Below are 55,831 nucleotides of genomic sequence, written 5' to 3' on the forward strand. Positions count from 1 at the left end.
CCCGAAACCGGTGGCCACTTTCGGGAGACATGCTGCAGGCCTATCGCTTTAGCGTCTCCGCGAGCCGGACCAGATCCAGGAAACCCGATCGATAACCGAACGGGTCTTCGCCGCGCGCGTTGCGGGCGATATCGAGGATCGAGCCGTAGGAATAGGCTTCAAGCGTCCCGGCGCCCCGCAATTTCTGCCCGAAGGCGGCAACTGCCGTTGCAAAGCGGACATCCTGCGGCGCCGCGTTGAAATCGCTGAAGGCATTTGCCTGTGTCACCGCGGTGGTGATGAGCCTGCTCGTGTCACCATCCGGTTGCTTGTAGCGAAGCTTGACGAAGGCGAGTTCGTCGGAAGCAGGCGTTTCGGAGGACGGTTTGCCATAGCGCAGCGGATCGTTGAGCACGGCCTCGCTGCCTTTCGGAGTGACCTCATAGATCGCCGTCACCGCATGGCCGGAGCCGATATCGCCGGCATCGACGCGGTCATTGTTGAAATCCTCCCGTCGCAACGCACGCGTCTCGTAACCGATCAACCTGTATTCGGCGATCCGCGCGGGGTTGAACTCGACCTGGATTTTTACATCCTTGGCGATCGGGAAAAGCGTCGACCCCGCCTCCTCCACCAGCGCCTTTTGCGCCTCCGCCAGCGTGTCGATATAGGCGGCCGTGCCATTGCCATTCTGGGCAAGCGTCTGCATCAGGCTATCGTTGAGATTGCCTTCACCGAAGCCGAGCACCGACAGATAGATTCCATCGCGGCGGCGATCCTCGATCAGGCGCTTGAGATCGCCATCGCTCGATGCGCCGACATTGAAATCGCCATCGGTCGCCAGCATGACACGGTTGACACCGTCCTTGATGAAGGCCCGACGAGCCAGATCGTATGCCGCCTCGATGCCTTGCGCACCGGCGGTGGAGCCGCCCGGCTGCAGCGTGTCGATGGCGTTCAGGATTGTGTCACGTTCGCTCGCGGAAGTGGGTTCGAGCACCGTGCCTGCGGAACCGGCATAGGTGACAATCGAGACCTTGTCCTCCGGTCTCAGCTTGCCGACCAATAGGCGGAAGGCACTTTTCAGCATAGGCAGCTTATCCGGTTCATTCATCGAACCGGAAACATCGATCAGGAACACAAGGTTGGCAGGCGGTGTGGTGGACGGAGCCAGGTCATAGCCCTTGATTGCCACATTCATCAGCTGTGTGCCGGCATTCCAGGGCGTCGGCGTCATAGTGACGGTGGTGCGGAACGGCGTTTCGGCCGATTGCGGGCGCGGCCAGTCGTAAGGGAAATAGTTGACCATCTCCTCGACGCGAACACTGTCGGGATCGGGCAACCTTCCCTGCATCAGCGCCCGACGAACGACGGAATAAGAGGCCGTGTCGACATCGACGGAAAAGGTCGAGACCGGATCGGTGGCGACGCTCTTGACCGGATTGGGATCGGCATTGGCGAAACGGTCACGGTCTTGCTGGAGCTGCGGCGCAACAGTGTCGAATGTTGCGGTATTGCCGTAACGCGCATCCGCCTGCGATGCAGCGCGAGAGGCCAGCGGTGCGGGAGACGAAGGCGACGCGGGCTCGATCATGGGGGCAGGCATCGGCTTGGCTAGCGGCTGTGGCGATCGTTTTGCAGCTCCGCCGGACGCCTCTTGCCTGTTCAGCAATTCTGCCGTCTCACTCGCGTTGAAATCGCTTCGAAGGTCGGTTGGAGGGGCAACCTCTTGCCTTTGCGCCTGCTGCACTGCCATTTCGGCTGGCGGCGGGGCAGAAATGTCGGAAGAAACCGGCAGGCTGCCGCGCGTCAGTTCGAAAGTAAGATAGGCGGCCGAAGGGACAAGCAGAAGCGTGGCCAGCGCCGAGCCTGCAAGGTAGTGTTTCCGGGTAATCATGTTGTTGCTCCATATCCGGTTGAGGATGGAGCTTTGACGGTGCCACCAGCTTGTTCCTTGGGTCTGGCTCGCGTTTTTTTCTTCCGCTTCAAAAGCCTGCATGGCGGCGGAAAGCGCACGGGTGCGTGCAGCCTCCGAAGGAGCGGGAGCTGGCGGATTGTTCCGCAATCTGTCGAATTCGTCGGTCATGGTCAGACTGCCTCCTTCCTCAGAAGGTCCTTCAATCGTTTTCGTGCCTCGTGCAGATGCCAGGACACGGTTTTTTCGGAACAACCGATCACATCGGCCGCCGCGGCGTGGCTGAGGCCTTCGGCATAGACGAGCAAAACCGCATCACGCTGCTTTTCAGGCAGGGTACGGACAGCGGCCCAGAGTGCGTCATCGCCGCTACCATCGTGCTCAGACGGCGGCGAAGTATAAAGCGGGTCGTTTGCGAGCCGTTTCTCGTCGCGACTTCGGCGAGCGGCCTGGCGCTGGTGATCGCGTACCGCATTCAGCGTCATTGTGTAGAGCCAGGTACGCAAGGAAGATTTTCCCCGGAACCCGCGGATCGCCCGGGCAAGCCTTATACAGACCTCCTGGGCGATATCTTCGGCGTCGCTTGCGACACCGGACCATCGCCAGGCGACCGCGTGGATGAAATCGTAATGCGTCTCGATCAGTGCCGAGAATGCATCCCGGTCACCTTCGCACGCTCTCTTGAGGATCTCGGCGCTCACGCTCGTATTATCCGCTCTCTCGTCTTCTGGAGCTTAGACGCCAGGCGAGAGAAAATCCTTGGGTGTTCAGGGAAAAAATATTCGATCGTCTTCTCGACATAAAAAGGACCGGCCCCTTTTTGTCAGGAACCGGCCCTTTTTTTCAATCTCGTGTCAGCAAGCCGTGTCAGGCTGCGACCGCGGATTCGCGCACGTCATCGAACAGGAAGTGCGCGACGACATATTTGGTCGTGTATTTAGTGCCACTGCCGGAGACGGAATCATCAGATCCGCCATCGGCCGGGTGCCAGGCGTGATAATGCGGATTGTTAGTGATCAGCGTGATTGCCTTGCCGGCAAAGCGTCCACCAAGCCGGTAACGGGCCTCGGCGAGTGGCCATATCCGTTCGAAATCCTGCTGTGACAGACGAACCTTGAGGGCTGGTCGATTGATCGCATCAAGCTCCACACCATCTTCATTCACAGAGGCCGGGGCCTCCAGCATGACCTCCTCGGCGTTGTCCAGAATGTAGTCAAACTCGTCAGGCCACATACGTTTCATACAGTCACTCCTCCCGGCTGGTTTCATATGTCAGACATCATGAATGTAGCGCGCCTGTTGGCAGACGCAACGTCATTGAGATGCGATGGCGATTTTGACGCGGCTCAGCCCAGCGCCCGCATGTGGAATTTCAGCTGCTCCTTGGGATAGCGGTATCCTTGGCCGACCGGACAGGCATTGCGTGCAAGGCAACCGGAGACCATGCAGCCACCCTGCCCAGACGGCGTAACGAGGTGGCCGCGACAGGTCGAAACTGCGAAATCCGCCGGATCCATGCAGATGGCAGAAACGGGACAGGTGGTCAGGCACGGTTTCGTCTCGCAGACGTCGCAGGCATGTCTCCCAACGGTGACGACCTTTCCGGCATGGGACTTTCCGACCACAGCGGGAAAACCGATCGCGCCACGATAACCATGCCAAAGACCGTATTCCGGATGAATGAGGATGCCGAGTGGAGAAGGCTTCAGCCCTTCTGCGCGCATTGCCCATTGCTGGAACGGTTGCCAGGGCGGATCGGAGGGGAAATAACTTGTGCCGCCAATCTTTTCCGCCAGCGGACAAATGATCTCCTTCGACCATGTGTCGAGCGGATCGGGGCCGTTATTGCGAGTATTCCAGCGGGAGAAAGCCGGCCAGATCGAGCCGCCGGCATTGCCGAGCAGGACAACCGAGGCGGCTGGTTTTCCATCGGCCAGCAGAGGCCCCTCGCCCACGGCAAAATCTACCGTGCCGCGGATCACGATACCGCTCGGCTTAAGCGCGGCTTCAATCTCGCGACAGATGGACAAACGGCCGCTCATCGTCTCAGCGCGGCCCCTTGTATTCATAATGCGGCCTCCAGACGCTGCCCTGGATAAAATCGGCTACCTGCCGTGCGCCGCCTTGCTCCCTGGCGGCCTCGGGCTCTCTTCAAGTAAAGGCGTCGGGCATGGAATCCTTGCGGTCCTTGATGAAGGCGAGAAGCGCTTCATCAATCGCCGGATCGAGTGGCGGGGCTTCGTAATGATCGAGCCAGGAGCGGCAGAGCGCATTGGCGCGGTCCTCGATGCGCTTGGAGCCTTCGATTTCCCACTGCTCGAAGGAATTGTTGTCGGCCAGCGGCGAGCGATAAAAAGCCGTCTGGAAATGTGCCTGGGTGTGAGAGCAGCCAAGATAATGGCTGCCGGGTCCAACCTCGCGGATCGCGTCAAGCGCCTGCCCCTCGGCCGACAGATCGACGCCTTCCGCCATCTTCTGCATCATGCCGAGTTGATCCTGGTCGATCATGAATTTCTCATAGGACGAAACAAGACCGCCTTCGAGCCAACCTGCAGCATGGAGAACGAAATTGGTGCCGGCGAGCAGGGTCATATTAAGCGTATTGGCCGATTCGTGGGCTGCCTGGGCATCCGGCACCTTCGAAGCACAAAGCGAGCCACCGGTTCTGAACGGCAGGCCGAGGCGGCGGGCAAGCTGGGCTGCCCCGTAGGAGACCAGCGAGGGCTCGGGCGTTCCGAATGTCGGGGCGCCGGACTGCATCGAGATCGACGCGGCAAAAGTGCCAAACAGGACAGGTGACCCGGGGCGGATGAGCTGGGTGGTTGCGGCACCGGCCAGAACCTCGGCCAGAATTTGGGTCAGCGTTCCTGCAACCGTGACCGGGCTCATGGCGCCCGAGAGGATGAAGGGCGAAACGACCGAAGCCTGGTTATGCCGTGCATAGACTTTCAGTGCACCGAGCATGGTGCCGTCGAAGACCATCGGCGAATTGGCGTTGATGAGGTTGAGCGTGACGCAATTGTTTTCCACAAATTCATCACCGAAGACGAGTTTCGCCATGGCGATCGTATCCTCGGCGCGTTCGGGCGCGGTGACCGACCCCATGAACGGTTTGTCGGAATATTTGATATGGCTGTAGACCATATCGAGATGACGCTTGTTGACCGGCACGTCGACCGGCTCGCAGACCGTGCCGCCGGACGAATGCATCGACGGCGCGAGATAGGACAGTTTGACGAAATTGCGGAAATCCTCGATCGTCGCATAGCGCCTCACCCCGTCGAGGTCGCGGACAAAGGGCGGGCCGTAGACGGGCGCAAAGATCGTCGCTTTTCCGCCGACATGAACATTGCGCTCCGGGTTGCGCGCATGCCAGGTAAATTCGCTCGGCGCCGTCTTCAAAAGTTCACGGCACAGGCCCTTGGGGAAATGCACGCGGCTGCCGCGCACATCGGCACCGGCCTTGGCCCAGAGTTCCAGCGCTTCCTCGTCGTCGCGGAACTCGATGCCGATCTCTTCGAGGATCGTGTCGGCATTACGCTCGATCAGTTCCAGCCCCTCTTCGTCGAGGACTTCGTAAACGCCGATCCTGCGGGTGATATAGGGCAAGGATGCGCCGGGGCCGCCGCCGGTGCGGGCCGCGCGCCTGCCGGCTGCTCCCCGCTCGCCCCGACCGCGCCGTCCAGAACCGCCACCCGCGTCCGCCTGCTGGCTGATATCGTCCATGATCTTCCTCGCCTCGATCTCACCTGGTCTTTTGATGGGCATGCTAGGCCCCCGCACGGCGACGCTCCTGCCTTTATGCGTCACGCGCTTGTGTGAGACAGACATTCTATCATGCGCCGCCGAGTGTCGCTTTCCGACGTGCGACGTCGCTTACGAAAGAAAACGCGAAACAAAATACGGTTAGACATAGTTGCGGGTATCGTTACGATCTGGGCGATCCGGAACATCGCCCCCAACCAGGGAAGAGAATTCATGTCCGACGACGACATCATTCTATCGGAGCTTTCCGACGAAGAACTCGTTCAACAGATGCATGACGATCTCTATGACGGTCTCAGAGAAGAGATCGAAGAAGCGACCAATATCCTGCTGGAGCGCGGCTGGACGCCCTACGACGTTCTGACCCAGGCTTTGGTCGAGGGCATGCGGATCGTCGGCATCGATTTTCGCGACGGCATTCTGTTTGTGCCGGAAGTGCTGCTATCGGCCAATGCGATGAAGGCCGGCATGGCGATCCTTCGGCCGCTTCTGGCAGAAACCGGCGCTCCGAAACTTGGCAAGGTGGTGATCGGTACCGTGAAGGGCGATATCCACGACATCGGCAAAAACCTCGTCGGCATGATGATGGAGGGTGCGGGCTTCGACGTCGTCGATCTCGGCATCAACAATCCAGTTGAGAACTATCTCGATGCGATCGAGCGCGAGAAACCGGATATCCTCGGCATGTCGGCACTTCTGACGACGACCATGCCCTATATGAAGGTCGTGATCGACACGATGAAGGAAAAGGGAATTCGCGACGATTATGTCGTGCTGGTCGGCGGCGCGCCGCTTAACGAGGAATTCGGCAAGGCGGTCGGTGCCGATGCCTATTGCCGTGATGCGGCAGTCGCCGTCGAGACCGCGAAAGACTTCCTCAGCCGCCGTCACAACCGGATGGCCGCAGGTGCCTGACGGGCAGCGCCGCATCTCAAGTGATGCGGCGCGTTTCTACCGGCCGTCTCGATTTAGTGCGAAGCTGCACGGTCTACACGACGACCGGCGTCCTGGGTGGCGTTCACGGTATTTGCTGTATCCTGACCCATTCCGCGGATCGTATTGCCGCAGGAGCTGAGCGAAACCGTGGTGGCGAAAAGTGCGGCGATAACTGTGAATGTCTTGGCCGTCATGATGGAATACTCCGATGGGTAAGGATCAAAATGTGCCGGAAAGTGATTTTCCGGCTATGGAACGTTCAACTCGCGAAAAAGTTCACGTGATCGCGTGCGGAGCGATCGCAAGGGAAATTCTTGCGGTTTCCAGGCAACGGGGGCTCAACCATATCGACCTCAACTGCCTGCCAGCGATTTGGCATGCCTATCCGCAAAAGATCGTTCCGGGGCTGGAAGCGGCCGTGGCCGAGGCCAGACAAAACGGGTTCGAGAGAATCTTTTTCGCCTATGCCGATTGCGGAACCGGCGGCGAGATCGACCGGCTGTGTGAGCGAGAGGGCATTGCCCGGATCGAGGGGCCGCACTGTTATTCGTTCTTCTCCGGCAATGCGGCCTTCCACGACAAGGCCGACGATGATCTCCTGTCCTTTTTCCTGACTGATTTTCTCGCACGTCAGTTTCGTGCTTTCGTCATCGAACCGCTCGGCCTCGATCGTCATCCCGAACTGAAGCCCATGTATTTCGGCAATTACAAAAAACTCATCTATCTCTCGCAGGAAGAAGACGAGGAGTTGCAGCATAAAGCGCGCGAGGCGGCAGACTATCTCGGGCTGGAATACGAATATCGTTTTACCGGCTATGGTGATCTAACCTCGGCGATCCGCTCGGTGTGATTGTTTCCGGCAAAACATATGAAAGGCATGACGTCGCTTTTCGTCATCTGCGACGTCGTGCGAAGCACAGTCCGAACCGCAGGACCGGTGCATGTTCACGGAGTAATCGGAGGAGCTCATGGCGGATCGCATTGTCGTCTTCTGGCGGGATATCCCGGCCCAGGTGATCATCAAAAAGGGACGACAGACCGCAAAGCGCGAACTTTCCTTGCGCTTCACCGAGGCGATCGACATGTGCGCCATGCGCACCGGAGCGGCAGAAACCGACGATTACCTCGCTGAATGGCGTAAGGCCGATCCGATACCGGTTTCCGACGACCTGGAAGCTGAGGCGGATGCGGCAGCGGCGGAGCTTGAAGCCGCCTACGACAAGGAAAAACTCGTGGCGCTGGTAAAGGCCGGCGGCCGGGAGAGCGCATAAACCACCGCCGATCCTTTTATCACTCCCCCCTGAACCGGAGATCGCAATGACACGCACCATCGTCGCATCCGCAACCCAGGAAATCGTGATCGGCTTCGACCAGCCTTTCTGCGTCATCGGAGAGCGGATCAACCCGACCGGCCGCAAGAAGCTGGCCGCCGAGATGATCGAGGGCAATTTCGACACGGTCATCAAGGATGCGCTGGAACAGGTGGCGGCTGGAGCGACGATGCTCGACGTCAATGCCGGTGTCACCTCGGTCAATCCGAACGAGACGGAGCCGGGGCTTTTGGTACACACGCTGGAGATCGTCCAGGGCCTGGTGGATGTACCGCTGTCGATCGACAGTTCGGTAACGGCGGCGATCGAGGCGGCGCTGAAGGTCGCCAAGGGGCGGCCGCTGATCAACTCGGTCACCGGCGAGGAAGAGAAACTCGAAGCGATCCTGCCGCTCTGCAAGAAATACGACGTGCCGGTCGTGGCGATATCGAATGACGAGACCGGGATTTCGATGGATCCGGACGTGCGATTTGCAGTGGCGAAAAAGATCGTCGAGCGCGCAGCAGATTACGGGATCAAGAGCCATGATATCGTCGTCGATCCTCTGGTGATGCCGATCGGGGCACTCGGGTCGGCGGGACTGCAGGTGTTCGCCCTTCTGCGGCGGTTGCGCGAGGAGTTGAAGGTCAACACGACCTGCGGGCTTTCCAACATCTCCTTCGGCCTGCCGCATCGCCACGGAATCAATGCAGGTTTCATTCCCATGGTAATCGGTGCCGGCATGACATCGGCGATCATGAACCCCTGCCGTCCGCAGGAAATGGAGGCTGTTCGCGCTGCAAATGTGCTTAATGGCACCGACCAGAATTGCGGCAACTGGATTATGACCTATCGCGACTACAAACCTGCCGAAGGAGGTGCGACCGCAGCGGCGGTCCCTGCCCCATCGGCTGGTGGCGGACGGCGTGGTGGAAGGGCTGCACGGGCTGGAGCGGGAGCGAGGGCGGAGTAAGCGACGAGAATGGCTGACGCATCCCGTAGAGATCCCCTCGTCCTGTTCATGCCATCCGGCAAGCGTGGCCGCTTTGCGGTCGGCACGCCGGTGCTCGATGCTGCGCGCCAGCTTGGGGTCTATGTGGAAAGCGTGTGCGGCGGGCGGGCGACCTGCGGACGTTGCCAGATTTCGGTGCAGGAAGGCAATTTCGCCAAGCATGGGATCATCTCGTCAGTCGACCACATCTCGCAAGTCGGGCCGAAGGAGGATCGATACGACCGGGTACGCGGGCTGCCCGGAGGGCGCAGGCTTTCCTGTTCGGCACAGATCCTCGGCGATCTCGTTATCGACGTGCCGCAGGATACGGTCATCAACGCGCAAGTGGTGCGCAAGGCAGCCGACGAGCGGGTGTTCGACCGCAATCCGGCAGTGCGCATGTGTTATGTCGAGGTCGAGGAACCCGACATGGAAAAGCCGCTCGGTGATCTCGACCGGCTGAAAGTGGCGCTCGCGACCGACTGGCATTTCGACGATGTCGAAGTGGATTTCCATATCATCCCGCAGGTCCAGCAGATCCTGCGCAAAGGCGAGTGGAAGGTGACGGCGGCGATCCACAAGGATCGCGAGGACGAACGCCCTCGCCTGATCGCGCTTTATCCGGGGCTGAAGAACGAGGCTTACGGGATCGCCTGCGACATCGGTTCGACAACGATCGCCATGCATTTGTCGTCGCTTCTGTCCGGCCGCACGGTCGCGTCTGCCGGCACCTCCAACCCGCAGATCCGATTCGGCGAAGACCTGATGAGCCGGGTTTCCTATGTGATGATGAACCCGGACGGGCGCGGAGCGATGACCGATGCCGTGCGTGAGGCTCTGAACGGGTTGATCGACCGGGTGTGTGCCGACGGTGGCATTTCACGCGCGGACATTCTCGACAGCGTCTTTGTCGGCAATCCGATCATGCATCACCTGTTTCTTGGAATCGACCCGACGGAACTGGGTGGTGCGCCATTTGCGCTGGCGGTCTCAGGTGCCGTCGAGGTGAAATCTTCGGAAATCGGCCTGCCGATGACTGCCGGTACGCGGACCTATCTTCTGCCCTGCATTGCCGGGCATGTGGGCGCCGATGCGGCGGCGGCGACATTATCCGAAGGACCGCACCGGCAGGACGAGATGATGCTGCTGGTCGACATCGGCACCAATGCGGAAATCGTGCTCGGCAACCGGACGCGTGTCGTTGCCGCATCTTCGCCTACCGGCCCTGCTTTCGAGGGCGCCGAGATTTCATCGGGCCAGCGCGCAGCGCCGGGTGCGATCGAGCGCGTGCGGATCGATCCGGTCACGCTCGAACCACGGTTCCGCGTGATCGGCGTCGAGCCATGGTCGGACGAGCCGGGGTTTGCTGAAGCGGCGGCGCAAATCGGCGTAACCGGAATCTGCGGTTCCGGTATCATCGAGGTGATCGCCGAAATGTATCTTGCGGGGATCATCTCGGAGGATGGCGTTGTTGATGGCGGGCTCGCCGCGCGCAGCCAGCGTATTCTCGAAAACGGCCGCACCTTCTCCTACCTGCTGCATGACGGGACGCCGCGGATCACAGTGACGCAGAATGACGTGCGGGCGATCCAGCTTGCCAAGGCGGCGCTTTATGCCGGCGTAAAACTTCTGATGGACAAGCAGGGCGCCGGCCATCTTGACCGGATCGGACTTGCAGGAGCCTTCGGCACGTTCATCGACCCCAAATATGCGATGGTGCTGGGCCTGATCCCCGACTGTGACCTTGAAAAGGTGAAGGCCGTCGGCAACGCGGCGGGAACCGGCGCGCGCATGTGCCTGCTCAATCGCGATTATCGCCGGGAAATCGAAGAAACGGTCAGCAAGATCGAGAAGATCGAAACTGCACTGGAGCCTAAATTCCAGGAACACTTCGTCGCGGCCATGGCTCTGCCGAACAAAGTCGATGCGTTCCCCAACCTCGGGATGGTCGTCACTCTGCCGGAACGAAAGATGTTGGCTGATGCAGGTGCGGATGGCGGACGCAGAAGGCGCCGCTCGCGTGATACGTGAACGGCGCCGGATATTATCTTGAAATGATGTAACTCAGGCCGCGACGGCATCCAGCGAACTGAAGGCATCCTTGATGCTCTCGGCAACAGCCTTGGCCGGAATGGAGAGATTCGGCGCGGTCAAAAGGCGGATATCGAACGTGATGAGATCCGGCATGCCTTCCTTGGGCCCGAGAATCTGCATGTCCTCGGTAATGTAGGACAGCGGGAACGGCGCGATCGCCAGGTCGGAAACGACTGCAGCACGCTGTGCCATCGTGTGGGCACTGGCATAGGCGATCCGGTAAGGCCGCTTCTGTTTATCCAGCTGGGCGATTGCATCATTGCGCCAGACGCAGCCTTCTTCCCAAACGGAGATGGGAATCGGATCGCGCAGATAGGCATTGCCGCATTTGGCGCCGGCCCAGACGAGTTTTTCCGTGTGAATAATCTCGCCACCGGTCGGAAACGGGCGGGTGGCGCAGTTGATCAGTGCCAGATCAAGCCGCTGTTCCTCCATACGCTTGCGCAACAGCGTGCTCTGATCGACAGTTACGTCGACCATGATGCCGGGAAAATGCTCGCCGAAATCCTTGAGGATCTTTGGCAGCAACCTTTCGGAGATATCGTCCGGTGCGCCGAGGCGTACGACGCCCGACAGTTCCGGCATTACGAAGCGCGACACCGCCTCATTGGACAACGCCAGCATGCGCCGAGCATAAGATAAAAGCACTTCGCCGTTCTGGGTGAGCGTCACTGAACGGGCATCACGCAGAAAAAGCGTCGACTTCAACTGCTCTTCCAGCTTTTTGATCTGCATCGAGACTGCCGAGGGTGTTCGCAGTACGACATCAGCAGCTGTCGAGAAATTGCCGGTTTCGGCAATGGCGACGAAAGTGCGCAGGACATCATTATCAAGCAATGGCAGCGGCGTTCTGAACGGTACGGTCATCGGTGCACCCATCAAATTTTCTTAACTTAAGCACCATATCATTTCGTTTGATTGAAAGTCAAACAGGGCGGATACTGCAAAACATCGGAAGCAGGCGTCGTTGCAAAACAGAATTTCATAAGATGTGCGACAGCCATCCGATCGATTGATGGATTGGCCTTTTCCCTCCCAGAAGGAAGCCGCCGAAAATCTGAACGAAATCCAAGGAGCAAACGAAATGACGACTATCACTTATCTCAACGAGCGCCGGTTGGGCGCCTCATCAAAGCCTCAGACCTCCCGCCCGCAGCAGGTCATGTCCCTGTTCGACCGTGCGGTTGCAGCCTGGAACCGCCGCAAGACGGAACGCATGTTGGAAGGACTTCCGCAGGAAATCCGCAAGGACATTGGCTGGCCGACAACGATCGGCAAGTGATGTTCATCCCGGGGGCGACCCGCTATACGGGCCGGATAGTTCCGGCGATACAGAGATCTGAACCCTAGACATGGTCCGCCAGCCAGACGCTGCGGACCATGTCGCATTCCGGCAATTTGATAAAATGCAGGAAAAGCCAGCAACCTATCACCAGTGCGACGCCTAGATGTCGCAAAAATGCCATTTCCCTGTCGTCAAAAGCTCTGCTCAAGACTAGCATCCATGCGAGTGTCGCTTTTGAAGCAATGCAAGACCGCATCAAGCGGCGGCAAGGGGAACTACGACAATGGATCTGACCAGCAAGCCACAGGTAAAGAAGCGCACGATCGTCTTCTTTCTCGTTCCACACTTCACCATGCTGCCGTTTTCGGCGGCGATCGAAACGCTCCGGATTGCCAACCGCATGCTCGGTTATTCGGCTTATAGCTGGCGTCTCTGTTCCGCCGATGGCGAAAAGGTATACTCGTCAAGCGGGATAGGTATAGAAGTCAATTCGTCGCTGGCAGACGAAAGACGTCATCTTAGCGGCGAAAACCGGCCGAACATGGTTCTCGTCTGCTCAGGTATCTATGTCGAGGAATTCAACAACAAGTCCGTCAATGCGTGGCTGCGCGAGACCTATAATCGTGGAATCGCCGTCGGCAGCCTGTGCACCGGAGCGCATGTCCTGGCGCAGGCGGGCCTGCTCAACGGCAAGCGCTGTGCGATCCACTGGGAAAACCTGCCCGGTTTTTCCGAAGCCTTTCCGCAGGCAGAGGTCTATGCCGATCTCTATGAGGTCGACGGCAATCTCTATACCTGCGCCGGCGGCACGGCATCGCTCGACATGATGCTCAACCTGATAGGCCAGGATTTTGGCGACAACCTCGTCAACCGGGTCTGCGAACAGCAATTGACCGACCGGGTGCGCAACCCGCATGACCGTCAGCGCCTACCGCTTCGCGCGCGTCTCGGGGTACAGAACTCCAAGGTGCTTTCGATCATCGAGCTGATGGAAAATAATCTTGCGGAGCCTTTGTCGCTCATCGAGATCGCCGATGATGCCGGCCTATCCCGTCGGCAGATCGAACGGCTGTTCCGCCAGGAAATGGGCCGTTCGCCGGCACGGTATTATCTCGAAATCAGATTGGATCGCGCCCGCCATCTGCTTGTGCAGTCCTCCATGCCGGTAGTCGAAGTGGCGGTCGCCTGTGGCTTCGTTTCCGCCTCGCATTTTTCCAAATGCTATCGCGAGGTTTATAACCGCTCGCCGCAACAGGAGCGCGCCGAGCGCAAGCTGACGCTCAACACGGCGCGCACCGGCGTCGTTGTTTAATACACATCCGGAGGTGCTGTTTATCCGGCGCCACCCTCGCCTCTCGACGAGGGTCTGTCTGCGTTGCAGCTGCTGAGGCGGCAGTAGATGCTCGGGACAGGCCCGAGCATGATGATCGCCGGATCACGCCTCGTCTTTCAGCGTCTCTTTCTGGGTTATCAGGCGAGCGCTGTGCTGGCCCGAAAGATAGATCCATAACCAGCTCCAGGCGACGGCGAGCCGTGATCGCGTGCCGATCAGGAAGTAGATGTGGGCGAGCCCCCATATCCACCAGGCAAGCCCGCCCTTAAGCTTTATCCTGCCGAAATCGATGACAGCGGCGCGTTTTCCGATCGTCGCAAGACTGCCCTGATGGAAATACCTGAAGGGTGCCGGCGCAGGCTTGGCAGCCAGACGCGCCTTGATGACTTTGGCCACATAAGCGCCCTGCTGCTTGGCAGCCGGCGCGATACCGGGAACAGGCTTTCCATCGTCCTGTTTGACCGACGCTGTGTCACCAATGACGAAAATGTTCGGATCGTGTGCGGCAGAAAGATCGGGACCAACAATGGTACGCCCCGCCCGGTCGGCCTCGGCGCGAATCCATTGTGCGACGGGAGATGCCTGCACGCCAGCCGCCCAGATGACCGTCCGGCAAGGCACGAAGGTTTCGCCGACCGTGACCCCCTCCTCGGTAATCGCAGTTACAGGCTTCCCGGTTCTGACTTCGACGCCAAGCTTTTCCAGCGCTGATTTCGCATAAGCCGACAAATCCTCGGAGAAGGCTGCCAGAACCCGCGGGCCGGCCTCGATCAGTATCACCTTCGTTGCTGTCGTATCGATGCTGCGGAATTCCGGCGGCAGAACTTTCTGGGCAAGTTCCGCAATCGTGCCGGCCATCTCGACGCCGGTCGGACCGGCGCCGATGATGGCGAAGGTCAATAGCGCATCGCGGTCGGCCGTCTTCTCCGAAAGTTCTGCGCGCTCGAAGGCAAGCAGGATACGGCGACGCAGCGTCGTTGCATCTTCCAGCGTCTTGAGGCCCGGGGCGAGCTTTTCCCATTCGTCGCGGCCGAAATAGGCGTGGCGTGCGCCGGTTGCCAGAACGAGCGTGTCATAAGGGATAGCGCGGCCGGACTGGAGGCGAACAAGCTTGGCTTCCGTATCAACGCCGACAACCTCATCCAGAATGGTGGTGACATCCTTCCGATCGCGGTAAAGCCTGCGAATCGGCCAGGCGATTTCCGAGGTTGCGAGCAATGTCGTCGCGACCTGGTAGAGAAGCGGTTGGAACAGATGGTGATTGCGCCGGTCTATCAGGGTTATATCGGCGGAGCTGCCTTTGAGCCCATGAACGGTCTGGATCCCTCCGAAACCACCGCCGACGACGACAATCCTATGCTTGATCACTGTAAGCGCCCTTTCTTCTGGCAGCTTCAATTGACGCAGGCTCCAACCTCAACGGTGGAGCCGCGCTAACAGTGACTTAGGTTGATAATCCTCAAGAACAAATGCGCTGAGCGCATATCACCGATCCAATTCAAAGTGATCCGACAGGATGCAGACCTCAGACCGCCTGACCGCAGACGCGGCGGAAGCGGCGGACGGTTTCCGCCATGCCGAATTCCAAGGCATCGGCCGTCAAGCCGTGGCCGATCGAGACTTCCGCCAGTTGCGGGATACGTTTGACCAGCGCCGGAAGGTTGGCAACCGTCAGATCATGGCCCGCATTGATGCCCAGACCAAGAGCGATTGCGGCATCCGCAGTCTTACCCAGATCGACAAGAATGTCCGCGCCCTTCTGCGGATCGTCGAAGCAGCCGCCATACGGACCGGTATAAAGCTCGATACGATCGGCCCCCGTGGCCTTTGCCAGTTTGACAGCCTCAAGGTCTCCATCACCATCGGCAAACAGGGACACCCGCATGCCGCCCTTTTTCAGCCGCGCGACAATCGGCTTCAGCATCTCGCCGTCACGGCGAAAATCAAACCCGTGATCGGAAGTTGCCTGAGACGGGTCATCAGGCACAAGCGTAACCTGCTCAGGTTCGATCTTTTCACAGAGTGCGAGAAAATCCTCGCTCGGATATCCCTCGATATTAAATTCCGCATGAGAGAACTCGTCATCGATCAACGCCCGGATCGTCGGAAGGTCCGAGAAGCGGATATGCCGCTGATCAGGCCGGGGATGAACCGTCAGGCCGGAAGCGCCCGCCTGAAGTGCGATGCGCCCCAGATTTTCGACGCTCGGCCATGGAAGATCACGACGATTGCGCAGCATGGCAACGGCATTCAGGTTCACAGAAAGCAATGTAGGCATGGCGGGTATCCGTTGATGGGAGGACAATCCTTCTTAGATGACCGACCGCGCAAAAACCACCAACCGAAGACCATGATTGTCATCAAGAATTTTCATCGAAGAGATTTTGGTGCACGGCAAGGTTGGATTTGATCGCATTTTATATTAGATTTATCTAACAGAATTCGCCCACCACCCACCGGACCGAGGCGGCGGACCGGGACTGGCGCGGCGAATTCTGTCACTTCTTTCTTTCTGCAAACAAAGCAGACCGTATCCGACAGCCCTGGTAACGCGTCATTATCGGGCAGAAGATTTGCGCTTATAAGCAGAAAATATCCTGGTATCCGCAGATTGACGTATCCTGTCCTGTAGAATGTCTATTTTTGCAGTTGCGGCCTGCCCAGGAACCGTGTATCTCGCCTTCACCTTGGCACGGAGTGTAGCGCAGTCTGGTAGCGCATCTGGTTTGGGACCAGAGGGTCGGGAGTTCGAATCTCTCCACTCCGACCATTTATTTCCCAAAAAATCATCTGCTCTAAAGCGCTTAGGCGCTCATCTCAACGCGTTTTGTTGCGAAACAGCAGCAACTTGTTGTGTTGACTGTCTTTAAGTTACGGTCGCGATGGTTTTTTTAAGTGGTTTCCGCGAACTCAGCAGTCAGCCGCCATTGTGCAAAGGCTTGCCGATTACCTTGTCGCCGACCTTGATGCCGAGGGCTTTGGTGCGGCCGGCATTGAGTTCCAGCACGTATTTCACTGGGCCGCGCGAATCGATGATGTCGCGAGAAAAAGGGACTGCGTTTTCGCGGATATGTGAGATCGACCCGTCGGTCCGGATGAAGACCATATCGAGCGCCAGAACCGTATTCTCCATCCACATGGACACCTGACGTTCCGCTCCGAAATCGAAGAGCATACCGTGATTGGTGTCCATCTGCTTGCGGAACATCAGGCCGTGTTCGCGTTGCGCGTCGTTGAGCGCGAGTTCGATTGTGAAAGGATAAGTCTTGCCGCCGGCGGTGCGAATGGACAGCTCTGATCGTGGAAAAACGATATCCTGTTGCGCCTGCGCCGTCTGCGATGACGCGCCAGCGGCAACAAAAACGAAGAAAAGCGCCATCAAGGCGCCTTTCATAATATTCCTGGTTTCTGACCGAACTGTTGCAAACATCAATGCGACCGGTTTGTGGGCACGACGTTATCAGGATGGATTTCGGCTGCCATCAACCCCTTGTCGCCAGGCCCAAAGCGCACCAGAACGACCTGACCCGGCCTCAACTCGGTCAGGCCGAATCGTCGCAATGTTTCCATGTGAACAAAGATATCTTCCGTGCCCTCGCCGCGGGTCAGGAAGCCGAACCCTTTGGTGCGGTTGAACCACTTGACCAGCGCGCGTTCAAGACCGCTCGTCGCCGTCACCTGCACATGGGTGCGTACCGGCGGCATCTGCGACGGATGAACCGCCGTCGACTGGTCCATGGAAAGGATGCGGAAGGCCTGATAACCGCGATCGCGTCGCTGGATCATCGCCACGATGCGTGTGCCTTCGAGAATGGTCTGGTATCCGTCGCGGCGCAGGCAGGTCACGTGCAGCAACACGTCCTGCATGCCGTTGTCCGGCACGATGAAGCCGAAGCCCTTGGCCACGTCGAACCATTTCACGACGCCGGTGATCTCGATCAGATCAACCGGTTCACCCGCAAATTCTTCGAAACTGGCAATGCCCTTCGATGACATTCTGTCTGCCATACCTGTCGGCCCCTCGGTTACGCGCCACACATGACGGTTAACTGATTCTTAGAGGATAGATTAACATTGCGCCAACCGTCCAGCGCAAGTCTCGTGTTCTTCTTATTCACGTCCTTTCTATTCGCGGTGGCTTGCTCCAGGCTGGCGGCTGTTCCATATCGAAGATGGCGAAAACGCTTAAATCGAGGGATCCAAATGCGATATCTCCACACTATGGTCCGGGTCAAAGACCTGGATGCCTCCCTTCATTTTTATACAACTCTGCTCGGCCTGAAAGAAGTCCGCCGAATCGAAAACGAAAAGGGCCGTTTCACCCTGGTTTTTCTCGCCGCAAGCGACGATATCGATCAGGCGACAGCCAATCAGGCACCTTGCCTGGAACTCACCTATAACTGGGACACCGAGGACTATACGGGCGGCCGCAATTTCGGCCATCTCGCCTACGAAGTCGACAATATCTATGAATATTGCGAGCATCTGCAGAAGAACGGCGTGACCATCAACCGGCCGCCGCGCGAAGGCCGCATGGCCTTTGTACGTTCTCCCGATGGCATTTCATTCGAAATTCTCCAGAAAGGCGGCAATCTTCCGGTTGCTGAGCCATGGGCCTTGATGCCGAATATCGGCAGCTGGTAATGACTTTTGACGGCGGCGCATTTCGTGTCGCCGTCAACCACTCAGGGTCCACGCAAGCTTGAAGGTGATGATTGACGCTACGCGATTCGCGGCTTCAATCTTTCTCACCAGCCGGAAGGCCAGAGCGTTGACGACCATATCTCCCCGCCATTTTTCCCGTTCTGCCACAGGCACCGTCATCAGGCAGATTGCGCTGACGGGAATTCTGATCACCCTGCTCGGCAGTTGCGCCACGACAAAAAAAGTGGCTGAGGCAGATGATGCGGGCCAGGCGGACACCGCGGCGGCGGCGGTCGACATGCTCGCAAGGGGCGAGGCCGCGACAACAGGCTCCCAAAGCGCTTATGTCGATCCGATGGTGACAACCGCGCATGGCCGCAAGACCCCCCAAAAGGGAACGCAGGTTATGGGCATGCAGACAGCTGCCGGCGGCACGCCCACCCACAACGCACTGACACAGACCTATTCGCCCCTTCAGGCATCGATCGCCGGCGCGGTAACCGAGCCGACCGGCGTGCGTGCCGGCAATACAAGCATCTTTTCAGGGCACGCCCAGGCGGCTGGCCCGGAAATGGCGGCGACAATGACGACCGGCTCGACTGCGCTCGATTCCCCCTATCCTGCGGCAAGAGCCATGTCGGCTGGCGGCGTGAACGCAATGACGCGCAGCGTATTCAGCACCGGCACACCCGTCGCTTGTGGCAACGACGTCAATGGAAACATGATAAGCTGCTGATTTCACGAGCGCTTCTCTGGTTTCATACAAGTTTTTACCGCTTGTCATTTTTTTGCAAAAAACATCGTTTTGCAGCTTGCGGGAAAGAAATCCCCTCTCTATAAGGCACCTCAGCACGCGCCCTTCGTCTATCGGTTAGGACGTCAGATTTTCATTCTGAAAAGAGGGGTTCGACTCCCCTAGGGCGTGCCACTCCCCCCTTTGCCAAGTCATTGTTAGAATTACCCAATTACCATCTGATGGCAGTTTGGAATTTTTCTTAATTTGACCTTTGAAAAGTGCATTTTTGCGCTTGCGGTCTTCAATCGACGCCCCTATAAGGGCGCCACAGCACGCGCCCTTCGTCTATCGGTTAGGACGTCAGATTTTCATTCTGAAAAGAGGGGTTCGACTCCCCTAGGGCGTGCCACTCCCCCTCCGCCAAGTCATTGTTCAAAAGAGCCTATTCGGCTTTGTGGATATTTCTGTTTTTTCTGCAGAAGATGGTGAAGACACGCATTTTTCGCTTGCGATATTTGCTCTTCCCCCCTATGAGAGCGCTCACCGCACGCGCCCTTCGTCTATCGGTTAGGACGTCAGATTTTCATTCTGAAAAGAGGGGTTCGACTCCCCTAGGGCGTGCCACTTTCTTATCCAGAAAATCGGAAAATCATTTGGCCAGCACTGCATCCAGCAGGCGCAACTGTATCCGTCGACTGCCCTGCCAATAGTCTGCGCTCAGGCTTCCGGCGGCATGGATTTGCAGGCCGCGTGATTTCATCAGGAGGTCGCCCAGAGGTGTATCTGCGGCACGGAAAGCGATCCCGTCCAGGCGTGAGCCGTCCATTGCTTCCAGTGTTATCTTGATGTGAGCAGTGCCCACCGGACGGACATCCCTCAAACGATGGGAGGGGATGGCGAAGATCGGCTGCGGATGACCGGAGCCATAGGGCCCGGCTTTTTCCAATTGATCGAAAAGGTCGAGGGTTGCTCCTGATGCCGACAGAGCGCCATCGATCTTCAATGAGTGGCTTGAGACGAGAGACGGCACGCGCGAGGCGGCACTCTCCTCGAAAAACGCCCTCAACGCCCCGAGTTTGGCTCGCTCGACGGTGAGGCCCGCTGCCATGGCATGACCGCCACCTTTCACCAGCAGGCCATTCTCCACGGCCGCGCGCACCATATGGCCCATGTCGAAACCATTGATCGAGCGGCCGGAGCCGGTGCCTTTCCCTTGCGAATCGAAGGCGATCGCGAAAGCGGGGCGCTTGAACTTCTCCTTCAGCCTAGCCGCAAGCAGACCGACGATGCCGGGATGCCAGCCTCCATGTGCGGTGACCAGAACATTGGCGCCCTCGCCGTCTCCGTATTCGGCCAGCACTTCGGCTTCCGCTTCGGCAAGCATCGCCGCTTCCATCGCTTGACGATCCCGGTTGAGTTCATCGAGGCGGGCTGCGATTTCCTCTGCCCGCACGCTGTCTTCGAGGGTCAGGAGGCGGCTGCCGAGCGCTGCATCGCTGATGCGTCCGCCGGCATTGATGCGCGGACCGATGAGGAAGCCAAAATGATAAGGCGTAACCGGTCCCGATAGGCCAGCCTTCCTGAAAAGTGCCGCGAGGCCGAGATTGGTCATATGGCGGGCCGCAATCAGCCCCTTGACTACGTAAGCTCGGTTCAGCCCCTTGAGCGGCACAACATCACACACGGTCGCGAGCGCCACGAGATCGATCCAGGCAAGAAGATCTAGATTTGCCGCTCGCCGGTCTCCGGCTTCACGCAAAAGACGCGCGGTGGCGACAAGAACAAGAAACACCACGCCGGCGGCACATAGATGCCCCTGCCCCGACAAATCGTCTTCGCGATTGGGATTGACGAGCGCGACCGCTTTCGGCAGCTCGGTTCCTACCTGGTGATGGTCGATCACCACGACGTCACATCCCTTCGCCGCGGCGGCCGCAAGCGATTCGTGGCTAGTCGAACCACAGTCGACGGTGACGATCAGGCTCGCGCCGCGTGCGATCAACTGTTCCATAGCGGCAGCATTCGGGCCATAGCCTTCGAATATGCGGTCAGGAATGTAGATTTCGGCATCGATCTCGAAATGCTTCAGGAAACGATAGAGAAGTGCTGAGGACGATGCTCCATCGACGTCATAGTCGCCGAATATAGCGACACGTTCGCGCCGGCGGATCGCCTTGAGAATTCGCGCCGAAGCCTTGTCGCAATCCGTCAGCGTCAATGGATCGGGCATCAGCGAGCGGATGGTCGGATCGAGAAACGCCGGAGCATCGTCCAAAGACACGCCACGCCCGGCAAGAACACGGGCGATGATCTCGGGAATTCCATGGATCTGAGCGATTGCCAGCGCACGGTTCTGCGCTGCCTGATCGAGCCTGGACATCCAGCGCTGCCCGGATACAGACCGCTCCACTCCTAGAAATGCCCTCTGGACGGGATCCGCGGGTTCCTGGGGCGTTAAAGCGGTAAATGTCTTTGTCGTCATCGGCTATCCATAGCCGACGACGTGCAGAAGCGGAAATGCTTTCGCGTCAAAGCCAGTTGTGAATCAACAACCACACTGCAGCGAACATAGACGCCGATGCAACAGCGAGGATAGCGACAACAAATGAACCTGCCCTTTCAGGCTCGCCATCGTCTTCGCCAACCAAATCCTCGTTGAACGAATAAACAAGCTTCAGATACGGCACACTGCTGTGCCCGCTGTGCCCGCTGTGACGCTTGGGTTGGCCGTAAAGGCCGTCACTCATGTCAATAGACATCACGCAAACGCCTCCTCCTGCGATGGTGAATGACGAGAGTGTACGGCGATTTTCTCCCTGCGACCAGTCATCAAACTGTCATTCGGGAATATTTTCACAAAATACTAAAATAGGGCCAAAGCGCGTCGCCCCTTCAGGTCTACACGCTACGCCTTGGCTTCTTGTTCTTGGCTGTTGTTACGCAGCCGGCCCGAGATTTTTCAGGATGCGCGGGGCCGCTCGATGCGGATCACCTGCGGCTCGCCGACGAGATAGGTCTCCTGCTTGATCCCCTCGACTGCCTTGCGGATAGATGCTTCGGTCGTGGCGTGGGTGACGAGGATGATCGTCTTGGAGGTGTCCGTCTGTGCGGGCTTCGGCCGCTGGACGATCGATTCCAGCGAAATGTTATTTTCCGCCATGCGCGCCGCGACGCTGGCAAAAACGCCGGTGCGGTCGGCAACCGTCAGGCGGATGAAATAACCGCCTTCATGGCTGCGCATCCGGGCCTTCTGATAAGGGGCAAGTGCGACTGCCGGAGTGCCGAGAACCGGCACGCGCTGTGCACCGGGCTGGCTCTTGGCGATGTCGGCGATATCGCCAAGCACGGCCGAGGCCGTCGCATTACCGCCAGCGCCGGGGCCGACCATCAGAAGTTCACCGAGAATATCGGATTCGATCGCCACGGCATTGGTGACGCCATCGACCTGCGCAATCACGCTGTCATGGGGCACCATGGTCGGGTGAACGCGCTGTTCGATGCCGCTTTCGGTGCGCTGGGCAACGCCGAGCAGCTTGATGCGGTAACCGAGATCGGCAGCAGCCAGAATGTCGTCGATCGAGATGTTGGTGATGCCCTCGAGATAGATCTCGTCGGCCGCGATCTTCGTGCCAAAAGCGAGCGTCGTCAGGATAGCAAGCTTGTGCGCCGTGTCATTGCCCTCGATATCGAAGGCCGGATCGGCCTCGGCATAACCGAGACGCTGGGCTTCCTTCAGGCACTCCTCAAACGAAAGGCCTTCCTTCTCCATCTTGGTGAGGATGTAGTTGCAGGTGCCGTTCATGATACCATAGACGCGCGAGACAGTGTTACCCGTCAAGCTCTCGCGCAGCGCCTTGATGACCGGGATACCGCCGGCAACGGCGGCTTCGAAATTCAGGAGCGCGCCCTTTTCTTCGGCAATCGTCGCAAGCTCGACGCCTGAGGCCGCCAGAAGCGCCTTGTTGGCGGTCACGACATGGAGACCACGTTCCAGCGCGATCCTAACAGAATCGGCCGCGGCACCCGTGGCGCCGCCCATCAGCTCGACGAAGACATCGATATCGGCTTCTGCTGCAAGCTTTTCCGGCGTTTCGAACCACGCCATGCCGGACATGTCGAAGCCACGGTCACGGTTGCGGTCGCGGGCGGTAATGGCAGTGATCTCGATCGCTCGTCCGCATGTCACGGCCAGTTCATTGGCACGTGTCTGGATGATCTTGACCAGCGAAGCACCCACGGTTCCAAGACCCGCGATGCCGACTTTGAGGGCGTCTGCCATTTCGCATTCCCGATGTTTGAAAAAGCGGCCACGAACGGGCCGCTTGAGGATTATGACGGTCGATGACCGACTTAGCGATGCGTATTCAACGAAATGACGTTGTGCATCGTCTCGTCGACGGTCGAGAAAAACTTCTTGATATTACGGGCCGCCTGGCGGATCCGATGCTCGTTTTCAACGAGTGCGAGGCGAACGTAATCGTCGCCCATTTCGCCGAAACCGATACCCGGAGCGACAGCGACGTCCGCCTTTTCGACGAGAAGCTTGGAGAATTCAAGCGAGCCGAGGTGACGGAACTTTTCCGGGATCTTTGCCCAGGCAAACATGGTGGCAGCCGGCGGCGGCACTTCGAAACCGGCCTTGCCGAAGCTGTCGACCATCACGTCGCGGCGGCGCTTGTAGACATTTCGGACTTCCGCGATATCGGAGCCATCGCCGTTCAGCGCGTGGGTTGCAGCAACCTGGATCGGCGTAAACGCGCCGTAATCCAGATAGGATTTCACACGCGTCAGCGCTGCGATCAGGCGCTCGTTGCCGACGGCGAAGCCCATCCGCCAGCCCGGCATGGAGAAAGTTTTCGACATCGAGGTGAACTCAACGCAGACATCCATTGCGCCCGGAACCTGCAGTACCGACGGCGGCGGATTGTTGTCGTCGAAATAGATCTCGGAATAGGCAAGGTCAGACAACACGATGATGTCATGTTTCTTGGCGAATGCGATGACGTCCTTGTAGAAATCGAGGCTCGCCACAAAGGCCGTCGGGTTGGACGGATAGTTGATGATCAGCGCCAGCGGCTTGGGGATCGAGTGCTTTACCGCGCGCTCAAGCGGCGGGAAGAAGCTGTCGTCCGGCTCTACCGACATGGAGCGGATCACGCCGCCTGCCATCAGGAAGCCGAAGGCGTGAATCGGATAGGTCGGGTTGGGGCAAAGGATGACATCGCCAGGCGCGGTAATCGCCTGCGCCATGTTGGCAAAGCCTTCCTTCGAGCCGAGAGTCGCAACGACCTGTGTATCCGGGTTGAGCTTCACGCCGAATCGGCGAGCGTAATAGGCGGCCTGAGCGCGGCGCAGCCCCGGAATGCCCTTGGAGGACGAGTAGCGGTGGGTGCGCGGGTCCTGAACCACTTCGCACAGCTTGTCGACGATCGCCTTCGGTGTCGGAAGGTCGGGATTACCCATGCCGAGATCGATAATGTCCGCGCCACCCGCTCGCGCGCTGGCCTTCAAACGGTTGACCTGTTCGAAAACGTAAGGCGGCAGTCTGCGGACTTTATGAAACTCTTCCATCTCTCTTCCCATTGGCGCACGAAGCAGCAATTGAGCGACATCAATGTGTCGCATCCGATTGCTTTGCGGCCAAACAGGACGAAAGGCAAGTGCTAAGAGAGGCGGCCCGTTACTTCGAGATGGTGTTCAGCGCGTCAGTGCCGTGCTCAGTGGCCAATTTGCGATATTCGGCGACGCGTTTCTTGTATTCAGCTTCGCTGATCGAACCGCTGCGGCGAGCACGAGCAAGTGCTGCCATACGAGGCTCGGTCTTGTTGTAATCCTCGTCCTCGATCTGCTCGTTGGCGGCGAGAAGCGTGCGATCGAAGGTTGGATAGGTGCCGGTATCCTTCTTGACCAGCGGACCCGGCGCGCGTTCAGTCTTAGACTGAGAAATAACGGCCGGCGGCGCGGTGCTGGGGATACCGTCGTCAAGCGCAAAGCTCTGACTGTTGCAGGAGGCCAGCAGCGGCAATAGAGCCAGAGGTGCCGCGACAGACAAACATCCGATCCCGCGCTTTAGAATTCCCATGGCCTGCCCCATCTCCGTCAATGCCGTCATCGGACCCTGTCCGACCTTGACGCGGGCGGTGATCCGCCATCGTCGTCCTTTCCGGCACTTGTATTCGGTTTCGGGCGCGATGTACAAATGAAAACAACGGTCATGCACGGGAGGCTGCGATTGGCGCAAAAGTCCGACGATCACGGGCATTCCGGACAGGAATTTCCGGGCTTCGATGCGCGTTTCTTCGAAGCCTATGCGATCAAGGACCCCCAGTCCCTGATGATGAATGCTGCGCGGGCATTCGAGAATCTGGGTCGCGCCGCCTCCGAATGGCTCGGTCCACGCGAACGCGGCGAGACATCGGATGATCTTTTCGCCGGGCCGATCGGCGATTTCATCAAGACCATGTCGGCGCTCACAGAATACTGGACTTCCGACCAAAAACGGATGCTCGAAGCGCAAACACTGCTTCTATCCACCTATTTCGAGATCTGGATGCGCAGCATTCAGCAGACGGGCGGGACAGAGGAAAAGAGCGCCGAGGCCGAGATGGCGGCAAACAAGGACCGGCGCTTTGCCGACGAGGACTGGTATCGCAATCCGTTTTTCTCCTTCCTGCGGCAGATCTACCTGGCAAGCGCCACCTGGGCCGAAAGGCTGGTGAGCGAGGCGGACGGGCTGGACGAGATCACCAAATACAAGGCCCGTTTCTACGTCAGGCAGTTCACCGCCGCTTTTTCACCCAGCAATTTCGCGATGACCAATCCGGAGGTCTGGCGTGCGACGGTGGAAAGCCAGGGCATGAACCTCGTCACCGGGATGCGGATGCTGACCGAAGACGTGATCGCCGGCGGCGGGCATTTGCGACTGCGCCAGACCGATGCCACCCGGTTTTCCGTCGGCACCAACCTCGCAATCACGCCGGGAAAGGTGATCGCCCGCAACGAGCTTTGCGAGATCATCCAATATGCGCCGTCAACCGAGACGGTATTAAAGCGCCCGCTGGTGATCGTGCCGCCCTGGATCAACAAGTTCTACATCCTCGATCTGACGCCGGAAAAGAGCTTCATCAAGTGGTGCGTCGATCAGGGGCATACGGTGTTCGTTATCTCCTGGGTCAATCCGGACCGCGATCATGCGGCAAAGGATTGGGAATCCTACATTCGCGAAGGCATCGATTTCGCGCTCGATACGGCCGAACAGGCAACCGGGGAGAAACAGTCCAACGTCATCGGTTATTGCGTCGGCGGAACGTTGCTTGCAGCGGCACTTGCATGGCATGCGAAGAAGAAAGATACGCGCATCGCCTCCGCCACGCTTTTGACCGCGCAGGTGGATTTCGCCGAGGCCGGCGAATTGAAGGTGTTCGTCGATGAGGAGCAGCTTGCCGTCATCGAGGCGCAGATGAAGGCGAGCGGTTACCTGGCGGCGTCGCAGATGGCGGCGGCGTTCAACCTTCTCCGCTCTTCGGAGCTGATCTGGCCCTATGTCGTCAACAACTACCTGAAGGGCAAGGAGCCTATGGCCTTCGACCTGCTCTACTGGAACTCCGATTCGACGCGGGTGGCGGCCGCCAACCACGCTTATTACCTGCGAAGCTGTTATCTCGATAATGCGCTCTCCGCCGGCCAGATGAAGCTCGGCGGCGGCTCGATCGATCTCCGCGACATAACCATCCCGATCTACAATCTCGCCACGCGCGAAGATCACATTGCCCCTGCCCGCTCTGTCTTTCGCGGCAACGCCCTGTTCGGCGGGCCGGTCGAATTCGTTCTCTCCGGCTCCGGGCATATTGCCGGCGTCGTCAACCCACCGAGCCGGACGAAGTATCGTTATTGGGCCCAAGGCGACACAGGTGCCAAGTCTGCAGATACGCTGGATGGCTGGTTGAAGGAAGCGACTGAAACCGCCGGCTCCTGGTGGCCGCATTGGCAGGCATGGGTGGAGGCGCAGGATATCCACCGTGTTCCGGCTCGCATTCCCGGCGACCGAACCCTAACACCGCTTGGAGACGCCCCCGGCACCTATGTTCTGGCGCGCGCCTGACGGACTTCTCATGCGTTTTCACTCTCCTCTTATTCCCGCCACGCTGGTGCAACGCTACAAGCGTTTTCTGTTCGACGCCATTCTGGATGACGGTACGCCGATCACCGGCTCCTGCCCCAATACCGGCTCGATGCGTGGGCTGACGACACCCGGATCGCGGATCTGGCTTTCCGAGCATGACAGCCCAACGCGCAAGTATCGGCATGTCTTCGAGATGATCGAGGCTGAGGGCGAAATCGTCGGCGTCAATACCGGCATGCCGAACAAGCTCACCGAAGAAGCAATCCGCGCAAGCCTTATCCCCAGCCTCTCAGGTTATCCGACAATCATGAGAGAGCAGAAATACGGCCGCAATTCGCGGGTCGATTTCCTACTGAAGGGCGACGGTCTGCCGGATGCCTATGTGGAGGTGAAGAACGTCCATTTCAGCCGACAGGCGGGATTGGCCGAGTTTCCCGATACGGTCACCAAGCGCGGCGCTAAACATCTGGAAGAACTTGGCGACATGGCAGAACTCGGTCACCGGGCAGTGATGATCTACCTGATCCAGCGATCGGATTGCCAAAGCTTCTCGATCTGCTCCGACCTCGATCCGTTTTACGCTGCGGCATTTGTCCGGGCACAGAACCGTGGTGTCGAGGCATACGCGCTCAGATGCGCGGTTTCTCCCGAAGGAATAGAACCGCTGGATCTGATCGAAATGACGCCCCTGTCGGGAGGAATGCAGTCGGAATTATTGTTCGCCATGGACTAAGGCGGGCGTGCTGCATTATGAACGGGGGAACGATTGAGAGAAATATGATGGTCAATTACATCGAGGCGGTTTCCGCCCCCCAAAAAAACACGGGTGCAATCCGCCTTTACAACACGGCCGACGACTTCGCCGGCATGCGCAAGGCGTGTCTTCTGACCGCACGTTGCCTCGACGAACTCGCTTCGATCATCAAGCCGGGCGTTACCACCGCGGCGATCGACCGGTTCGTTTTCGAATTCGGCATGGATCACGGCGCGCTTCCCGCGACGCTGAACTATCGCGGTTACAAATATTCGGTCTGCACATCGATCAATCATGTCGTCTGCCACGGCATGCCGGACGACAAGCCGCTGCGTGAAGGCGATATCGTCAATATCGACGTCACCTACATTCTCGACGGATGGCACGGCGATTCCAGCCGAATGTACCCCGTCGGGCAGATCAAGCGCGCTGCCGAGCGTCTTCTGGAAGTGACGTATGAATGCCTGATGCGCGGCATTGCCGTCGTCAAGCCCGGCGTGCGCACCGGCGCTATTGGTGAAGCGATCCAGACCTATGCGGAAGCCGAGCGCTGCTCCGTCGTGCGCGATTTCTGCGGCCATGGCGTCGGGCAGTTGTTCCACGATTCGCCGAACATCCTGCATTACGGCAGATCCGACGAAGGGCCGGAACTGAAAGAGGGCATGATCTTCACGATCGAGCCGATGATCAATCTGGGCAAGCCGCATGTCAAGGTTCTTGCCGATGGCTGGACGGCGGTGACCCGCGACCGGTCGCTTTCGGCACAATACGAACACGCAATCGGCGTTACCGCCACGGGCTGTGAGATCTTCACCCTTTCGCCGGGTGGTTTCGACCGCCCCGGACTTGCGCCGCTCGAAGGCTGATCCATGAACAAGCGCCCCGCCTCCTCGCAAGATTCGCATGAACCAGCCGAGGAGACGGGCCGCGACGACCTGTTCGCCGACGAGCGCGGTTATTTTGCCGAACATGTGGGAAAACGGCCGCCGCTCAAGGCGGATCAGCTGCCCGGAGCAGCCGAGCACTATCTCGGACACCGCGAGCGGTTGCGCGACAAATATCGCGACCATGGCGATACGTCGCTCGCCGACTACGAAATCCTCGAACTTCTGCTGTTCCGCTCGATCCCGCGCCGGGACACCAAGCCGCTCGCCAAGGCGCTATTGGCCCGTTTCGGTTCGCTTGCAGGCGTGTTTGGCGCCCCGACAAGCCTGCTGCAGGAGATCAAGGGGATCGGCGAGAGCGTCGCGCTCGATCTGAAACTGGTTGCGACGGTCGGCCAGCGGATTTTGCGCAGCGAGCTTCGTGAAAAGCAGGTTCTCTCTTCCTGGTCTTCCGTGATCGATTATTGCCATGCGGCCATGGCCTATGAATCCCGCGAGCAGTTCCGCATCCTGTTTCTCGACAAGCGCAATGCGCTGATCGCCGATGAAATCCAGGGCAAGGGAACGGTCGATCACACGCCGGTCTATCCGCGCGAAGTGGTGCGGCGAGCGCTGGAGCTTTCCGCCACCGCCATCATTCTCGTCCACAATCACCCGAGCGGAGACCCGACCCCGTCACGCGCCGATATCGACATGACCAAAACGATCGTGGATACGGCAAAGCCGCTCGGCATCACCGTCCACGACCACATCATCATCGGCAAGGACGGTCATGCCAGCCTCAAGGGGTTGAGGCTGATCTGACCCCTCGCCCGGCTTCAGCCGGCGAAATAGGCGTCCTGATCGAGATCCTCCAGCAGGCCGGGTTGGGTCGGCTTCCAGTTCAACCACGCTTTCGTTTTCGCGCTCGATGCCGGGCTGTCCATGCCGGCGAAATGGGCGAACCAACCAAAGTGTGTGGCGGCCTCTTCATGGCTTTTGGAGACGACCGGCACGCCGAGACGGCGGCCGATCAGTTCGGCAATCTGCCTGAACGGGACGCCTTCTTCCGCCACCGCATGGTAGCGCGGCTCAAGTGCTCCCCGCTCCAGCGCCAAACGATAGACGTTTGCGGCGTCGAACCGATGGACCGCCGGCCAGCGGTTCTCACCATCGCCGACATAGGCGGAGACGCCAGTCTCGCGCGCCTTGGCGATCAACATCGGGACGAAACCATGGTCGCCGGTTCCATGAACCGAGGGCGGCAGACGGATCAGGGAGGCTTTGACGCCACGCTCGACTATTGCCGCCACGGCCTCTTCGGTCGCGACACGGGGAATGACGGATGAACCGACATTCGGCAGATCGTCTTCCGTGGCCGGCCGCCCCAGCTGAAGCAGGCCCGTGCCGGATGTCACCAGAAAAGGACGATTGGATCCGGCGAGCGCGTCACCTAGGGCCGCTATGATCCGTCGATCCGCCTCACAGTTCTCCTTGAATTTGGAAAAGTCGTGGTTGAAGCCCGTATGGATCACCGCATCCGCGGCAGCCGCTCCGGCTTGAAGGCTGGCGAGATCATCCAGAGAGCCACGATGAACATCGGCCCCTGCAGCCTGCAGCGAGGCGCTGCCGGCATCGGAGCGCGACAGGCCGAGAACCTGATGACCCGCAGAAACAAGCTCCCGAACGACGACGGAACCGACAAAACCCGTTGCACCCGTAACAAAGACACGCATATGAAACCCTCATGCTGGCATGTTGACGGATGTCGAATATGATCCGGATGCGGGCGATAAAAGCCGTGACCTTATACCCGTATCGGGACTAACAGGCTGACGACAATGGCAGAGGCGATCGACAAAGCGCGGGACGACAATCCGCTTGGGAGCTACCTGAAGGATCGCCGGGCAAAGCTCGATCCGGCGGAATTCGGTATCGAAGCAACTCGTCGGCGCACACCGGGTCTGAGGCGCGAAGAAGTCGCGCAGCGCGCAAATGTCAGCGCCACATGGTATACGTGGCTGGAACAGGGCCGCGGCGGCTCGCCTTCGAGCGATGTACTGGACCGGCTCGCAAGGGCGCTGACACTCACCAGCGCCGAGCGCGAACATCTTTTTCTGCTGGCGCAACACCGACCGCCGGAAATCCGTCACCAGCCGTTCGAACCCATATCGGCGCAGTTGCAGCGGGTTCTGGATGCGATGACATTCAGCCCGGCGGTGCTGCGCACCGCGCTTTGGGACGTCGTCGGCTGGAATGCGGCGGCAAGCGTGGTCATGACCGATTACGCTCTCCTGCCGCCGGAAGAGCGCAACATTCTGAAGCTGATCTTTTGCAACCAACGGGTTCGCGGACATATGGTCAACTGGGAACGGGACGCTCGCTCAGCGGTCGCGTCTTTCCGTGCCGAAGCGATCAAGGCGGCACCTGCGCAAGCTCTGCAGGCGATGGTCAAACAGCTCAGCCAGGCAAGCCCCGAGTTCAGTGCGATCTGGCAGAACTACGATATCCAGAATTACGGAGCCGGAACGAAGCATTTCCGCCACGAGATCGCCGGCGACCTGATGATGGAATATTCCTCCTTTACCGTCGATGGCCGGCCGGATCTCGGCCTTGTCGTGTTCACACCGATGACCGAAGCCGATGCCGAGCGCGTCAGACAGCTGCTCAAGACCACGCGAAACGACCGATAACCACCAGCATCACTCGAAAACCATCATCGCTGCACCGCACAATAGTCGTGTTCTTAGACAGGCTTGGGCCTTGCTCACGCAGTTGTCTTTTGTCATTTTCGAAAAATTGCCGCATGCAATCAGAATTTTAGAATAGTCGTGTAGATCAGGTCTGGTTGTTTTGGCTGGCGAGACCAGCGGGTTCCAAACGGAGAATTTCATGCACCAGTACGACCTCATCGTGGTTGGCAGCGGACCGGCCGGACGGCGTGCTGCCATCCAGGCGGCAAAGCTCGACAAAAAGGTGCTCGTCGTCGAGCAAGGTCGGCGCGTCGGCGGCGTATCGGTTCATACCGGCACGATCCCGTCGAAGACACTGCGCGAAACGGCGCTCAATCTTTCCGGCTGGCGGGAGCGTGGCTTTTATGGCCGTTCTTACAGGGTCAAGCAGGAGATCAGCGCAGAAGACCTGCGCCGCCGTCTGCTGATCACGCTCGACCACGAGGTCGACGTTCTGGAACATCAGTTTGCCCGCAACCGGGTTCAGCATATTCGCGGCAAGGCGAGCTTCGTTTCGAAGGACACGATGCAGATCGTCAAGGACGATGACGATACTGTTCACGTCTCGGGCAAGAGCATCCTGCTCGCTGTCGGCACCCGCCCCTATCGTCCGGAATCGATTCCCTTCGATAACAAGACGGTTCTAGACAGCGACGAATTGTTGGAGATCCACAATCTCCCCCGCTCGATCGTGGTGATCGGCGCCGGTGTAATCGGCATCGAATACGCGACGATCTTTTCCGCGCTAGACGCTGCGGTTACCGTCATCGATCCGAAATCGACGCTTCTCGATTTCATCGACAAGGAAATCATCGAGGACTTCACCTATCAGCTGCGTGACCGCAACATGAAGCTTCTGCTCGGGCAGAAGGCCGAGAAGGTGGAGAAACTGGCGGATGGCAAGGTTGCCGTGACGGTGGATACAGGCCGCAGGATCGTCGCCGACATGGTGCTCTACGCAGCCGGACGCGTCGGCGCGACCGATACACTGAACCTCGCGGCCGCGGGACTGGATGCAGACAGCCGGGGCCGGCTTCGCGTCAACCCGGAAACCTTCGAGACCTCCGTGCCTGGCATCTATGCCGCCGGCGACGTTGTCGGCTTTCCGAGCCTTGCCTCCACTTCGATGGAACAGGGGCGGATCGCGGCCCGTGTCGCAGTCGGCGCGATGGCCAAGGAGCCGCAGAAATATTTCCCTTATGGCATCTATGCTGTGCCGGAAATTTCCACCTGCGGCCTGACAGAGGAAGAGATGCGCGAGCGCGGCATCCCCTATGAATGCGGTGTCGCCCGGTTCCGCGAAACGTCGCGCGGCCACATCATGGGTCTCGATAGCGGCCTCTTGAAGCTGATCTTTTCGCTGAAGACGCGGCGTCTGCTTGGCGTCCATATCGTCGGCGAAGGCGCGACCGAGCTGGTCCATATCGGCCAGGCCGTTCTGAACCTCAAAGGCACCGTCGAATATTTCGTCGAGAACACCTTCAACTATCCGACGCTTGCCGAAGCCTACAAGATCGCTGGCCTCGATGCCTGGAACCGGATGGGAGAAAAGCGGACGGAGGAAACGCCCTCCAAAACCGTTCAGCTGACGGATGCGGCCACGCCGACAACGGTGGAGCCGACCGTCACGGTGGAAAAGAAGAAGGCGTCTTCGAAGTAGCCAATATTTACTGATCAACGAAAAAAGCCGCCCCGAAAGGAGCGGCTTTTTTCGTATCCGCATTGTGGCAGTCGGCAGATACAAAAATGGCCCCGAAAGGGGCCATTTTCGCAAATTTTCGTCGCGATTAACGCGAGTAGAATTCGACGACCAGCGACGGTTCCATGATGACCGGGTACGGTACATCCGAGAGAGCCGGTACGCGGGCGTAGGTGGCAACCATCTTGTTGTGGTCGACTTCGAGGTAATCCGGAACGTCGCGTTCAGCGAGCGAAACGGCTTCGAGAACCGTGACGAGCTGCTTGGACTTCTGACGGACTTCGATGACGTCGCCGGCCTTGCAACGGTAGGAACCGATGTTGACGCGAACGCCGTTGACCGTAACGTGGCCGTGGTTGACGAACTGACGGGCAGCGAAGACGGTCGGAACGAACTTGGCGCGGTAGACGATGGCGTCCAGACGCGATTCCAAGAGACCGATCAGGTTTTCACCGGTGTCGCCCTTGCGGCGGTTAGCTTCTTCGTAGATCGCGCGGAACTGCTTCTCGCGGATATCACCGTAGTAGCCCTTCAGCTTCTGCTTGGCGCGGAGCTGTACACCGAAGTCGGAGAGCTTGCCCTTGCGGCGCTGGCCGTGCTGGCCCGGGCCGTATTCGCGGCGGTTAACCGGGGACTTCGGACGGCCCCAGATGTTTTCGCCCATACGGCGGTCAATTTTGTACTTGGACGATTCGCGCTTGCTCATCGCATTTCCTTTCGAACGGTTGCACCGGTTTGTTGCCAAACCGGATGAAGGAAACACGCCCTCCTCTGAACCTCGTTTTGGAAGTTCTGACAGGCTTCTCACGAAAGCGATCGGAGAGTGCCACGGGACATGTCAATAAAACACCGGGCGTTGCCACCCGGTGCTGGGCCGCTCTTTAGGGGGCTGTCATGGAATTGTCAACAGCGGAATGGCTTTAAGCCCTTTATTCCGCAGCGATCTTGAGATCGCCCTCATCGGGTGCCTCGGCCGCACCGGGTGCGGTTTCAGCCTGCAGGTCCGGGAACGCGACGATGCGCTTGCCGGCGAAATCCGCGTGGACGACGATCAACCCCTGCTCCTCGAAATAACCGAGAAGGCGCCTCGCGCGGCGCGCGGAATGGGTGCCGTAAGCGCGGGCGATGCGGGCATCAGACGGGCAAGGCTCGGAACCGAGTGCCGCCTTGGCCATCATCAGGAACACGCCCTGAAGGTCATCGGAGACACCATTCGACAGCGAAAGCACGGTCGCCCAGGCCTCGCTCGCCGCCATGGTCGCATCGACGCCGGAACGGGCGATCGCGGTGCGGCGGCGGAAATCGCTGAGCGAGATCGGCGGGCCGGGCAGACGGCGCATGCGGGCGCGCACGAGAAAATCCTGATAGAGGACGCTGTCGGTCCGATAAGCCGATTGCGGATCGTCGAGAATTTCCGACATCACCGCCATCAGCCGCTCCTCGCGCTCTTCTTCAGTCAATTCCGGCATGGCCACACGGGATTCGTTGGCCGCTGGCTGAACCGCTGCCGGCGTCGAACGGGAGAGTTCAGCCAGAATATCGGTGGTCGGGCGTGGCGTCGGTGTCGGGCGGCGAACTGCGGTGATCGGCCGGGCGAATTCTTCCGGATCCGGCGTGAAGATCAAGTCTTCGACATCCTGCGGCGCATCCGGCAGCGGCATCAGCTTGGGGCTGGAGGAGCGCGCCGAGGTTTCGACATTGCCGATGACGATCGGCAGCGGGCGGCGCGACAGAGCCGGGCCGAGAGCAACGAAATTGCCGCGCTTCAGGTCGCGGAACATTTCCGCCTGGCGGCGATCCATACCGAGCAGGTCGGCCGCTCGCGCCATGTCGATATCGAGGAAGGTACGGCCCATCAGGAAGTTTGAGGCTTCGGCCGCAACGTTCTTGGCAAGCTTTGCCAAGCGCTGGGTGGCGATGACGCCGGCGAGACCACGCTTACGGCCACGGCACATCAGATTGGTCATAGCGCCGAGCGACATTTTTCGGGCATCTTCTGAGACATCGCCACCGACTGAAGGCGCAAACATCTGCGCTTCGTCAACGACAACGAGAACCGGGTACCAGTAATCACGATCGGCATCGAACATGCCATTCAAGAAGGCGGCCGCGGCGCGCATCTGTTCTTCGAGATCCAGCCCTTCGAGCGTCAGCACGCAGGAGACGCGGTTCTTGCGAATGCGGTTAGCGATACCGGCAAGCTCGGCTTCGGTGCGTTCGCCATCGACGACCACATGGCCGTATTTATCCGACAGGGTGACGAAATCGCCTTCCGGATCGATGACGACCTGCTGTACCCAAGGCGCGGACTGCTCCAGCAGGCGGCGCAGAAGATGCGACTTTCCGGAACCGGAATTGCCCTGAACAAGCAGACGCGTCGCCAGAAGCTCCTCGATATCGAGCTTGGCCGGCGCTCCGCCGGTCACAGTTCCCATATCGATGCCGACTTGCACTATGCTGCCCTCGTATGCCGTAAATTTGTGTTTTGCCGGCAGTCTTCCTGCAGTGACACAGAGCGCCGACCCCTCCCCTTAACAGAGATCGAGATTCGTTTCTTCGGGAAAGAGAGAAAAATCAACAGGCATTGAGATCAGACATTTGCGATCAGGCGGCAACGCGTTTGAAGCCGAGCGAAAGCAACCCGGCACCGATCATCAGCGAACCGCCGGTGCGATTGACGATACGCTGAACTTTGGGCTTGCGGATCGTGTTGCGCGCCATCGAGGCAAGAAGCCCGTAAAGCGCGGCATTGATGGTTGCCAGAACAAGGAAGGTCACTTCAAACACCGCCATCTGGAAGAAGAGCGGCCGGGTCAGATCGAGGAACTGCGGCAGGAAGGCGACGAAAAATACGATGCTTTTCGGGTTGAGCGCCGTCACGGCATAGGTGTGGAGGAAGACCCGGAACGGGCGAACGGCCGGCGCATCTGCCTCTTCGACAGCCTGCGCCTGTGCGGATACCGGGACGCGCCACAGCTTGATGCCCAGATAGATGAGATAGGCGGCACCGACCCATTTCAACACGGTGAACAGCATGGCGGATGTTGCCAAAAGCGCACCGAGGCCAAGCATGGAGGCGGTCATGGCGGTGAAATCGCCGAGCGCCACGCCAGCCACGGTCGCGCTTGCCACCTTGCGGCCATGGCTCAGAGCATAGGAAATGACGAGAAGGATAGTCGGTCCCGGAATTGCCAGCAGCACGGCGGATGCGGCAACGAATGCAAGCCAGTGTTCGAGCGACATGGAATTTTCCTCAGGTAGATAGCGAGATCAAGTCACGGAAAGATCCGCATGACAAGTGTGTGCTTCAGGCGCAGCGGCGCCAGCTGTAAAGGATGTCAGGCTCTTGTTCTTCATTGTCCGCGCCATCCGTTTCGCGGACGACCTCAAATCCCTGACTTTCATAAAAAAACCGGGCACCGGCATTTTTCTGAAAGGTCCAGAGATTAAGGCGAACATGATTGGCCTTGGCTATATCGAGAAGACGCGAACCAATGCCACGCCCCTGCATATGCGGCAGGATATAGAGCTGATCGACCCAACCCTGGTGAAAAGCGATAACGCCGATCAGATTTCCCTGTCGCTCAGCACCCCAGATGGCGCAATTCGAGAACAGGTATCCCGACCAGAAGCCCCGGTCCTCTTCCGGCTTGTGAAGGCCCGCAAGCCATGGAAGCTGCGCGTCGAATGCGGTTCGAAACACATTCGACGCGGCCTCCATGTCTCTCAGCGCCGGCTGACGGCATGTCAGACCGTCGCTCACAGGTAGTTCCTCCAGTCGACGAACCGGGACTGCAGGACGAAATCGACCTCCGGAACGTTCTCGGGCAGACCGATATCCCGAAGCATGTGATTGTCGAGATCGGACGAGCGGTTTGCCGAAAACGGCGAAGAGCGCCTGACGAGGGTCGCGACAAGTGCCTTTATCAGACGCCAGGGACCGTGGCGCCGGTGAAGAGCGTCCATTTCTGCCGACAGAACATCGGCAACCATTACGTGCATTTCACGCATAGCTTTTCCGCCCCGCCTCGCGCATGCGAGCGGGTCCTTTCGTGGTTTTGGAAAGACGCGCGCGGAAGTGCTAACGGCAATAGCCGTCAGACGGATAGACCGGTCACGTCAAATCGAGTTTAGATCGAGAAAGATGCCAATAGGCGGATTCCGGGCGTTATCAGCCGCGGAAAGCCAGTCCGAGCAGATTGCGCGGGTAATTCACCCGCATGGTTCGGACCAATCCGCCAGAGAGGCGCATGTAAGCAGAAAATGTATTCATCGATGCTCTCCCTTGCTTGAGTTGCGGATGCTGGAACATTGCACGGTCTTTTCAAACGCGCAAGCACCCACAATCGAAAATTGCACTCAAAGGTATTTTTGTTGCACGAGGGCAACAGTCGGCGATCAGGCCATGCCTCAGCCGGTGCGCAGGCCAAACCCCTGCATCAGACGGCGGGTGGCAAAATCCGGATTACCTGAGGTGAAGACGGCAAAGTCGAAACCTTCGGGATGTTCAGCGCCTTCGATGAGCGGCGCTTTGCGTCGTGCCTGCCTTGCTATTGCTTCAGCTGGGTCGAGCCAGTCGACCGGCCAAGGCGCGAGACGGCGGAAGAGATTGGCCATGAAGGGGTAATGCGTGCAGGCAAGCACGACGATATCGGTCTTTTCGCCATCCTTCTCGACGAAACATGGGGCGATCTCGGCGAGCACCTCATCATCGGAAATCGCTTCGCCGCGGATATAGCTTTCCGCCATGCGGGCGAGGTTTTCGGATCCGACGAGGCGGACATGACACTGGGTGGCGAAAGACTGGATCAGATCACGCGTATAGGCGCGCTTGACGGTACCGGGTGTTGCCAGAACCGAAACGAGGCCGGAGCGGGTGCGTTCGGCCGCAGGTTTGATTGCCGGCACGGTGCCGACAAAGGTCATATGCGGAAATTTTTCGCGCAGCGCGGCACCGGCAAGGGTGAAAGCGGTGTTGCAGGCGATGACGCAGATTTCCGGCTGATGATCTTCTAACAACCTTTCGAACAGGGAGAGGATACGCTCCTGCAAAGCGCCCTCCTCCCAACTGCCATAGGGAAAGGCCGCATCGTCGGCAACGTAAACGAAGCCGCGTTCTGGCATCAGCACGCGCGCTTCACGCAGCACCGTCAGCCCACCGATGCCCGAATCGAACACCAGTATGGGCTTCAGCTCATTCGCCGCTGTCATTCCCCTCTGTCTCCCCTGCCTCGGAGGCCTTCTTCTGTCTCGGCACCGTCTTTTTCGGCCACTGCCGCGGGAAGCGATCAAGCGAATTGATCACCCCGCGAAACACGCTGATCTCCTGCTCGGAAAAGGCCCGACGCGACAGGACAGCCCGAAGGTTGTCGATCATTTTGGGCTTTTTTTCAGGCGGATGGAAATAACCGCGGGCATCCAGCGCCTCTTCGATATGCTCGAACATACCGAGCACCTGCTCCTTCGTCGAAGGGTTCTGTTCGATCGGCTGGAAGCGTGTCTCTTCAAGGTCGTCCATGCCCGACTTCATCCAGTCATAGGACATGAGAAGCACGGCCTGGGCAATATTGAGCGACGCGAAGGCGGGGTTTACCGGGAAGGTGACGATCTCGTCGGCAAGCGCCACTTCTTCATTGTTAAGGCCCCAGCGCTCACGGCCGAAGAGGATTCCGGTCTTTTCGCCCGCCTTGAATTTTTCCCGCAGGTTGGCGGCAGCAAAGACCGGCGAGCGGACGGGCTTGAAGCCGTAACGCTCGCGGGCCGTCGTGGCATAGACGAAGTTGAGGTCGCTGATCGCCTCTTCCAGCGTGTCATAGACCTTGGTGCCGTCGATGACGTGATCGGCCTTGGAGGCGGCAGAGCGCGCCTTTTCATTCGGCCAGCCATCACGCGGGTTGACGAGGCGGAGTTCGACGAGGCCGAAATTGGCCATGGCGCGGGCGACCATGCCGATATTTTCGCCGAGTTGCGGCTCGACCAGAATGATCGCCGGTCCTTCGGCAATGAGTTCACGTTCGCTATTGGTGCCCGACATATTCGTTTCCGCTTGTTCTTGGAGCCGGGCAATAGACCCGTCGGCCAACAACGGCAAGCCGGTTATTGGCTCTTTTGCTCATCTGCTGCCGGCGGATAAAGGCGATTGAGCAGATTGGCGACCATATCCGCCCCATGTGCGGCGCCCTGCCCCGGTGCCGGCAAATTGCCGCTTGCAGCAGCATGGCGCGGCGTCTTGATGGAAAAACAGTCAGCCTTCCTGGCTGTGGCCTTCTCCAGCGCCTGCCTTGCATTATCAATCGCTCGGTGCATTTCCGGGTCGTTGCCGTTTCCAGCATTTGCAAAATCCCGCGCCAGGATCCGGGCCCAATAGGAGGTGGCGAGGAAAATCGCCAATGTCTGGCGGATCGGCCCCGGCCGGGTGACCAGCGACCATGCACTGCCCAGCGGACGCGCAGCAACGGTCAGGTCTCGGTAAGTCTCATCGAGGCGGTTCGACAATTCGATCAGCCGGTAGCGGCTTTCCCCGTTGTCCACCGCCTCCAGCAACTGTCCGAGCGCGTCGTACCATCGGGCAACCGCCAGTTCGACGGTCGAGCGGGTGGAGGATGGAAAGATGACGAAGGCGACGAACATGCCGGCGATTGAGCCGATCACCGTTTCCTCCAGCCGCAGCAACAGGACCTCGTATGTGAGCTGGCCGATCAGGCCATAGACGAGGCAGAGAACGATGGTGACGAAGAAACTGAGGAGCGCGTAGGAGACCTGCAGGTAATAGAAGGCCAGAAAGACACAGACGGCCGCAAGGCCGACAGTCGTTGTCGTATGACCGGAAAGCAGCGTCGCTAAGGCAAGGCCGATGGCAACGCCGAGCAGCGTACCGACCGATCGCTGGATCGCCCGCAATGCCGCATCGCCACGCGAGCGGGTGTTGTTGAACACGAGAAATGCCGTCAGCACGGCCCAGAACCAGCGGTCACGGGAGAGAAGCAGCCCGAAGACCATGGCGATGCCGGAGGCGATAGTGATCTGGACAGCCGCACGCACAAGCGGGTTCTTCCAGGAGAAATCCGGTTTCACCGGCGGCCCTGCCCGCGGCACATCACCAAAGGCCATCAATTGCTGGAAAGCCCGGTCGGTGGCGGCCTCACGCAGGGCGGAGGAAGCCCGCTGTAGCCATAACAGCGCGTGGACGCTCTGCCTCTTCCGCTCTTCACCGGCCGCAATAGAAGGGTCTTCCGCAATCCGCTTTGCCGCGACCGCATCATCATGGAGCACGGCATTCACAAGAGCGGCAGGCGGCAAGGCCACAAGCGATTGCACGATGACGCTTTCAGCGGCAAGGTGAAGATCGAAGATGGCGATCGAAACGGCCATGACGGGACTGCTGTCACTGGGCATGGAACCGTCAGCACTGCGCGGGAGAAGGCCTTCCGCCATCAGCACCACGTCCTTCAGCTGCTCTTCCATCTGGCGCAGTTCGAGGCGATCTTTCTCCGTCAGCGTTCCGCTTGCGGCAAGCCCGGCAAGTCGCAGCAGAATATCCGACACACGATGCTCTATCGCCCGAAAAGTTTTGCTCAGATCGCGACGCCAGTCGTCAACCAGCAGGTATTTGCGGATCAGGTGCCCGAAGGCGACGGCAAAAAGCGGCCCCAAAGCCGCCAGCGGCAGTTCCGAAAATGTCGGTCGCAAATAGGCGCCGATGAAATAGGAAATGAACGCGAACATGCCGACGGCAAAACCGCGCTGGCCGAATACGCGTGCAATGCTCGCCGCAAGGATGACACATAGGAAGGTCAGGTCGGCGACAAGCCGGTAAGGTTCGAGCGCTGCCGCAAGCGTGATGCAGAAAAGGCTTGCCGTGCAGCCCATCAGGCGCGTCGTCAGCTGGTCGCCGGGCCTCTTGTCCTTCACGGCGACGCCGCCTTCGATCGACAGCACGATTGCCAGCGCATAGGAAATCGACGGCAGCGGCGTTACCGCCAGATGAATGGCGATCAGGACGAGGATCGAGGCGAGGATGGTGAGCGTCACACGCGCTCCCATCTTCACCCGCGACAAGGCGGGATCATGGGCCAGCAGGCGATCGGCAAACGTCATGGCCATCCGCCGCGCCCTAGACATCGCTTGTATCATGCCGAAAGCCGGGCACGCCCGGCATCACTCGCCCTTGGCTATCGACTGCATTTCCTCGACGACGCTATCGCTTTCGCCATCGGCCACACGGTGGATGTCGTCAATGACGGGCTTGCCGCCCTCATCGATCACATCGAAATGCACTTCGGAGACCGTGTCCTTTAGATCGGCGTCATCGATGCAGGTCCATTGCTTGAACGTGACCTTGAAGTCGGTTTTGCCATTTACCGCTACGCCCGGCGCGATGACGATATCCTGCAGCGGGCAGCCATCCTGCGAGGCGGTGACGACATCGTAACCGAATGGGTCGCCTGGCTGGTTGTTTTCCGTTTCATAGGCCGGATGCTTGGCGGCATCGGCATAGGCCGTCTGGAAGCGCTTGCTGAACAGGCGCGCCAGCGGATCGGGATCGAAGATGAACTTCCAGTCGCTGTCGTTGCTGTTCCAATTTTCTTCGGTGACCTTCATCACCTCCTTGACCGGATCGACGGGTTCGGCAGCAACCGAAACCGTGGACAGAAACGACAGGGCAAGAGCGAGCGGCAGAGTTCGCATGGTGGTTATCCGTATTCGAAGCGATTTGCGCGGACATTACCCCTCGGCCTTTATTTGGCAATGACCATTCTTGCTGTTTTTCAAAGCCAGAAGGGCCCTGCGTTGAAATCTCACAGAAAAGCCGCCAATCCCTGTCTCACGGCTTTGCACACCTGCCCTGCGATGTTATAGCGCAACCCGTTGATCCATTCGGGGCCGGTCCGGCCCATACACGACAAGAGGAAGTCCATGCAGAAGATCAAGGTAGCCAACCCGGTCGTCGATCTCGACGGCGACGAGATGACCCGCATCATCTGGCAGTTGATCAAGGATAAGCTGATCCTGCCCTATCTCGATCTCGACATCGAATATTACGATCTTTCTGTCGAGAACCGCGATGCCACCGACGACCAGGTGACGATCGACGCCGCCAACGCCATCAAGAAGCACGGCGTCGGCATCAAGTGCGCCACCATCACGCCGGACGAAGCCCGCGTCGAAGAATTCAAGCTGAAGAAGATGTGGAAGAGCCCTAACGGCACGATCCGCAACATCCTCGGCGGCGTCATCTTCCGCGAGCCGATCATCATGCAGAACGTGCCGCGTCTGGTTCCGGGCTGGACCAAGCCGATCATCGTCGGCCGTCACGCTTTCGGCGACCAGTATCGCGCAACTGACTTCAAGTTCCCGGGCAAGGGCAAGCTGTCGATCAAGTTCGTCGGCGACGATGGCCAGACGATCGAGCATGACGTGTTCGACGCACCGTCCTCGGGCGTTGCCATGGCAATGTACAACCTCGACGATTCTATCCGCGATTTCGCCCGCGCTTCGTTCAACTATGCCCTGCAGCGCGGCGTTCCCTGCTACCTGTCGACCAAGAACACGATCCTCAAGGCCTATGACGGCCGCTTCAAGGATCTGTTCCAGGAAATCTTCGACGCCGAGTTCAAGGCGCAGTATGATGAAGCCAAGATCTGGTACGAACACCGCCTGATCGACGACATGGTCGCTTCTGCTCTGAAGTGGTCCGGCGGCTATGTCTGGGCCTGCAAGAACTACGACGGCGACGTACAGTCCGACATCGTTGCGCAGGGTTTTGGTTCGCTCGGCCTGATGACTTCGGTTCTGATGACGCCGGATGGCAAGACGGTCGAAGCCGAAGCTGCACACGGCACGGTTACCCGCCACTACCGCCAGCACCAGAAGGGTCAGGAAACCTCGACGAACTCGATCGCCTCGATCTTCGCCTGGACCCGTGGCCTCGCGCACCGCGCCAAGCTGGACGACAATGCGGAACTGACGAAATTCGCCGACACCTTGGAAAAGGTCTGCATCGACACGGTCGAAGCCGGCTTAATGACCAAGGACCTGGCGCTGCTCATCGGCCCGGATCAGCCGTGGCTCTCGACCACCGCCTTCCTCGACAAGATCGACGAAAACCTTAAGAAGGCCATGGCGTAAGCCATAATCTTCAGAGTAGATTTGAACGGCGGGGTTTTCCCCGCCGTTTTCTTTTGCGCCGGAGGCTTAGCATGTCTGCCAATCGTCCTGTCGAAATCCGTCCTCTCGCGCCATCCGATCGCGAGGCGTGGCAACCGTTGTTCGAGGCCTATATCCGCTTTTATGAATCGGAACTGCCGAAGGAGCAGTACGACATCACCTGGTCGCGGTTTCACGACCCGGAAGAACCTATGCATGCACTGGGCGCATTCGACGAGGGCAAGCTTGTCGGCATCGTGCATGCACTCTTCCATCGCTCGACCTGGCTGCCGGATACGACATGCTACCTGCAGGACCTCTATGTCGATGACAGCCAGAGAGGCCGCGGCGTCGGCGAGGCGTTGATCGAGAAGGTGGCGCTGCTTGCCCGGGACAAGAATGCCGGTCGTTTGTACTGGCTGACGCAGGAAAAGAACGACGCGGCAAGACGCCTCTATGATCGCGTCGCTGTGGCGCCGGGGTTTATCCAGTACCGCAAGCCCCTTTAGCAAGCACGCCGGTCCGATCATTCATCGCCTAAAACTTCAGACCTTGATTGTGTCGCCGCGCGCTCCAAAACAAGGAGCGGCAACAGGAGAATGACGGATGGCAAATGAGATCCTATTCTACACCAACCCGATGTCGCGCGGCCGCATTGCCCGCTGGATGCTGGAGGAAATCGGCGCACCCTACCGCACGGAAATCCTGCAATTCGGCACGACGATGAAGGATGACAGCTACAAGGCAGTCAATCCGATGGGCAAGGTCCCGGCAATTATTCACGGCAAAAAGACGGTGACGGAATGTGCGGCGATCTGCGCCTATCTTGCTGATGCCTTTCCCGAGAAAGGTCTGGCGCCCTTGCTCGCAGACCGCGCCGACTATTATCGATGGATGTTTTTCGCTGCCGGTCCGCTCGAAGCGGCGGTGAGCAACCGCGCGCTCGGCTTTGAAGTTCCACCCGGCCGCGAGCGGATGATCGGCTACGGCAGTTTTGCCGACGTCATGGATGGGCTGGAATTCGCCCTTCGCAGCAATTCCTACATAGCCGGCGAAAAATTCAGCGCGGCGGATGTCTATGTCGGATCGCAGATCGGCTGGGGGCTGCAATTCGGCTCGATCGAAAAACGGCCGGCCTTCGAGCAATATTTCGGGCGCCTCGCTCTTCGCGACGCCTATCAGCGTGCGGTGGAAAAGGACGACATGGCGGCATCTGCCCTTCAAACCACTTGATTGACGAAAGCCAAGATTCATCATGAATCCGGAGGCTTATTGAAGGTCTTTACCAATGGGGTAATGATCTACCGCCCAATCATGGGCTGGGATCTTTCACATGACACGGTTCACTTCCATCGCCGCCAGTGCGTTTGCAGCGCTTATTCTTTCTGTTGGTGCCTCGCGCGCCGCAGACGATCTCGTCTTTACATTGATCAACAAAACCAGCGGCACGCTTGAGCGATTCTATACTTCGCCGACCGGTGTCGACAATTGGGAAGATGACGTGTTCGGTGATGATGTTCTCGAGCCGGGCGAGAGCATGAAGATCACGATCGCCGACGGTCGCCGGACCTGCAAATACGACATGCGTTTCGAGTTTACCGAAGATTCCAATTTCGAGGACATGGAAGATACTCAGGATCTCTGCGCCATGGGATCCTACACGATCCATCAGTAGGACTGTAGCTAGACCCAAGGAAAGAGCGATTTCGTTCAAGCTACGTTAAGGCAGACTGACGCAATGTCCGCCATCGAAGCGCCAAGGACAATCCGGCGCCCAGGGACGAAACACATGAAGAAGATTGCTCTTTCTGTCCTCTCCATCGCCATCCTCACCAGCGCGGCCATGGCCCCGGCCGGAACAGCGATGGCGCAATGGCGCGACGCACCGCCGCCGCGTTGGGACGACCGTCGCGGACCGCCACCGCCACGCTGGGATCGCGACCGTGACCGTCATCATCGCCACCACGACAATACCGGCAAGGTCATTGCCGGAGGCTTGGCTGCAGGTATTGTCGGCGGCCTGATCGGCGGGGCCTTGGCCAATAGCGGCGGTCCCCGTTACGTGGAGCCACCACCGCCTCCGCCGCGCTGCTGGTTCGAGGATCAGCGGGTTCGCAACGCCTATGATGGCGGCTGGCATATGGAATCTATCCGCGTCTGCCGTTGAGGCATATCGCGAGCTTTTTGAAAGCCGTGCATTGCGCGGCTTTTTTTCATGAAATGGCGCTCCATTCATCGCGCCTTTTTCTTGCGGGCATAAATCAGGCAATTGTCGATCATGCTGACGCAAAGGCCGTTCAGATCGGTTGCGGTGTTGTTGTCACCCGCAAACTCCACCTGCTTCAGCCTGTTTTCCGCGAATCGAAACTGCGTGCTGCAATTACCGCCCGAGGATCCGCTCGTCGACGTGTTCACCGCGGGTATCGCGCCGAAAAGGGTGAAGGACGGATTGACGACGTTCCAGTTTCCGCGCGGCATGTCACGGCGATAGGCCCAGATCGTGCCGCCGTCGGTAGTCGCAGTGCTTGCGGTCGGAAAACCTGCACACATGCGAACATCGTCTTCATCCAATCCGACGAGTTCGGTTCGCGCCGCCGCTACCGTCGAATTTTCACCGATAACCCGCGACGTATCCGGCGGGATCGTGCATGCGCCAAGCAAAATACTCAAAATCGATAGCCGGGCGAAGGCCCGCAAACACAGTGTCTGAAAATTCATAATCCAACATCGCCGTTTTACCTTTACCAGCCACCATTGGACTAGCTAGGCGCAAGGCGCGACGGATCAAGACATTCAGAGACTGTAACCGGCCGAAGGGCCGATCACAATTTTTACCCCTAACCTCGACGGGCCGTCAGGCGACAAGGCCAGGAGCCTCGTAGCCGGTGCGCTCGACATATTCGCGGTAGCCGCCATCATAACGATGCACACCTTCCGTCGAGACTTCCAGCACGCGGTTCGACAGTTCGGAAAGGAAATGGCGATCGTGGCTGACGAAGAGCATCGTGCCTTCGTATTCGGACAGCGCCTTGATCAGCATTTCCTTGGTATCGAGGTCGAGGTGGTTGGTTGGCTCGTCGAGGACGAGGAAATTCGGCGGATCGAACAGCATGGCCGCCATAACGAGGCGCGCCTTTTCGCCCCCTGAAAGCACACGGCACCTCTTCTCGACATCGTCGCCGGAAAATCCAAAGCAGCCGGCAAGCGTGCGCAGTGCGCCCTGCCCGGCACGCGGGAACTCCGATTCGAGCCATTCGAACACCGTCTGCTCGCCATCGAGCAGGTCCATGGCGTGCTGGGCAAAATAGCCCATCTTGACGCTGGCACCGATCGCAACAGATCCCTGATCCGGTTCGGCCGAACCGGCAATCAGCTTCAGAAGCGTCGACTTGCCGGCACCGTTGACGCCCATGATGCACCAGCGTTCCTTGCGGCGAATGGAGAAATCCAGGCCTTCATAGATCGTCCTGCTGCCATAAGCCTTGTGGACGCCCTTGAGGTTGGCAACGTCTTCACCCGAACGCGGCGGTGCCTGGAATTCGAAAGCGACCGACTGGCGGCGCTTCGGCGGCTCGACGCGCTCGATCTTGTCGAGCTTCTTCACCCGGCTCTGAACCTGAGCGGCATGCGACGCACGCGCCTTGAAGCGCTCGATGAACTTGATTTCCTTTGCGAGCATCGCCTGCTGGCGCTCGAACTGCGCCTGCTGCTGCTTTTCGTTCTGCGCCCGCTGCTGCTCGTAGAACCCGTAATCACCTGCATAGGTATTGAGCGACCCGGCATCTATCTCGATGATCTTGTTGACGATCCGGTTCATGAACTCGCGGTCGTGCGAGGTCATCAGAAGCGCGCCGTCATAACCTTTCAGGAACTGTTCCAGCCAGATCAGACTTTCGAGATCGAGATGGTTGGATGGTTCGTCGAGCAGCATCACGTCCGGGCGCATCAGAAGAATGCGGGCCAGCGCCACACGCATCTTCCAGCCGCCCGAAAGCTTGCCGACATCGCCATCCATCATTTCCTGGCTAAAGGAGAGACCGGCAAGCACTTCGCGAGCCCGGCTTTCCAGCCCATAACCGTCGAGTTCCTCGTAACGAGCCTGAACCTCGCCGTAGCGCTCGATGATGGCATCCATCTCGTCCATACGGTCCGGATCGACCATGGCGGCTTCGAGTTCGCGCAGTTCGGCCGCAACAGTGCTGACGGGACCCGCGCCATCCATCACTTCAGTGACGGCGCTGACGCCGGACATTTCGCCGACATCCTGATTGAAATAGCCGATGGTGACGTGCTTCTCGACCGAAACTTGGCCTTCATCGGGGATCTCACCGCCGGTGATCATCCGAAACAGTGTCGTCTTGCCGGCGCCGTTCGGGCCAACGAGGCCGATTTTTTCACCGCGATTGAGCGCAGCCGAAGCCTCGATATAGAGAATGCGATGGCTGTTCGACTTGCTGATATTTTCGATACGGATCATGGCTCGGCAAACGTCAGTTGATGGGTTGTAGACAATAAAAAAGCCGGATCGTTGCCGACCCGGCTTTTCCAATCATTTTCTGCGAAGATTATTCGGCGCTGTCTTCAGCGGCCTTCTTCTTCGGAGCAGCCTTCTTCTTCGGAGCGGCTTCTTCGCCTTCCGCAGCTTCAGCCTTGGCCTTCTTCGGCGCAGCCTTCTTCTTGGCCGGCTTGTCGTCGCCTTCGGCTTCGTCGTCAGCCATCAGCTCTTCCTTGGTGACGGTCTTGTCGGTGACCTTCACTTCGGTAAGCAGCTTGTCGATGACCTTTTCTTCGAAGATCGGGGCGCGCAGCGAGTTGGAAGCACCAGGCGTGTTGCGGAAGAAATCGAGGATTTCCTTCTGCTGGCCCGGGAACTGCTGCAGCTGTGCATAAAGCGCGCGCTGCAGCTCTTCTTCGGTCACTTCAACACCAGCCTTCTCACCGATTTCGGAGAGAACGAGGCCCAGACGAACGCGACGCTCGGCAAGCTTGCGGTATTCCGCACGGGCTTCTTCCTCAGTCGTTTCTTCGTCTTCGAAGGTCTTGCCGGACTGGGCAAGATCGGTGTTGATCTGGCGCCAGATGTTGTCGAACTCGGCGTCAACGAGACCCTGCGGGGTGTCGAACTGGTACATTTCATCGAGCTGGTCGAGGATCTGACGCTTTACCTTCTGGCGTGTCAGGTTGCCGTACTGGCTTTCGATCTGGCCGCGAACGATTTCCTTCAGGCGATCGACTGATTCGATGCCGAGCTTGGAAGCGAGTTCGTCGTTGATTTCGACTTCGCCCGGAGCAGCAACATCCTTGACGGTGATGTCGAAGGTCGCTTCCTTGCCTGCGAGATTTGCAGCCGGATACTGTTCCGGGAAGGTAACCGTGATGACCTTTTCGTCACCAGCCTTAACGCCGACCAACTGGTCTTCGAAGCCCGGGATGAACTGGCCGGAACCGAGAACCAGTTCGGCATCTTCGGCAGCGCCGCCATCGAAGGCTACGCCGTCGACCTTGCCGAGGTAGTTCATGGTGACGCGGTCGCCGTTGGCGGCCTTGCCCTTCTTGGTTTCGTAAGTACGAGCGCTTTCAGCGATCTTGACGATCTGCTCGTTGACTTCTTCGTCAGCGATTTCGACGACTTCACGAGTAACCGTGATCTTGTCGGTCGACTTCAGCTCGATCGGCGGAATGACTTCGTAGGTGAGCGTGAACTCAAGGTCAGCCTGTGCGGACAGGATCTTTTCGGCTTCTGCCTGATCCTCGGTCATAGCGATCGACGGCTGGGTTGCCGACTTCTCGCCGCGATCTGAGAGAATCTTGCCCGGACGGTCGCGGATGATCTCGTTGACGAGATCTGCCATGATCGACTTGCCGTAGGTCTTCTTGAGGTGCGCCAACGGCACCTTGCCCGGACGGAAGCCGTTGATGCGGACCTTATCCTTCGCATCGGCGAGGCGCACGTTCAGCTGTGCTTCCATCTCCTGCTTAGGGATGACAACTTTGATTTCGCGCTTCAGCCCTTCAGCGAGCGTTTCGGTAACCTGCATTTTCAAACCTTCATATCGTGGCGGCGGCACCAACTATCCGGCATCTCCAGCCGTTCAACAGTCAGCACATCGCCGGAACTTCAAAGAGACCAGCCGCGGCATTAAAGGCGCCGGTCGTTCGCCCTATTCTTTGGCTCAAGACCACACCTTGGCGGTGCTTGGTGCGGGTAGAGAGACTTGAACTCCCACGCCTTGCGGCACCAGAACCTAAATCTGGCGTGTCTACCAATTTCACCATACCCGCGCCCCAAACCGCGTCGAAATACCTCGTCGCCGGAGGCCTTCCAGAGCGCGCGTCTCTATATCATCCGTTTTCCTGCACGCAAAGGAAAAATGACAGGGACAAAAGAAGACTGTCAGAACAGGATGAAAGCGGGGGATATTCGTTCTGGCGGCGTCAGCACAATCTCCCAGACGCCACGTGCGCCGACCAAAACAGCCATGCACAGAAAGCATGCCATCCATTCAGCGTTTGCAGTGCACAATTTATCTTCCTTTATATAGGTTCAGCTTAACGAACGAAGCAGTGAGCGAGCCGGGGCAAACGCCTCCTAAATGCGACAGCTTTAAAGGCGGGTTTCCCGCAAGACATTCGGGGCGCGCACTCCTCCTCCCAGCGTTGTCCCGTACAGACCGGCGAGACTCCTTCTCCCATTTGCCGGTCATTCATATGACGCCCACCGGACCTCCTCCCCCGGTGGGCGTTATTTGTTTCAGCAGTGTCTCCATCACCGAACATACCAGAGCCACGCACCTCCTTATCGCAATGCGCCAGACGCATAGGTGGCATACGTAACGGGCGCTGTTTTTTGTGCAGAAGAACATTTAAAACGATTAGCAGATGAAGAGGGCGGATATGACGCCCACAGGGCAAAGGATCCCCACAATGAGCATCGCAAAGAAATTCAGTGACTGGCGCAAGTACCGCGAAACCGTTTCCGAGCTCGGCCGCATGACCGACCGCGAACTGGGTGACCTCGGCATCGGCCGTGCAGACATCCGCCGCGTAGCTCGGACTGCAGTCGGCTTCTAATAAAACCTCGACTCTCCAGTCGGTCGAAAGCGCCTCCTTCGGGAGGCGTTTTTCGTTTGTGCAGTTCATTATTGCCTGGGAGCCTTTTCGCCTGCTGTTGAAACGCGAAATCGCTCTGTCTTTTGCTAGAATTGCCATAGCGCAAATTCTCAGCTCATTTTTCGCCCATCGCCCAGAAAAGCGACAATTCACCGCACAAACGCATGGCAGTTGCACATAATTTGCACTGCACATTCTTATTATTCGGTCGTATAAGAAGCACATCGCCGGAGCCGATAACGAGCGCCGGGAAAAAGACGACTTGAGGAAACCACCATGAACCCGATCCGCATCGCAAAGAACTGGGTCAGCTACCGCCGCACGATGAACGAACTCGGCAACCTGTCGAACCAGGCCCTCTCCGACATCGGCCTGACCCGTTACGATATCCGTAACATCGCTGCTCGTTCCTTCCGTTAATCCCTGACGGGGGCGGTATCCCAACCGCCGGAGGAACAAGTCTAGCGGCTGAAATGCCCAAGGATGATCAAAGGCACCTTCTCAGGTGCCTTTTTGATTCTGGTTAGCCTCAGGCGCCAAATTGACTTCGAATGAAGTGCTTTTTGATTCCTGTCGGCAGCTTGTCGTGATAATGACGCGGCCCATGACAGAGATATCCTATTCCCCCATTCACGTGATCGGCGGCGGCCTTGCCGGCTCCGAAGCAGCCTGGCAGATCGCACAGGCCGGCATCCCGGTCATCCTGCACGAGATGCGCGGCGTTCGCGGCACCGATGCCCATAAAACAGACGGCCTTGCCGAACTGGTGTGCTCCAATTCGTTCCGCTCCGATGATGCGACAGCCAACGCCGTCGGCGTGATCCATGCAGAGATGCGACTTGCGAACTCGCTGATCATCGCCTCGGCCGACAAGCATCAGGTTCCGGCGGGTGGCGCTCTTGCCGTCGACCGCGACGGATTTTCGGATGCGGTCACTGCCGCAATTTCCAGCCATCCGCTGATCACAGTTGTCCGAGAAGAAATCCAGGGACTGCCACCGAAGGAATGGGACCTGGCAGTGGTCGCCACCGGCCCCCTCACCTCGCCTTCGCTTGCCGCATCCATCCAGGCGGAGACGGGTGAAGACCAGCTCGCCTTTTTCGACGCGATCGCACCCATCATCCATCGCGATTCGATAGATATGGATACATGCTGGTACCAGTCGCGCTACGACAAAGTCGGCCCTGGAGGCAACGGCAAAGACTACATCAACTGCCCACTCGACAAGGATCAGTACGACGCGTTCGTCGACGCCCTGATCGCCGGCGATACGGTCGGGTTCAAGGAATGGGAAGGAACACCCTATTTCGATGGCTGCCTGCCGATCGAGGTGATGGCGGAACGCGGCCGCGAAACCTTGCGCCACGGACCTATGAAGCCGATGGGCCTCACCAATTCGCATAACCCGACGGTCAAGGCCTATGCGGTCGTGCAGCTGCGCCAGGACAATGCGCTTGGCACGCTCTACAACATGGTCGGCTTCCAGACGAAGCTGAAATACGGCGCGCAAGCAGAGATTTTCCGCATGATACCCGGCCTGCAGAATGCCGAGTTTGCGCGGCTCGGCGGCCTTCACCGCAACACCTATATTCAGTCGCCGATCCTGCTCGACAAATCACTGACGTTGAAAAGCCGCCCCGGCTTGCGCTTCGCCGGCCAGATCACCGGCTGCGAAGGGTACGTGGAAAGCGCCGCGATAGGCCTCCTTGCCGGACGATTTGCGGCTGCCGAGCGGAAGGGGGAACCGCTTGCGCCACCTCCTGCCACCACAGCCTTTGGCTCGCTTCTCGGCCACATCACCGGTGGCCACCTCATTCATGATGAGGAGCCCGGGAAACGATCATTCCAGCCGATGAATATCAATTTCGGCCTTTTTCCAGAACTCGAGCCCGGCTCGATCGTCAAGCCGGAAGGCGTCAAACGTTTTCGTGGCAAGGACAAGACCGTTATGAAACGGCAGTTATTGTCGGCGCGGGCGCTGAAAGATTGCGCTAATTGGCTCGGTCTGGCGTAGAGGCATCACCATCGGCGGCGGCCATTTCACGCCCGCCATCCGGCTGGCCGTCGTCGCTGATTTTACCTGTAACGCTGACATAATTGTCGAGCAGCCAGAGAGAAACTTCGGCTGCTTCACTTTCCTTCACGAATACAAATTCGCCATTCAATGTCGGTGCATCGAGAAATTCAGCAAGGAACCCTTTATCATTTGCCAAGGGAACGATCCGCACTCGACCGGGCTGGATGAGATGGCAGGCATAGTGGTTGCGGCGATTGCGCATGAAGCCTGTCTTGTCGTTATGCAAGCGAACGAAGACATCACCATCCTTTGTGCCATGCAGGCTGCGAATCGCTTCTTCCGGAAAGGCCCGGCCGAATTCGAGGATTGCGGTCCCGAGATCGTAACGCCCCTGTTCGTCGTTCCTACGGGCAATTCGCCTTATGTAGAAAACTAGAACGAGAATCAGCGCAACGATCGTTATCCAGATGATAAGGGCACTCAAACCGCTTCTCCTAGGCATGGAAGGTTTGGGGGGCAGGTTTTTGGGTTGCATAGTGCCTAGCGTGCGAGGCTTGCGCGAGTGTTATGTCGCATCAGAAGCGGCGAAGCAGCGTCGCTTTCATCATGCTGATCTGGCGACGCCATTGCGGTTGCTGCAAGCCATCGAAAAGCGCCGAAGCGCCCAGTTTTCTGGCCCGCTTCAAGATGTGCTCCGCCAGAGAGACAGGCAAAAAGGCCGGAAAAAGTGGTTTGGCGATCGGCCCTGCATGGCGGGCCTTTTGCAAATGCTCCAACCCCAGGCCGGAAAAAGCCTCGATCGCTGCCGAGATACGCGTCTTGTCCTCGCCGGCCAAAAAGCCGTCATGATCAAGGCCTGTTGCGGAAAGGATATCGAGCGGGACATAGATCTGCCGCCTGCGGTTATGGATCGGCAAAAGCATCAGCAAGCCGGCTATCGACTGTGCCACGCCCGCATGCCCGGCAGCATCGGCCGATTGAGTCGCATCTTCGGGTGACAAGACAAGACCAGCAAGCTGGATCAAAGCCGATGCTGTCTCACCCGAATAGCCCTCCAGCGCGTTTTGGTCAGGCATGGCATCGTCATAGAGGTCGAAGATGCGTGCCTCTGTCATGGCGACCAGTGTTTGCCGTGGCAAACGATAACGGTCTATGGTCTCCAACAGACCAGCGGCGAGCGGATTGCCGCCGGTATCTCCTGCGGCTCCACCTTCCAAGAGATCCCGCCACCATTGCAGGCGGATTTCGCCGGGAAGCGGCTCGCGCACCACGTCGCGAACGCGGGCAATTTCCGCATTGAACGCATAAAGTGAGGCAAGCGCCCCCCGCTTGTCTTCAGGCGAAAGAAGACAGGCCAGATAACGGTCGCGGTCCGTCTCCCGCAGCATGGAGAGGCAAAGCGCGCCGTTTTCGGAAAGGGTATCGGTCATGTCAAACCGCGATGAGAGCCGCCGCGACAGCGCGGGATTCGGCCAGCATGATGTTGAATGTGCGCACGGCTGCACCGGTGCTCATCGGATCGGAAGAGATGCCTCTGGACTTCAGCGCGGCTTTCACGTCAGCGGGTATAGGCCTGAGGTTGGCCCCTGCGCCGATCAGCAGCACTTCGATGCCGGATGGATCGGCCAGTACGCGCTCTAGAGAGGCGATCGTCAGGAGATCGCCCTCCCGCATGTCCCAGCCATGAATGCCTGAGGGCAAGCATAGAATGGAGCCGCGATGGGACATGTCAGCGAAACGGAAACCACCATTGCCGTAGGCATCGATCGGCGCGCGGCCCGGAAAATGAGCGTCTCGGATTTCGATGCCTTTCGCCATTGGCACGGCTTCCTTCCAGAACAACTTTGCCCGGATCAAGCCTCCGTCATATAGACAGAAACGATCCGGGCAATCAGGTAGCCGACTTTCGAGCAAGCCGGTTATCGTGCCGCTTACTTGGTCGGAGCAGATTCGGTCTTGACCGGTTCGCCCTTGACCTTGACTTCGGCGATATAGGCACGCTGGGCGCGGATCTTGACGCCTTCGGCGATTTCGACTTCCAGTTCGTTGTCGTCGATGACCTTGCTTACCTTGCCCGTGATACCGCCACCGAGAACGACCTGATCGCCACGACGAATGTTATCAAGCGTTTCCTTGCGCTTCTTGGCCTGGGCACGCTGCGGACGGATGAGAAAGAAATACCACACCACCATCAGGGGTGCGAACAGCATGACCATCTGCAGGATGGAATCGGTGCCCGAGGGGGCTGCTGCGCCACTCGCCTGGGCGAATGCTTCGGTAATGAACATCGAGAACTCCTAAAACTACCGGAGACTCCCCGCCCCCGTTCAAGCCGCCGGAATATAGTTGCGATGGCCCGGAATGCAACAGAAAGCGGCAATTTGCGTACCGAATCCACGGCTCAAAGCCTTTCTATGCAATGACGAGCGTGTTACCCGGCCCGAAACACAGGAAAAGGAAGGGCAGCGTCATGAGCGAGGACATTAACGCACAGGTGCTTGCCGAAATAAGGCGCCTTGCCGATGCGGTCGAACGTCTTGCGGGACCGCCTCCCGCAGTCAACGACTGGGATGCCGCCGATTGCTTCGTCTGGGTGCCATCCAACCTGAAGCTCCAGCCAGTGCCGCGGCCGAACCGTATCGCGTTGACGCTGATCCGCGGGGTCGATCATGTGCGCGATATCCTGCATGAAAACACGCTTCGTTTCGCCGAAGGATATCCGGCAAACAATGTGCTTCTATGGGGCGCGCGCGGCATGGGCAAATCGTCGCTGGTCAAGGCCGTGCATGAAGATGTGCGGGTGGCAACCGGCTCATCCCTCAAACTCGTTGAGGTTCACCGCGAGGACATCGCTTCACTGCCCGGCCTTCTGGACATTCTCAAATCATCGAAGCAGCGCGTCATCCTTTTCTGCGACGACCTGTCTTTCGATCATGACGACACCGCCTACAAGTCGCTCAAGGCCGCGCTCGACGGTGGCATAGAAGGGCGACCGGACAATGTGCTTTTCTATGCAACGTCCAACCGTCGCCATCTCCTGCCCCGCAACATGATGGAGAACGAGCAGTCGACGGCCATCAATCCGTCCGAGGCCGTGGAAGAAAAAGTCTCGCTTTCTGATCGCTTCGGCCTGTGGCTCGGTTTCCACAAATGCAGCCAGGACGATTATCTGGCAATGATCGACGGATACGCAGCACATTTCAACCTGGGCCTGGGTCAAGAAACACTTCACGCCGAAGCACTGGAATGGGCAACGACACGCGGAGGCCGTTCGGGTCGCGTGGCCTGGCAGTACATTCAGGATCTCGCCGGCCGACTGCGCAAGCCGCTGGATCGCATATAACGCCACAAAACTCGATCGCCAGGGCATAATTCCGGAAACAACAACGGCTGCCGCTTC

57 protein-coding genes and 5 tRNA genes are annotated in these 55,831 nt (G+C 58.8%); 28 read left to right on the forward strand and 34 right to left on the reverse strand.

Translation table 11 applies throughout. The features are described 5' to 3' along the window. Positions 1–40: 40 nt before the first annotated feature. The 5 genes from MRBLMR1_RS30260 to MRBLMR1_RS30280 all read right to left on the reverse strand — a co-directional run bounded on the left by MRBLMR1_RS30260 (position 41) and on the right by MRBLMR1_RS30280 (position 5,620). Positions 41–2,065, reverse strand: a complete 2,025-nt coding sequence (locus MRBLMR1_RS30260) for a vWA domain-containing protein (RefSeq protein ID WP_500067240.1) — start codon at positions 2,063–2,065, stop codon at positions 41–43. Between the two features lie 2 nt (positions 2,066–2,067). Next, entirely contained in the window at positions 2,068–2,595 is a 528-nt protein-coding gene (locus MRBLMR1_RS30265) for an RNA polymerase sigma factor (protein ID WP_148146457.1), read from the reverse strand. Positions 2,596–2,761: 166 nt separating this feature from the next. After that, a complete protein-coding gene (locus MRBLMR1_RS30270; protein ID WP_148146512.1) occupies positions 2,762–3,127 on the reverse strand; it encodes a hypothetical protein in 366 nt (121 codons plus the stop codon). Positions 3,128–3,240: 113 nt separating this feature from the next. Next, positions 3,241–3,936 (reverse strand): 4Fe-4S dicluster domain-containing protein, encoded by a 696-nt coding sequence (locus MRBLMR1_RS30275; RefSeq protein WP_183686936.1) that lies wholly within the window; start codon positions 3,934–3,936, stop codon positions 3,241–3,243. Between the two features lie 109 nt (positions 3,937–4,045). Continuing rightward, the gene (locus tag MRBLMR1_RS30280) at positions 4,046–5,620 is read right to left on the reverse strand and encodes a trimethylamine methyltransferase family protein (RefSeq protein ID WP_148146511.1); all 1,575 of its coding nucleotides are present in this window, start codon (positions 5,618–5,620) and stop codon (positions 4,046–4,048) included. Between the two features lie 252 nt (positions 5,621–5,872). Here MRBLMR1_RS30280 and MRBLMR1_RS30285 point away from each other — a divergent pair, with 252 nt between their 5' ends. Next, positions 5,873–6,574: a corrinoid protein gene (locus tag MRBLMR1_RS30285; protein ID WP_112507838.1), complete on the forward strand. Its 702-nt coding sequence runs from the start codon at positions 5,873–5,875 to the stop codon at positions 6,572–6,574. Between the two features lie 53 nt (positions 6,575–6,627). Here MRBLMR1_RS30285 and MRBLMR1_RS30290 read toward each other — a convergent pair whose 3' ends face one another. Further along, positions 6,628–6,789 (reverse strand): entericidin domain-containing protein, encoded by a 162-nt coding sequence (locus tag MRBLMR1_RS30290; protein ID WP_148146456.1) that lies wholly within the window; start codon positions 6,787–6,789, stop codon positions 6,628–6,630. 14 nt (positions 6,790–6,803) lie between these two features. On the opposite strand from MRBLMR1_RS30290, the gene MRBLMR1_RS30295 reads away from it, so the two are divergent. From MRBLMR1_RS30295 to MRBLMR1_RS30310, 4 genes are all read left to right on the forward strand, one after another. Further along, the gene (locus MRBLMR1_RS30295; protein WP_148146455.1) at positions 6,804–7,445 is read left to right on the forward strand and encodes a DUF1638 domain-containing protein; all 642 of its coding nucleotides are present in this window, start codon (positions 6,804–6,806) and stop codon (positions 7,443–7,445) included. Between the two features lie 118 nt (positions 7,446–7,563). Then, a complete protein-coding gene (locus MRBLMR1_RS30300) occupies positions 7,564–7,866 on the forward strand; it encodes a virulence factor (protein ID WP_148146454.1) in 303 nt (100 codons plus the stop codon). Between the two features lie 46 nt (positions 7,867–7,912). After that, a complete protein-coding gene (locus MRBLMR1_RS30305) occupies positions 7,913–8,878 on the forward strand; it encodes a methyltetrahydrofolate cobalamin methyltransferase (RefSeq protein WP_148146453.1) in 966 nt (321 codons plus the stop codon). Positions 8,879–8,887: 9 nt separating this feature from the next. Beyond that, positions 8,888–10,927, forward strand: coding sequence for an ASKHA domain-containing protein (locus tag MRBLMR1_RS30310; protein WP_148146452.1), 2,040 nt, complete (start codon positions 8,888–8,890; stop codon positions 10,925–10,927). A 33-nt stretch (positions 10,928–10,960) separates the two neighbouring features. Here the strand turns inward: MRBLMR1_RS30310 and MRBLMR1_RS30315 are convergent, their stop codons facing one another. Continuing rightward, entirely contained in the window at positions 10,961–11,857 is an 897-nt protein-coding gene (locus tag MRBLMR1_RS30315; RefSeq protein ID WP_148146510.1) for a LysR family transcriptional regulator, read from the reverse strand. Between the two features lie 217 nt (positions 11,858–12,074). On the opposite strand from MRBLMR1_RS30315, the gene MRBLMR1_RS30320 reads away from it, so the two are divergent. Together MRBLMR1_RS30320 and MRBLMR1_RS30325 are read left to right on the forward strand one after the other, a co-directional pair. Next, the gene (locus MRBLMR1_RS30320; RefSeq protein ID WP_148146451.1) at positions 12,075–12,272 is read left to right on the forward strand and encodes a hypothetical protein; all 198 of its coding nucleotides are present in this window, start codon (positions 12,075–12,077) and stop codon (positions 12,270–12,272) included. A gap of 286 nt (positions 12,273–12,558) precedes the next feature. Further along, a complete protein-coding gene (locus MRBLMR1_RS30325; RefSeq protein ID WP_148146450.1) occupies positions 12,559–13,587 on the forward strand; it encodes a GlxA family transcriptional regulator in 1,029 nt (342 codons plus the stop codon). 123 nt (positions 13,588–13,710) lie between these two features. Here the strand turns inward: MRBLMR1_RS30325 and MRBLMR1_RS30330 are convergent, their stop codons facing one another. Then, complete coding sequence (locus MRBLMR1_RS30330) at positions 13,711–15,000, reverse strand: NAD(P)/FAD-dependent oxidoreductase (RefSeq protein ID WP_210298050.1); 1,290 nt, start codon at positions 14,998–15,000, stop codon at positions 13,711–13,713. Positions 15,001–15,133: 133 nt separating this feature from the next. Continuing rightward, positions 15,134–15,886 carry a pyridoxine 5'-phosphate synthase gene (locus MRBLMR1_RS30335; protein ID WP_148146448.1) on the reverse strand — a complete coding sequence of 251 codons (753 nt, stop codon included), beginning with the start codon at positions 15,884–15,886 and terminating at the stop codon, positions 15,134–15,136. Positions 15,887–16,301: 415 nt separating this feature from the next. Here MRBLMR1_RS30335 and MRBLMR1_RS30340 point away from each other — a divergent pair. After that, positions 16,302–16,378: transfer RNA gene (locus tag MRBLMR1_RS30340), tRNA-Pro, on the forward strand. Positions 16,379–16,525: 147 nt separating this feature from the next. Here MRBLMR1_RS30340 and MRBLMR1_RS30345 read toward each other — a convergent pair. Then, positions 16,526–17,002, reverse strand: coding sequence for a DUF192 domain-containing protein (locus MRBLMR1_RS30345; protein ID WP_500067241.1), 477 nt, complete (start codon positions 17,000–17,002; stop codon positions 16,526–16,528). 35 nt (positions 17,003–17,037) lie between these two features. Further along, entirely contained in the window at positions 17,038–17,616 is a 579-nt protein-coding gene (locus tag MRBLMR1_RS30350; protein ID WP_148146447.1) for a cold-shock protein, read from the reverse strand. 195 nt (positions 17,617–17,811) lie between these two features. Here MRBLMR1_RS30350 and gloA point away from each other — a divergent pair, with 195 nt between their 5' ends. The 5 genes from gloA to MRBLMR1_RS30375 all read left to right on the forward strand — a co-directional run bounded on the left by gloA (position 17,812) and on the right by MRBLMR1_RS30375 (position 19,612). Continuing rightward, entirely contained in the window at positions 17,812–18,252 is a 441-nt protein-coding gene (gene gloA, locus MRBLMR1_RS30355) for a lactoylglutathione lyase (RefSeq protein ID WP_148146508.1), read from the forward strand. Between the two features lie 127 nt (positions 18,253–18,379). Continuing rightward, positions 18,380–18,988 (forward strand): hypothetical protein, encoded by a 609-nt coding sequence (locus MRBLMR1_RS30360; RefSeq protein WP_500067242.1) that lies wholly within the window; start codon positions 18,380–18,382, stop codon positions 18,986–18,988. 117 nt (positions 18,989–19,105) lie between these two features. Then, positions 19,106–19,180 (forward strand) — tRNA-Glu (locus tag MRBLMR1_RS30365). Positions 19,181–19,322: 142 nt separating this feature from the next. After that, positions 19,323–19,397 (forward strand) — tRNA-Glu (locus MRBLMR1_RS30370). A gap of 140 nt (positions 19,398–19,537) precedes the next feature. Next, positions 19,538–19,612: transfer RNA gene (locus MRBLMR1_RS30375), tRNA-Glu, on the forward strand. A 25-nt stretch (positions 19,613–19,637) separates the two neighbouring features. On the opposite strand, the gene recJ is transcribed toward MRBLMR1_RS30375, so the two are convergent. The 5 genes from recJ to MRBLMR1_RS30400 all read right to left on the reverse strand — a co-directional run bounded on the left by recJ (position 19,638) and on the right by MRBLMR1_RS30400 (position 25,250). After that, positions 19,638–21,470, reverse strand: a complete 1,833-nt coding sequence (recJ, locus tag MRBLMR1_RS30380; RefSeq protein WP_500067243.1) for a single-stranded-DNA-specific exonuclease RecJ — start codon at positions 21,468–21,470, stop codon at positions 19,638–19,640. A 46-nt stretch (positions 21,471–21,516) separates the two neighbouring features. Beyond that, entirely contained in the window at positions 21,517–21,747 is a 231-nt protein-coding gene (locus MRBLMR1_RS30385; protein ID WP_148146444.1) for a hypothetical protein, read from the reverse strand. 200 nt (positions 21,748–21,947) lie between these two features. Beyond that, a complete protein-coding gene (locus MRBLMR1_RS30390) occupies positions 21,948–23,267 on the reverse strand; it encodes a homoserine dehydrogenase (protein WP_148146443.1) in 1,320 nt (439 codons plus the stop codon). Between the two features lie 71 nt (positions 23,268–23,338). Further along, a complete protein-coding gene (locus MRBLMR1_RS30395; RefSeq protein WP_148146442.1) occupies positions 23,339–24,559 on the reverse strand; it encodes an LL-diaminopimelate aminotransferase in 1,221 nt (406 codons plus the stop codon). Positions 24,560–24,668: 109 nt separating this feature from the next. Then, positions 24,669–25,250: a hypothetical protein gene (locus MRBLMR1_RS30400; protein ID WP_183686906.1), complete on the reverse strand. Its 582-nt coding sequence runs from the start codon at positions 25,248–25,250 to the stop codon at positions 24,669–24,671. On the opposite strand from MRBLMR1_RS30400, the gene MRBLMR1_RS30405 reads away from it, so the two are divergent. From MRBLMR1_RS30405 to radC, 4 genes are read left to right on the forward strand one after another with little or no spacing between them, the layout of a single operon-like run. After that, on the forward strand, positions 25,221–27,089 hold the full coding sequence (locus MRBLMR1_RS30405; RefSeq protein ID WP_500067244.1) for a PHA/PHB synthase family protein: 1,869 nt from the start codon (positions 25,221–25,223) through the stop codon (positions 27,087–27,089). The genes MRBLMR1_RS30400 and MRBLMR1_RS30405 overlap by 30 nt on opposite strands. Positions 27,090–27,099: 10 nt before the next feature. After that, entirely contained in the window at positions 27,100–27,843 is a 744-nt protein-coding gene (sfsA, locus tag MRBLMR1_RS30410; protein ID WP_148146440.1) for a DNA/RNA nuclease SfsA, read from the forward strand. Between the two features lie 47 nt (positions 27,844–27,890). Continuing rightward, on the forward strand, positions 27,891–28,730 hold the full coding sequence (gene map, locus MRBLMR1_RS30415; protein WP_183686932.1) for a type I methionyl aminopeptidase: 840 nt from the start codon (positions 27,891–27,893) through the stop codon (positions 28,728–28,730). 3 nt (positions 28,731–28,733) lie between these two features. Further along, positions 28,734–29,552: a RadC family protein gene (gene radC / locus MRBLMR1_RS30420; protein WP_183686903.1), complete on the forward strand. Its 819-nt coding sequence runs from the start codon at positions 28,734–28,736 to the stop codon at positions 29,550–29,552. Positions 29,553–29,566: 14 nt separating this feature from the next. Here radC and MRBLMR1_RS30425 read toward each other — a convergent pair whose 3' ends face one another. Then, a complete protein-coding gene (locus tag MRBLMR1_RS30425) occupies positions 29,567–30,463 on the reverse strand; it encodes an SDR family oxidoreductase (RefSeq protein ID WP_148146437.1) in 897 nt (298 codons plus the stop codon). Between the two features lie 105 nt (positions 30,464–30,568). Between MRBLMR1_RS30425 and MRBLMR1_RS30430 the strand changes: the two genes are divergently transcribed. Further along, positions 30,569–31,420: an MmyB family transcriptional regulator gene (locus MRBLMR1_RS30430; RefSeq protein WP_148146436.1), complete on the forward strand. Its 852-nt coding sequence runs from the start codon at positions 30,569–30,571 to the stop codon at positions 31,418–31,420. Positions 31,421–31,619: 199 nt separating this feature from the next. Further along, a complete protein-coding gene (gene sthA / locus MRBLMR1_RS30435) occupies positions 31,620–33,119 on the forward strand; it encodes a Si-specific NAD(P)(+) transhydrogenase (protein ID WP_500067245.1) in 1,500 nt (499 codons plus the stop codon). 127 nt (positions 33,120–33,246) lie between these two features. On the opposite strand, the gene rpsD is transcribed toward sthA, so the two are convergent. The 9 genes from rpsD to MRBLMR1_RS30480 all read right to left on the reverse strand — a co-directional run bounded on the left by rpsD (position 33,247) and on the right by MRBLMR1_RS30480 (position 41,846). Continuing rightward, a complete protein-coding gene (gene rpsD / locus MRBLMR1_RS30440) occupies positions 33,247–33,864 on the reverse strand; it encodes a 30S ribosomal protein S4 (protein ID WP_148146435.1) in 618 nt (205 codons plus the stop codon). Positions 33,865–34,087: 223 nt separating this feature from the next. Further along, positions 34,088–35,611, reverse strand: coding sequence for a helicase HerA domain-containing protein (locus MRBLMR1_RS30445; RefSeq protein ID WP_148146434.1), 1,524 nt, complete (start codon positions 35,609–35,611; stop codon positions 34,088–34,090). Positions 35,612–35,762: 151 nt separating this feature from the next. Continuing rightward, positions 35,763–36,401, reverse strand: a complete 639-nt coding sequence (locus MRBLMR1_RS30450; RefSeq protein ID WP_148146433.1) for a LysE family translocator — start codon at positions 36,399–36,401, stop codon at positions 35,763–35,765. Positions 36,402–36,465: 64 nt separating this feature from the next. Further along, positions 36,466–36,921 (reverse strand): GNAT family N-acetyltransferase, encoded by a 456-nt coding sequence (locus MRBLMR1_RS30455; protein ID WP_148146432.1) that lies wholly within the window; start codon positions 36,919–36,921, stop codon positions 36,466–36,468. Further along, a complete protein-coding gene (locus MRBLMR1_RS30460) occupies positions 36,918–37,169 on the reverse strand; it encodes a hypothetical protein (protein ID WP_148146431.1) in 252 nt (83 codons plus the stop codon). The genes MRBLMR1_RS30455 and MRBLMR1_RS30460 overlap by 4 nt, the downstream gene beginning before the upstream one ends. Positions 37,170–37,568: 399 nt before the next feature. Further along, positions 37,569–38,369, reverse strand: coding sequence for a glutamate racemase (gene murI / locus MRBLMR1_RS30465; protein ID WP_148146430.1), 801 nt, complete (start codon positions 38,367–38,369; stop codon positions 37,569–37,571). Next, positions 38,353–39,192, reverse strand: coding sequence for an RNA methyltransferase (locus MRBLMR1_RS30470; protein ID WP_148146429.1), 840 nt, complete (start codon positions 39,190–39,192; stop codon positions 38,353–38,355). The genes murI and MRBLMR1_RS30470 overlap by 17 nt, the downstream gene beginning before the upstream one ends. Before the next feature lie 62 nt (positions 39,193–39,254). Further along, positions 39,255–41,255, reverse strand: a complete 2,001-nt coding sequence (locus tag MRBLMR1_RS30475) for an FUSC family protein (protein ID WP_500067246.1) — start codon at positions 41,253–41,255, stop codon at positions 39,255–39,257. A 60-nt stretch (positions 41,256–41,315) separates the two neighbouring features. Then, complete coding sequence (locus MRBLMR1_RS30480; protein ID WP_148146427.1) at positions 41,316–41,846, reverse strand: hypothetical protein; 531 nt, start codon at positions 41,844–41,846, stop codon at positions 41,316–41,318. A 228-nt stretch (positions 41,847–42,074) separates the two neighbouring features. Between MRBLMR1_RS30480 and MRBLMR1_RS30485 the strand changes: the two genes are divergently transcribed. The 5 genes from MRBLMR1_RS30485 to MRBLMR1_RS30505 all read left to right on the forward strand — a co-directional run bounded on the left by MRBLMR1_RS30485 (position 42,075) and on the right by MRBLMR1_RS30505 (position 45,471). Then, entirely contained in the window at positions 42,075–43,286 is a 1,212-nt protein-coding gene (locus MRBLMR1_RS30485) for an NADP-dependent isocitrate dehydrogenase (protein ID WP_500067247.1), read from the forward strand. Between the two features lie 71 nt (positions 43,287–43,357). Then, on the forward strand, positions 43,358–43,813 hold the full coding sequence (locus MRBLMR1_RS30490) for a GNAT family N-acetyltransferase (protein ID WP_148146425.1): 456 nt from the start codon (positions 43,358–43,360) through the stop codon (positions 43,811–43,813). A 97-nt stretch (positions 43,814–43,910) separates the two neighbouring features. Further along, positions 43,911–44,537 carry a glutathione S-transferase family protein gene (locus MRBLMR1_RS30495; RefSeq protein WP_148146424.1) on the forward strand — a complete coding sequence of 209 codons (627 nt, stop codon included), beginning with the start codon at positions 43,911–43,913 and terminating at the stop codon, positions 44,535–44,537. A 100-nt stretch (positions 44,538–44,637) separates the two neighbouring features. After that, positions 44,638–44,979: a hypothetical protein gene (locus MRBLMR1_RS30500; protein WP_148146423.1), complete on the forward strand. Its 342-nt coding sequence runs from the start codon at positions 44,638–44,640 to the stop codon at positions 44,977–44,979. Positions 44,980–45,093: 114 nt separating this feature from the next. After that, the gene (locus MRBLMR1_RS30505; protein ID WP_148146422.1) at positions 45,094–45,471 is read left to right on the forward strand and encodes a hypothetical protein; all 378 of its coding nucleotides are present in this window, start codon (positions 45,094–45,096) and stop codon (positions 45,469–45,471) included. A gap of 65 nt (positions 45,472–45,536) precedes the next feature. Here MRBLMR1_RS30505 and MRBLMR1_RS30510 read toward each other — a convergent pair whose 3' ends face one another. The 4 genes from MRBLMR1_RS30510 to MRBLMR1_RS30525 all read right to left on the reverse strand — a co-directional run bounded on the left by MRBLMR1_RS30510 (position 45,537) and on the right by MRBLMR1_RS30525 (position 49,586). Next, a complete protein-coding gene (locus tag MRBLMR1_RS30510; RefSeq protein ID WP_148146421.1) occupies positions 45,537–45,974 on the reverse strand; it encodes a hypothetical protein in 438 nt (145 codons plus the stop codon). 184 nt (positions 45,975–46,158) lie between these two features. Then, a complete protein-coding gene (locus tag MRBLMR1_RS30515) occupies positions 46,159–47,781 on the reverse strand; it encodes an ABC-F family ATP-binding cassette domain-containing protein (RefSeq protein WP_148146420.1) in 1,623 nt (540 codons plus the stop codon). Positions 47,782–47,869: 88 nt separating this feature from the next. Further along, positions 47,870–49,342, reverse strand: a complete 1,473-nt coding sequence (gene tig, locus MRBLMR1_RS30520; RefSeq protein WP_148146419.1) for a trigger factor — start codon at positions 49,340–49,342, stop codon at positions 47,870–47,872. A 159-nt stretch (positions 49,343–49,501) separates the two neighbouring features. Then, a tRNA-Leu gene (locus MRBLMR1_RS30525) sits at positions 49,502–49,586 on the reverse strand. A 642-nt stretch (positions 49,587–50,228) separates the two neighbouring features. On the opposite strand from MRBLMR1_RS30525, the gene MRBLMR1_RS30530 reads away from it, so the two are divergent. The 3 genes from MRBLMR1_RS30530 to trmFO all read left to right on the forward strand — a co-directional run bounded on the left by MRBLMR1_RS30530 (position 50,229) and on the right by trmFO (position 52,428). Further along, positions 50,229–50,375 carry a DUF1127 domain-containing protein gene (locus tag MRBLMR1_RS30530; protein WP_112507721.1) on the forward strand — a complete coding sequence of 49 codons (147 nt, stop codon included), beginning with the start codon at positions 50,229–50,231 and terminating at the stop codon, positions 50,373–50,375. A 315-nt stretch (positions 50,376–50,690) separates the two neighbouring features. Next, complete coding sequence (locus MRBLMR1_RS30535) at positions 50,691–50,834, forward strand: DUF1127 domain-containing protein (protein ID WP_119940433.1); 144 nt, start codon at positions 50,691–50,693, stop codon at positions 50,832–50,834. A 184-nt stretch (positions 50,835–51,018) separates the two neighbouring features. Then, positions 51,019–52,428 carry a methylenetetrahydrofolate--tRNA-(uracil(54)-C(5))-methyltransferase (FADH(2)-oxidizing) TrmFO gene (gene trmFO, locus MRBLMR1_RS30540; RefSeq protein WP_148146418.1) on the forward strand — a complete coding sequence of 470 codons (1,410 nt, stop codon included), beginning with the start codon at positions 51,019–51,021 and terminating at the stop codon, positions 52,426–52,428. On the opposite strand, the gene MRBLMR1_RS30545 is transcribed toward trmFO, so the two are convergent. From MRBLMR1_RS30545 to yajC, 4 genes are all read right to left on the reverse strand, one after another. After that, positions 52,406–52,966, reverse strand: coding sequence for a hypothetical protein (locus MRBLMR1_RS30545; RefSeq protein ID WP_500067248.1), 561 nt, complete (start codon positions 52,964–52,966; stop codon positions 52,406–52,408). The two genes, trmFO and MRBLMR1_RS30545, sit on opposite strands and share 23 nt — an antisense overlap. Positions 52,967–53,006: 40 nt before the next feature. Continuing rightward, the gene (locus MRBLMR1_RS30550; RefSeq protein WP_183686901.1) at positions 53,007–53,861 is read right to left on the reverse strand and encodes a phytoene/squalene synthase family protein; all 855 of its coding nucleotides are present in this window, start codon (positions 53,859–53,861) and stop codon (positions 53,007–53,009) included. A 1-nt stretch (position 53,862) separates the two neighbouring features. Next, positions 53,863–54,249, reverse strand: a complete 387-nt coding sequence (locus MRBLMR1_RS30555; protein WP_148146416.1) for an Mth938-like domain-containing protein — start codon at positions 54,247–54,249, stop codon at positions 53,863–53,865. A gap of 113 nt (positions 54,250–54,362) precedes the next feature. Beyond that, complete coding sequence (yajC, locus tag MRBLMR1_RS30560; RefSeq protein WP_148146415.1) at positions 54,363–54,719, reverse strand: preprotein translocase subunit YajC; 357 nt, start codon at positions 54,717–54,719, stop codon at positions 54,363–54,365. Between the two features lie 182 nt (positions 54,720–54,901). Here yajC and MRBLMR1_RS30565 point away from each other — a divergent pair, with 182 nt between their 5' ends. Next, positions 54,902–55,774: an ATP-binding protein gene (locus MRBLMR1_RS30565; protein ID WP_148146414.1), complete on the forward strand. Its 873-nt coding sequence runs from the start codon at positions 54,902–54,904 to the stop codon at positions 55,772–55,774. The last annotated feature ends 57 nt before the right edge of the window (positions 55,775–55,831 follow it).

It is taken from the genome of Neorhizobium sp. LMR1-1-1.1, from assembly GCF_040675795.1.
GTDB classification, from domain to species: Bacteria; Pseudomonadota; Alphaproteobacteria; order Rhizobiales; family Rhizobiaceae; genus Neorhizobium; species Neorhizobium cellulosilyticum.

Coding starts and splice junctions, on each gene's coding strand:
- tig (WP_148146419.1), bottom strand. CDS start 49,342: ATGCAGGTTACCGAAACGCTCGCTGAAGGGCTGAAGCGCGAAATCAAA.
- MRBLMR1_RS30485 (WP_500067247.1), top strand. CDS start 42,075: ATGCAGAAGATCAAGGTAGCCAACCCGGTCGTCGATCTCGACGGCGAC.
- MRBLMR1_RS30505 (WP_148146422.1), top strand. CDS start 45,094: ATGAAGAAGATTGCTCTTTCTGTCCTCTCCATCGCCATCCTCACCAGC.
- rpsD (WP_148146435.1), bottom strand. CDS start 33,864: ATGAGCAAGCGCGAATCGTCCAAGTACAAAATTGACCGCCGTATGGGC.
- MRBLMR1_RS30260 (WP_500067240.1), bottom strand. CDS start 2,065: ATGACCGACGAATTCGACAGATTGCGGAACAATCCGCCAGCTCCCGCT.
- MRBLMR1_RS30515 (WP_148146420.1), bottom strand. CDS start 47,781: ATGATCCGTATCGAAAATATCAGCAAGTCGAACAGCCATCGCATTCTC.
- MRBLMR1_RS30305 (WP_148146453.1), top strand. CDS start 7,913: ATGACACGCACCATCGTCGCATCCGCAACCCAGGAAATCGTGATCGGC.
- MRBLMR1_RS30480 (WP_148146427.1), bottom strand. CDS start 41,846: ATGCGAACTCTGCCGCTCGCTCTTGCCCTGTCGTTTCTGTCCACGGTT.
- MRBLMR1_RS30530 (WP_112507721.1), top strand. CDS start 50,229: ATGAGCATCGCAAAGAAATTCAGTGACTGGCGCAAGTACCGCGAAACC.
- MRBLMR1_RS30300 (WP_148146454.1), top strand. CDS start 7,564: ATGGCGGATCGCATTGTCGTCTTCTGGCGGGATATCCCGGCCCAGGTG.
- MRBLMR1_RS30555 (WP_148146416.1), bottom strand. CDS start 54,249: ATGGCGAAAGGCATCGAAATCCGAGACGCTCATTTTCCGGGCCGCGCG.
- MRBLMR1_RS30315 (WP_148146510.1), bottom strand. CDS start 11,857: ATGACCGTACCGTTCAGAACGCCGCTGCCATTGCTTGATAATGATGTC.
- MRBLMR1_RS30390 (WP_148146443.1), bottom strand. CDS start 23,267: ATGGCAGACGCCCTCAAAGTCGGCATCGCGGGTCTTGGAACCGTGGGT.
- sthA (WP_500067245.1), top strand. CDS start 31,620: ATGCACCAGTACGACCTCATCGTGGTTGGCAGCGGACCGGCCGGACGG.
- MRBLMR1_RS30470 (WP_148146429.1), bottom strand. CDS start 39,192: ATGTCGGGCACCAATAGCGAACGTGAACTCATTGCCGAAGGACCGGCG.
- MRBLMR1_RS30350 (WP_148146447.1), bottom strand. CDS start 17,616: ATGGCAGACAGAATGTCATCGAAGGGCATTGCCAGTTTCGAAGAATTT.
- gloA (WP_148146508.1), top strand. CDS start 17,812: ATGCGATATCTCCACACTATGGTCCGGGTCAAAGACCTGGATGCCTCC.
- MRBLMR1_RS30425 (WP_148146437.1), bottom strand. CDS start 30,463: ATGCGTGTCTTTGTTACGGGTGCAACGGGTTTTGTCGGTTCCGTCGTC.
- MRBLMR1_RS30285 (WP_112507838.1), top strand. CDS start 5,873: ATGTCCGACGACGACATCATTCTATCGGAGCTTTCCGACGAAGAACTC.
- sfsA (WP_148146440.1), top strand. CDS start 27,100: ATGCGTTTTCACTCTCCTCTTATTCCCGCCACGCTGGTGCAACGCTAC.
- MRBLMR1_RS30430 (WP_148146436.1), top strand. CDS start 30,569: ATGGCAGAGGCGATCGACAAAGCGCGGGACGACAATCCGCTTGGGAGC.
- map (WP_183686932.1), top strand. CDS start 27,891: ATGGTCAATTACATCGAGGCGGTTTCCGCCCCCCAAAAAAACACGGGT.
- MRBLMR1_RS30280 (WP_148146511.1), bottom strand. CDS start 5,620: ATGGACGATATCAGCCAGCAGGCGGACGCGGGTGGCGGTTCTGGACGG.
- MRBLMR1_RS30490 (WP_148146425.1), top strand. CDS start 43,358: ATGTCTGCCAATCGTCCTGTCGAAATCCGTCCTCTCGCGCCATCCGAT.
- yajC (WP_148146415.1), bottom strand. CDS start 54,719: ATGTTCATTACCGAAGCATTCGCCCAGGCGAGTGGCGCAGCAGCCCCC.
- radC (WP_183686903.1), top strand. CDS start 28,734: ATGAACAAGCGCCCCGCCTCCTCGCAAGATTCGCATGAACCAGCCGAG.
- MRBLMR1_RS30475 (WP_500067246.1), bottom strand. CDS start 41,255: ATGACGTTTGCCGATCGCCTGCTGGCCCATGATCCCGCCTTGTCGCGG.
- MRBLMR1_RS30545 (WP_500067248.1), bottom strand. CDS start 52,966: ATGCAACCCAAAAACCTGCCCCCCAAACCTTCCATGCCTAGGAGAAGC.
- MRBLMR1_RS30310 (WP_148146452.1), top strand. CDS start 8,888: ATGGCTGACGCATCCCGTAGAGATCCCCTCGTCCTGTTCATGCCATCC.
- MRBLMR1_RS30325 (WP_148146450.1), top strand. CDS start 12,559: ATGGATCTGACCAGCAAGCCACAGGTAAAGAAGCGCACGATCGTCTTC.
- MRBLMR1_RS30565 (WP_148146414.1), top strand. CDS start 54,902: ATGAGCGAGGACATTAACGCACAGGTGCTTGCCGAAATAAGGCGCCTT.
- trmFO (WP_148146418.1), top strand. CDS start 51,019: ATGACAGAGATATCCTATTCCCCCATTCACGTGATCGGCGGCGGCCTT.
- MRBLMR1_RS30275 (WP_183686936.1), bottom strand. CDS start 3,936: ATGAGCGGCCGTTTGTCCATCTGTCGCGAGATTGAAGCCGCGCTTAAG.
- MRBLMR1_RS30345 (WP_500067241.1), bottom strand. CDS start 17,002: ATGAAAGGCGCCTTGATGGCGCTTTTCTTCGTTTTTGTTGCCGCTGGC.
- recJ (WP_500067243.1), bottom strand. CDS start 21,470: ATGACGACAAAGACATTTACCGCTTTAACGCCCCAGGAACCCGCGGAT.
- MRBLMR1_RS30400 (WP_183686906.1), bottom strand. CDS start 25,250: ATGCCCGTGATCGTCGGACTTTTGCGCCAATCGCAGCCTCCCGTGCAT.
- MRBLMR1_RS30335 (WP_148146448.1), bottom strand. CDS start 15,886: ATGCCTACATTGCTTTCTGTGAACCTGAATGCCGTTGCCATGCTGCGC.
- MRBLMR1_RS30320 (WP_148146451.1), top strand. CDS start 12,075: ATGACGACTATCACTTATCTCAACGAGCGCCGGTTGGGCGCCTCATCA.
- MRBLMR1_RS30270 (WP_148146512.1), bottom strand. CDS start 3,127: ATGTGGCCTGACGAGTTTGACTACATTCTGGACAACGCCGAGGAGGTC.
- MRBLMR1_RS30385 (WP_148146444.1), bottom strand. CDS start 21,747: ATGTCTATTGACATGAGTGACGGCCTTTACGGCCAACCCAAGCGTCAC.
- MRBLMR1_RS30460 (WP_148146431.1), bottom strand. CDS start 37,169: ATGCGTGAAATGCACGTAATGGTTGCCGATGTTCTGTCGGCAGAAATG.
- MRBLMR1_RS30500 (WP_148146423.1), top strand. CDS start 44,638: ATGACACGGTTCACTTCCATCGCCGCCAGTGCGTTTGCAGCGCTTATT.
- murI (WP_148146430.1), bottom strand. CDS start 38,369: ATGACAGCGGCGAATGAGCTGAAGCCCATACTGGTGTTCGATTCGGGC.
- MRBLMR1_RS30395 (WP_148146442.1), bottom strand. CDS start 24,559: ATGGAAGAGTTTCATAAAGTCCGCAGACTGCCGCCTTACGTTTTCGAA.
- MRBLMR1_RS30295 (WP_148146455.1), top strand. CDS start 6,804: ATGGGTAAGGATCAAAATGTGCCGGAAAGTGATTTTCCGGCTATGGAA.
- MRBLMR1_RS30535 (WP_119940433.1), top strand. CDS start 50,691: ATGAACCCGATCCGCATCGCAAAGAACTGGGTCAGCTACCGCCGCACG.
- MRBLMR1_RS30290 (WP_148146456.1), bottom strand. CDS start 6,789: ATGACGGCCAAGACATTCACAGTTATCGCCGCACTTTTCGCCACCACG.
- MRBLMR1_RS30450 (WP_148146433.1), bottom strand. CDS start 36,401: ATGTCGCTCGAACACTGGCTTGCATTCGTTGCCGCATCCGCCGTGCTG.
- MRBLMR1_RS30550 (WP_183686901.1), bottom strand. CDS start 53,861: ATGACCGATACCCTTTCCGAAAACGGCGCGCTTTGCCTCTCCATGCTG.
- MRBLMR1_RS30495 (WP_148146424.1), top strand. CDS start 43,911: ATGGCAAATGAGATCCTATTCTACACCAACCCGATGTCGCGCGGCCGC.